The sequence below is a fragment of the Citrobacter freundii complex sp. 2025EL-00176 genome, assembly GCF_053309355.1.
In genome coordinates this window covers 57,672-115,342 of sequence record NZ_JBRYHT010000006.1, presented here as the reverse complement: position 1 = coordinate 115,342, position 57,671 = coordinate 57,672, and the positions used below count along the sequence as shown (strand labels likewise).

The following is a 57,671-nucleotide window of genomic DNA, read 5'->3' as shown; positions in this document are numbered from 1 at the left end:
CAGAGCGCTTTATCGCCGCCGTTTCCCCGGACGTCTGGCGCTGCTACGCCTGTGCGCGATGACGTTAATCCTGCCAGTGTTGGTCGCGGTCTTTGGCATCCTCAGCGTGTATGGCCGTCAGGGCTGGTTAGCCTCGCTCTGGCAGACATTCGGGCTGGAGTGGACGTTTTCGCCGTACGGTTTGCAGGGCATCCTGCTGGCGCACGTTTTTTTCAATCTGCCGATGGCCAGCCGTCTGCTGTTGCAGTCGCTGGAAAATATTCCCGGCGAACAGCGACAGTTAGCCGCGCAGTTGGGCATCCGCGGCTGGCATTTCTTCCGCTTTGTTGAATGGCCATGGTTACGCCGTCAGATCCTTCCCGTCGCGGCGCTCATCTTTATGCTGTGCTTCGCCAGCTTCGCCACCGTTCTGTCGCTGGGCGGCGGGCCGCAGGCAACCACCATTGAGCTGGCTATCTATCAGGCGCTGAACTTTGATTATGATCCCGCCCGGGCCGCTATGCTGGCGTTGATCCAGATGCTGTGTTGTTTAGCGCTGGTGCTACTCAGCCAACGTCTGAGCCGCGCTATTGCGCCGGGCACCACGCTGGTTCAGGGCTGGCGCGATCCTGACGATCGTATGCACAGCCGCCTGACAGATTCGCTGCTGATTATTCTTGCCCTGTTGTTGCTGCTGCCGCCGCTGCTGGCGGTGATTGTCGATGGTCTTAACCGCCAGGTACTGGATGTACTTACGCAACCTGTCCTGTGGCAGGCGTTGGGAACCTCACTGCGCATCGCGCTGGCGGCAGGGGCATTGTGCGTGATACTCACCATGATGCTGTTATGGAGCAGTCGCGAACTGCGCGCCCGACAGCAGGTGCTGGCAGGCCAGATGCTGGAGCTTAGCGGCATGATGATCCTCGCCATGCCGGGTATAGTGTTGGCAACCGGCTTCTTTCTGCTGCTCAATAACAGCGTTGGACTCCCCGCATCTGCCGACGGCATTGTGATTTTCACCAATGCGCTGATGGCGATCCCTTACGCGCTGAAGGTACTGGAAAACCCAATGCGTGACGTGACCGCACGCTACAGTATGTTGTGCCAGTCGTTGGGAATTGAGGGATGGTCGCGCCTGAAAGTGGTTGAACTACGGGCACTGAAACGCCCGCTGGCGCAGGCGATGGCGTTTGCCTGCGTACTGTCGATTGGCGACTTTGGCGTGGTGGCGTTATTTGGCAATGAGGATTTCCGTACCCTGCCGTTTTATTTATATCAGCAGATTGGCTCTTACCGCAGTCAGGATGGCGCGGTTACGGCGTTATTGCTGCTGATCCTGTGCTTTACGCTGTTTACCGTTATTGAGAAATTGCCGGGTCGAAATGTTAAAACTGATTGATATCACATGGCTTTACCACCATTTGCCCATGCGCTTTACGTTGTCGGTCTCGCGCGGTGAGCAGGTAGCAATACTCGGACCCAGCGGCGCCGGGAAAAGTACGCTATTGAATCTGATTGCCGGTTTTCTTGCGCCTGCCAGCGGCACAATGATGATTGAAGGGGAAGATCACACCACAACCCCGCCTTCACGTCGTCCCGTTTCCATGCTGTTTCAGGAAAATAACCTGTTCAGCCATCTGAACGTGCAACAAAACATCGGCCTGGGTCTTAATCCGGGATTAAAACTGAACGCGCTTCAGCGGGAGAAAATGCACCACATCGCCCGGCAAATGGGGCTTGATTCACTGCTGGAGCGACTCCCCGGCGAGCTTTCAGGCGGGCAGCGACAACGCGTGGCGCTGGCGCGTTGTCTGGTGCGGGAGCAACCCATTTTGCTGCTCGATGAACCGTTCTCTGCGCTCGATCCCGCGCTGCGTCAGGAGATGTTAACCCTGGTCGCCGAGGTCTGCCGCGATAAGCAGCTTACGCTGCTGATGGTTTCCCACAGCGTAGAAGATGCGGCACGAATTGCGCCCCGGTCAATCGTGGTCGCCGACGGACGCATTGCGTGGCAAGGTAAAACAGATGAGCTACTAAGCGGTCAAGCCAGCGCCTCAGCGCTATTGGGCATCAACCCCCCTATTTCGTAGGCCGGATAAGGCGAAGCCTCCATCCGGCAAAGGAATCGTTAGTAACCCACAACTTTGCGCAGAATATCGATATACACCGGCATCAGCGGGTGACGCAACAGCGCCACCAGTGCGACCACGCCGATCCCGAGCGTCAACGGCGCCAGATACAGCAAACGGCTGCGGGGGAAATACGCGGTTAAACGATCGACTGCCGCTTTGCCGCTGCGCCACAGCCGCCAGCATAGCCAGCCTCCGACCCACAGCAGCAACGCCGTCGCCAGCAGCAGCCATTTGAAATCTCCGCTTTGCATATCGGAAGGAATATCGATTGCCGCACCCGCCAAAATACCCGGCAGGAAATAAAACGGCGGCCACAGCACACAGCCAATAATATTCGGCACAATAAATTTTGCGACAGGCAGATCCAGCATGCCCGCCACCATCGGCACCAGTGGACGCGTTGGGCCGACAAAACGCCCCACCAGAATGGTAAACATGCTGTGCTGATGCAGCGCATGCTCCGTTTTATCCAGCAGCGCCTTGTTCTTTTTCATGAACGACCAACGGTGCAGCGGCTTTTTAAAGCGCCAACCCAACCAGAAGGAGATCCAATCCCCCAACAGGCAACCGACAATGCCCGCAAGCCAGGCATGCCAGAAATTCAGTTCGCCACTGCCAATCAACGCCCCCAGCCCCGCCATCATCACGGTGCCGGGCAGAATCAGACCAACCAGCGCCAGCGACTCCAAAAAGGCCACCAGAAGTACGGCGATCAGAGAGTACAGGGCGGACTGGAGAATAAAGTGTTCCAGCAATGCTTGCATAATGTGTCCGTCAGATTTACGAAGCAGGGATTTTGATAACCCTTCTCAACTTCGTCAAGCCATCAATTGTCTGAATAGATTGCCAGTTATGACAACTTTCAGGACACATCATTCACTTTTTATTCACATCCAGCACGGAACTCGCTCGGACTGGCGCCGGTACATTTTTTGAAAACGCGAGAGAAATAGAGCTGGTCATCAAAACCGACGTTGCGACCCACCGTGGCGATAGGCATACGTGTGGTACTCAGCAGTAGCTTCGCCTGACTGATTCGTTGATCCTCACGCCAGCTTAATACGCTGATGCCCAACTGCTGGCGGAACAGGTGTGATAAACGGGAAGGCGACAGGCAGACATGCTGTGCGACGCTGGCAATATCAAAATTGCTGTCCGCCAGATGATCGCTAATGTACTGACAAGCATCGCGAACGCGGTTGTCCATTGGCGGGTGCAGCGACTCATTAATGGCTTCCATACGTCGGAGCAACAATTGCTCCAGCAAATTAATCGCCAGCAGTTCGGAATAGCGGCCCTCCCCCTGCCCGGCGTTAATGATCTGCCCAAACAGTTCATTGAAATGTGGTTGATGCGCTTCATCAGGGCGAAAGAAACCGGTCTGGGCAAAAATGGCCGGCCAGGCCAGCCACTCCTGCCAGTAAGCGCGTGGCCGGAAGTAGACCCACTGGTGATACCACTCGCTGGCGTCCGGGTGGCGTCCGTAGTGGTGAATTTCTCCGGGTGGAAAAAGCAAAATATCGCCAGGTCGACAGACAAACTGCTTGCCCTGATTATTAATGACCCCTTCCCCACGAATGGTGAGATTGAGGATATAGCCCTTCATCCCCAGCGGTCTGTCGATAAAAAAATCCAGGTATCCGTTCGCCTCAATGGGGGTCAATCCCGCCACCAAATGTGCGTTAAACGAATAGCCCGGCAGGAGGGGATCGTTTTGCGTTTCAGCCATAATTTCAATACTCCCTGGGTTTTGCTAAGAAACAATTTGTCCATATTACGCCAGACAACATCGCCGTCGCCCCCGCGGGCCACAGTGTTTACGGTAATGGACCATCAACCCCGCTTGTGAAAAGCAATTTGTAAAAAACATATACTAGGCCAACGTCAAAATCGGCTAACAAAAGTGTCTATAACTACGGCAGAAATGTCCACATTGATTATTTGCACGGCGTCACACTTTGTGATGCCACAGCATTTTAGTCCATAAGATTAGCGGATCCTGCCTGACGGTTTTTATCCCTTCTCACTACTGTTTATCCATACCCGTATTTTTGGATGGAGTAAGACGATGGCGATTGCAATTGGCCTCGATTTTGGTAGTGATTCGGTACGCGCTTTGGCGGTGGAATGTGCCACTGGTGAAGAAATCGCCACCAGCGTTGAGTGGTACCCACGTTGGCAGGAAGGGCAATATTGCGATGGCCCAAACAACCAGTTTCGCCATCATCCGCGCGACTACATTGAATCCATGGAAGCGGCGCTGAAAACCGTACTGGCCGAACTGAGCGCGGAACAACGTGCAGCAGTGGTCGGGATTGGCGTTGACAGTACCGGCTCAACCCCGGCCCCCATCGATGCCGACGGCAACGTACTGGCGCTGCGCCCGGAGTTCGCGGAAAACCCGAATGCGATGTTTGTTCTGTGGAAAGATCACACCGCGGTCGAAGAAGCCGAAGAAATTACTCGCCTGTGCCATACGCCGGGCAAGACTGATTACTCCCGCTATATTGGCGGTATTTATTCCAGCGAATGGTTCTGGGCAAAAATCCTGCACGTGACTCGCCAGGACCACGCGGTCGCCGAGGCAGCGGTCTCATGGATTGAGCTATGTGACTGGGTTCCGGCCCTGCTCTCCAATACTGTGCGCCCCCAGGATATTCGTCGCGGTCGCTGCAGCGCCGGGCATAAATCCCTGTGGCATGAAAGCTGGGGGGGACTGCCGCCAGCCAGTTTCTTTGACGAACTCGACCCCATCCTCAACCGCCATCTGCAATATCCCATGTTTGGCGATACCTTCACGGCGGACCTGCCGGTTGGCACCCTGTGTGCCGAGTGGGCGCAGCGCCTGGGGCTACCGGAAAGCGTGGTGATTTCTGGCGGCGCTTTTGACTGTCATATGGGCGCGGTCGGCGCAGGCGCACAGCCCAATACGCTGGTGAAAGTCATCGGCACGTCTACCTGCGACATTCTGATTGCCGATAAACACAGCGTTGGCGAACGCGCGGTGAAAGGCATTTGCGGCCAGGTTGATGGCAGCGTGGTGCCGCATTTTATCGGTCTGGAAGCAGGACAATCGGCTTTCGGTGATATCTATGCCTGGTTTAGCCGCGTATTGAGCTGGCCGCTGGAACAGCTTGCCGCGCAGCACCCAGAACTGAAAACCCAGATTAAAGCCAGCCAAAAACAGCTGCTGCCCGCGCTCACTGAAGCCTGGGCGAAAAATCCGTCGCTGGATCACCTGCCAGTGGTGCTCGACTGGTTCAATGGTCGCCGTACGCCCAATGCCAACCAGCGTCTGAAAGGCGTCATTACCGACCTGAATCTGGCCACCGATGCGCCAGCGCTGTTCGGTGGGCTGATTGCCGCCACGGCCTTTGGCGCGCGCGCCATCATGGAATGCTTCACCGAACAAGGCATTGCGGTGAACAACGTCATGGCGCTCGGCGGTATCGCGCGTAAAAACCCGGTCATCATGCAGGCCTGCTGTGACGTACTAAACCGTCCGCTACAGATTGTCGCTTCAGACCAGTGCTGCGCGCTCGGTGCGGCTATCTTCGCCGCCGTTGCCGCGCAGGTCCATGCAGACATTCCAGCCGCCCAGCAACACATGGCGAGCGCCGTGGAAAAGACGATGCAACCTCGTCCAGAACAGGCTCAACGTTTTGAACAGCTTTACCGCCGCTACCAGCAGTGGGCAGTAAGCGCTGAACAACAATACCTTCCGACTGCCGCACCGGCGCAGCAAGCCCCGGTAGACCTGGCAACCCTGACTCATTAAGGACACGACAATGACAATTTTTGATAACTATGAAGTGTGGTTTGTGATTGGTAGCCAGCATTTGTATGGCCCGGAAACCCTGCGTCAGGTAACCCAACATGCAGAGCACGTTGTTAATGCACTGAATACTGAAGCTAAACTGCCCTGCAAACTGGTATTAAAACCTCTGGGTACTTCACCTGACGAAATTACCGCTATCTGTCGTGATGCCAACTATGACGATCGCTGCGCAGGTCTGGTGGTCTGGCTGCACACCTTCTCACCGGCCAAAATGTGGATTAACGGTCTGACTATCCTCAACAAGCCGCTGATGCAGTTCCACACCCAATTCAACGCCGCCCTGCCGTGGGACAGCATTGATATGGACTTTATGAACCTGAACCAGACCGCACACGGCGGTCGCGAGTTCGGCTTCATCGGTGCGCGTATGCGTCAGCAGCACGCCGTGGTCACCGGCCATTGGCAGGATAAGCAAGCACACGAGCGCATCGGCTCCTGGATGCGCCAGGCGGTGTCCAAACAGGATACCCGCCATCTGAAAGTCTGCCGTTTTGGCGACAACATGCGCGAAGTGGCGGTCACTGACGGCGATAAAGTTGCCGCACAAATCAAATTCGGCTTCTCGGTAAATACCTGGGCCGTTGGCGACCTGGTACAGGTGGTGAATGCAATTAGCGACGGCGAAATCAACGCGCTGATCGACGAGTACGAAAGCACCTACACCATGACAGCGGCTACGCAAGTCCATGGTGAGAAACGTCAGAACGTACTGGAAGCCGCTCGGATTGAACTGGGAATGAAGCGCTTCCTGGAGCAAGGCGGATTCCACGCCTTTACGACGACATTTGAAGATTTGCACGGTCTGAAACAACTTCCGGGTCTGGCCGTACAGCGTCTGATGCAGCAAGGCTACGGTTTTGCAGGCGAAGGCGACTGGAAAACTGCCGCTCTGCTTCGCATCATGAAGGTGATGTCAACCGGTCTGCAGGGCGGCACCTCATTTATGGAGGATTACACCTACCACTTCGAGAAAGGCAACGATCTGGTGCTCGGCTCGCACATGCTGGAAGTATGCCCGTCAATCGCTGTGGAAGAGAAACCGATCCTCGACGTTCAGCACCTCGGTATTGGCGGTAAAGACGATCCTGCCCGTCTGATCTTCAACACTAAAACTGGCCCGGCAGTGGTTGCCAGCCTGATCGATCTCGGCGATCGCTATCGCCTGCTGGTTAACTGCATCGACACGGTGCAAACGCCGCACGACCTGCCGAAACTGCCGGTGGCTAACGCATTGTGGAAGGCCCAGCCGGATCTGCCAACCGCATCCGAAGCCTGGATCCTTGCCGGTGGCGCGCACCACACCGTCTTCAGCCATGCGCTGGATCTAAACGATATGCGCCAGTTCGCTGAAATGCACGATATCGAGATCGCAGTGATCGATAACGATACCCGTCTGCCGGCCTTTAAGGACGCGCTGCGCTGGAACGAAGTGTATTACGGATTCAAACGTTAATTGGCGAAACGAATTGCCCGGTGGCATTTCATTTACCGGGCCTACAAATCACCGTAGGCCGGATAAGCGAAGCGCCATCCGGCATTCAGGAGTTAACATGCTAGAAGATCTTAAACGTCAGGTACTGGAAGCGAATCTGGCGCTGCCAAAGCACAACCTGGTGACGCTGACCTGGGGGAACGTTAGCGCCGTCGATCGCGAACTCGGCGTGTTTGTGATTAAACCTTCCGGCGTCGATTACAGCGTCATGACCGCCGACGATATGGTTGTTGTCAGTATCGCCACCGGGGAAGTTGTTGAAGGCACGAAAAAGCCCTCCTCCGATACGCCAACGCACCGTTTATTATATCAGGCATTCCCGAGCATTGGCGGTATTGTTCATACCCACTCGCGCCACGCTACAATCTGGGCGCAGGCGGGTCAGTCGATTCCGGCGACAGGCACCACCCATGCGGACTATTTCTATGGCGCCATTCCCTGCACACGTAAAATGACCGACAGCGAGATTAACGGTGAATACGAGTGGGAAACCGGTAAGGTGATCGTTGAAACCTTTGAGAAACAAGGCATTGACGCAGCGCAGATGCCTGGCGTACTGGTGCACTCTCACGGTCCATTCGCCTGGGGAAAAAATGCCGAAGATGCGGTGCATAACGCCATCGTGCTGGAAGAAGTCGCCTATATGGGGATTTTCTGCCGCCAGCTCGCGCCGCAGCTGCCGGATATGCAACAAACCCTGCTGGATAAACACTATCTGCGTAAACACGGCGCAAAAGCCTATTACGGGCAGTAGTCTCTGCGGGTACAGGACAACTGTATAAAACCACAGCAAACCTATCAGAACCAGGCTATAATCATGCCTGGTTTTTTAATGGATACACAGCGTGGCGCAGGCAGGCTTTATTTTAACCCGGCACTGGCGGGACACCCCGCAGGGAACTGAAGTCTCATTCTGGCTGGCTACTGACGACGGGCCGCTGCTGGTCACGCTCGCACCTCAGGAATCCGTCGCGTTTATACCAACCAGTCAGGTTCCGCGCGTTACATCATTATTGCGTACAGAAAACGGCTATCGCCTGACGCCGCTTCAGCTACAAGATTTCCACCGCCAGCCCGTTTCGGGTTTGTATTGCCGCTCACATCGCCAGCTTATACGGCTGGAAAAGCTCCTGCGCGAGAACGACATCACCGTTTATGAGGCCGATGTGCGCCCACCGGAGCGATATCTGATGGAGCGCTTTATCACGTCCCCGGTCTGGGTCGAGGGCGACAAACATCACGGCACGCTGATAAATGCCCGCCTGAAGCCAAACCCGGACTATCGCCCACCGCTAAAATGGGTATCGCTGGATATCGAAACCACACGGCACGGGGAACTCTACTGCATCGGTCTCGAAGGGTGCGGGCAACGTATGGTCTACATGCTTGGCCCGGCAAACGGCAATGCCTCGCAGCTGGATTTTGACCTTGAGTACGTGGCAAGCCGCCCGCAGTTGCTGGAAAAGCTCAACGACTGGATTGCCCGTCACGATCCCGATGTCATCATTGGCTGGAACGTGGTGCAATTCGATTTACGCGTCCTGCAAAAGCATGCCGAACGTTATCGTATCCCCCTGCGTTTTGGTCGTGATAATAGCGAACTGGAGTGGCGCGAGCATGGCTTCAAAAACGGCGTGTTCTTCGCGCAGGCCAAAGGTCGTCTGATCATTGACGGCATTGAAGCGCTCAAATCCGCATTCTGGAATTTCTCGTCATTTTCGCTGGAAACGGTGTCGCAAGAATTGCTGGGCGAAGGAAAGTCGATTGATAACCCGTGGGACCGAATGGACGAAATTGACCGTCGGTTTGCCCAGGATAAACCCGCGCTCGCCACCTACAATCTCAAAGACTGTGAGCTGGTCACGCGTATTTTTCATAAAACCGAGATCATGCCCTTTCTGCTGGAGCGCTCGACGGTCAACGGTCTGCCGGTCGACCGTCATGGTGGTTCGGTTGCCGCCTTTGGCCACCTCTACCTTCCGCGCATGCACCGGGCGGGTTACGTGGCGCCAAATCTGGGGGAAGTTCCCGCACACGCCAGCCCCGGCGGCTATGTGATGGACTCGCGCCCTGGGCTGTACGACTCCGTGCTGGTACTGGATTACAAAAGCCTGTATCCCTCAATCATTCGTACATTTTTGATCGATCCGGTGGGGCTTATCGAAGGGATGGCGCAGCCGGATCGGGAGCACAGCACCGAAGGTTTTCTTGACGCCTGGTTCTCACGCGAAAAACACTGCCTACCGCAGATCGTTACTCAGATCTGGCACGGGCGCGAAGAAGCAAAACGCCACGGAAATAAACCGCTCTCGCAGGCGCTGAAAATTATCATGAACGCGTTTTACGGCGTACTTGGCACTACCGCCTGTCGCTTTTTCGACCCGAGACTGGCCTCGTCAATCACTATGCGCGGCCATGCGATCATGCGCCAGACCAAAGCGTTAATTGAGGCTCAAGGCTATGACGTCATCTATGGTGATACCGACTCGACCTTTGTCTGGCTTAAAAAGGCGCACTCGGAAGACGATGCCGCTCGGATTGGCCGGGAGCTGGTGAGCCATGTCAACGCCTGGTGGGCGCAATCGCTGAAGCAACAAAATCTGACCAGCGCGCTGGAGCTGGAGTTTGAAACCCACTTTTGTCGCTTTCTGATGCCGACCATTCGCGGTGCAGATACCGGTAGTAAAAAGCGTTACGCCGGGATGATTCAGGCAGGGGATGAGCAACGCATGGTGTTCAAGGGGCTGGAAACGGTACGCACCGACTGGACACCGCTGGCGCAACAATTCCAGCAGGCGCTGTACTTGCGAATTTTTCGTAACGAGCCGTATCAGGAGTTTGTCCGCGAGACCATCGACCGTCTGATGGCAGGTGAACTGGATGCACAACTGGTGTACCGCAAACGCCTGCGCCGCCCGTTAAGTGAATACCAGCGTAATGTTCCGCCACATGTTCGCGCGGCACGACTGGCCGATGAACAGAATATAAAACGAGGTCGCGCGCCACAGTACCAAAACCGTGGCACCATTAAATATGTCTGGACGGTAAACGGCCCTGAACCTGTGGATTACCAGCAATCTGCTCTCGATTACGAGCACTATCTGACCCGTCAGATACAGCCGGTTGCCGAGGGAATACTTCCCTTTATTGATGATAACTTTGCTACACTACTCACAGGGCAACTGGGGTTATTTTGACGCGTGACGAAACCGCCGCCATCCAGTACCATAGCGCCCTTTCCATTCCTGGACCCATTTAACACCCCTACCACTGATTTATTAGCCTGGTAGCGGGGTCGTATGCTCTCAACAACCGGGTTAGCCCGGAAAATGACGAGTATTGCCTGCAATTAAAGATATAGAGCCGAACATATATGCCTTTTACACTTGGTCAACGCTGGATCAGCGATACAGAAAGCGAACTGGGACTTGGTACTGTTGTCGCCATGGATGCGCGAACCGTCACTTTACTTTTCTCATCGACGGGCGAAAACCGTCTGTATGCGCGCAGTGATTCTCCCGTGACCCGCGTGATGTTCAATCCTGGCGATACGATAACGAGCCATGAAGGCTGGCAACTGCATGTCGATGAAGTAAAAGAAGAAAACGGCCTGCTTGCCTATATCGGAACCCGCCTTGATACCGAAGAAACCGGTGTCACGCTGCGTGAAGTGCTGCTCGACAGTAAACTGGTATTCAGCAAGCCACAGGATCGCCTGTTTGCCGGCCAGATTGACCGTATGGACCGCTTTGCGCTGCGCTATCGCGCGCGTAAATTTCAGAGCGAACAGTACCGTATGCCATGGAGTGGTTTGCGCGGCCAGCGTACCAGCCTGATCCCCCACCAGCTCAACATCGCTCATGATGTTGGTCGTCGTCACGCCCCGCGCGTTTTGCTGGCTGACGAAGTGGGTTTGGGTAAAACCATTGAGGCCGGGATGATCCTGCATCAGCAACTGCTTTCCGGCGCCGCTGAACGCGTACTGATCATCGTCCCGGAGACGCTACAGCACCAGTGGCTGGTCGAAATGCTGCGCCGTTTCAACCTGCGCTTTGCGCTGTTTGATGATGAGCGTTATGCAGAAGCGCAGCACGACGCCTACAACCCGTTTGAAACCGAACAGTTAGTTATCTGTTCGCTGGACTTTGCCCGTCGCAGCAAACAGCGTCTGGAGCACCTGTGTGACGCCGAATGGGATCTGCTGATTGTCGATGAAGCCCATCACCTGGTGTGGAGCGAAGATGCGCCCAGCCGCGAATATATGGCCATTGAACAGCTGGCTGAACGCGTGCCGGGTATCCTGCTGCTGACCGCTACGCCAGAACAGCTGGGTATGGAAAGCCACTTTGCGCGTCTGCGCCTGCTGGATCCAAGTCGTTTCCACGATTTCGCCCAGTTTGTTGAAGAGCAAAAAAATTACCGTCCGGTCGCTGATGCCGTCGCCATGCTGCTGGCAGGCAACAAGCTGAGTAACGATGAGCTGAACATGCTCGGCGACATGATTGGCGAGCAGGATATTGAGCCATTATTGCAGGCAGCAAACAGCGACAGCGAAGACGCCCAGAGCGCGCGTCAGGAGCTGGTTTCGATGCTGATGGACCGCCATGGCACCAGCCGAGTGCTGTTCCGTAACACCCGTAACGGTGTCAAAGGCTTCCCGAAACGCGAGCTGCATACCATCAAATTACCGTTGCCAACCCAATACCAGACGGCGATTAAAGTCTCCGGCATTATGGGCGCGCGTAAGAGTGCGGAAGACCGGGCTCGCGACATGCTCTACCCGGAACAGATTTATCAGGAATTCGAAGGCGACACCGGCACCTGGTGGAATTTTGACCCACGCGTGGAATGGCTGATGGGCTACCTGACCAGCCACCGCTCACAAAAAGTGCTGGTTATCTGCGCGAAAGCGACCACCGCGCTACAACTGGAGCAGGTCCTGCGCGAACGCGAAGGGATCCGCGCCGCCGTGTTCCATGAAGGAATGTCGATCATTGAACGTGACCGTGCTGCGGCCTGGTTTAGCGAAGAAGACAGTGGCGCCCAGGTGATGCTGTGTTCTGAAATCGGCTCAGAAGGGCGTAACTTCCAGTTTGCCAGCAACCTGGTGATGTTCGATCTGCCGTTCAACCCGGACCTGCTGGAACAGCGTATTGGTCGTCTGGACCGTATCGGTCAGGCGCATGATATTCAGATCCACGTGCCGTTCCTGGAAAAAACCGCCCAATCCGTGCTGGTGCGCTGGTACCACGAAGGCCTGGATGCGTTCGAACACACGTGCCCAACCGGACGTACTATCTATGACACGGTATACAACAATCTGATCGGCTTCCTGGCTGAGCCGGAAAACACCGATGGCTTTGATGACCTGATCAAAACCTGCCGTGAACAGCATGACGCGCTGAAAGCCCAACTGGAGCAAGGCCGCGATCGCCTGCTGGAAATTCACTCCAATGGCGGCGAAAAAGCTCAACGGCTCACCGAAAGTATTGAAGAGCAGGATGACGACACTAGCCTGATCGCCTTTGCGATGAACCTGTTTGATATCGTCGGTATCAATCAGGATGACCGTGGCGACAATTTAATCGTGCTGACGCCGTCCGATCACATGCTGGTACCGGATTTCCCTGGCCTGCCGGAAGATGGCTGCACCATTACGTTTGAACGTGATGTCGCCCTGTCGCGTGAAGACGCGCAGTTTATTACCTGGGAGCATCCGCTGATCCGCAATGGTTTGGATCTGATCCTTTCCGGCGATACCGGAAGCAGTACTATTTCTTTATTGAAAAACAAAGCGCTACCGGTCGGCACTCTGCTGGTTGAACTGGTCTACGTTGTAGAGGCGCAAGCGCCGAAACAGCTGCAATTGAACCGCTTCCTGCCGCCAACGCCGGTACGCATGCTGCTGGATAAAAACGGCAATAACCTAGCCGCGCAGGTTGAATTCGAAACCTTTAACCGACAGCTCAGCGCCGTTAACCGTCACACCGGCAGTAAACTGGTCAACGCTGTGCAGCAGGATGTTCATGCCATCCTGCAACTGGGCGAAGCGCAGGTGGAAAAATCCGCCCGCGCGCTGATTGACGCGGCGCGCAAGGAAGCGGACGAGAAGCTGACGGCGGAACTGTCGCGTCTGGAAGCCCTACGCGCCGTTAACCCGAACATCCGTGATGACGAACTGAGCGCCATTGAAAGCAACCGCCAGCAGGTGTTAGAAAGCCTGGATCAGGCGGGCTGGCGTCTCGATGCCCTGCGTCTGATCGTCGTGACGCACCAGTAACGGAGCCATACATGGGGATGGAAAACTACAATCCGCCGCAGGAACCCTGGCTGGTTATCCTGTATCAGGATGAGCACATTATGGTGGTCAACAAGCCGAGCGGCTTGTTGTCCGTGCCGGGTCGTCTGGATGAGCACAAAGACAGCGTGATGACGCGTATTCAGCGCGATTATCCGCAGGCTGAATCCGTACATCGTCTGGATATGGCAACCAGCGGCGTGATTGTAGTCGCGCTAACCAAAGCGGCAGAGCGTGAACTTAAACGCCAATTTCGCGAGCGCGAACCGAAAAAGCAGTATGTCGCACGCGTATGGGGACATCCCGCTCCGGCCGAGGGACTGGTTGATTTACCGCTGATTTGCGACTGGCCGAACCGGCCAAAGCAGAAAGTGTGTTATGAGACCGGGAAATCCGCGCAGACCGAGTATGAAGTGGTCGAGTTCGCGGCGGATAACACCGCCCGGGTGGTGCTCAAACCTATTACCGGACGCTCCCACCAGTTGCGTGTGCATATGCTGGCATTAGGGCATCCGATTCTGGGCGACCGCTTCTACGCCCCGCCAGAAGCACTGGCCTTAGCGCCGCGGCTGCTGCTGCACGCAGAGATGTTAACCATCACCCATCCCGAATACGGCAACAGCATGACGTTTAAAGTCCCGGCGGATTTTTAAACGCAGAGCCAATTGATGCCGGGGGCGCTTCGCTTGCCCGGCATCAATTCATTAACCCAGGTCGGATAAGGCGCTAGCCGCATCCGGCAATTCAATCACTTGAATCCTTTTTGATCCTTAATCAGCTCGTAAGCTTTTTGAATTTCCTGCGCCTTTTGCTTGGCCATTTCCATCATTTCTGGCGGTAAACCTTTCGCGACCAGTTTGTCCGGATGGTGTTCGCTCATCAGTTTACGATAAGCGCGCTTAATGGTGGTCGCATCGTCGGTTGTTTTAACACCGAGAACATTGCAGGCGTCTTCCAGCGTCGGGCCTCGTTGCGCCTGCTGCCAGCCGCCGCCACTGGACTGCTGCTGATATCCACCGCCAAACTGTGCCCCGCCCTGCATCATACGCAGGAACTGATCAAACTGGGTCCGTGAGATCCCCAACTCTTCAGCGATCACATACAGCACTTCACGTTCGTTAGGATGCAATGACCCGTCGGCAAATGCCGCCTGGATCTGAATCTCCAGAAACATGCGGATCAGATCGAATCGACCAAAACAGACGCTGCGAAACTGACGCATCTTTTCACGTAATGGGTAATTGTCTGATTTTCCCACCCGGAAGGCGTGTTGCGCGGCAGTACGGGAATCACCGTGCAAATTCATCCGATCCATCAGCTGGCTGGCAATATGAATATCGGCTTCCGTGACGCGACCTTTGGATTTGGTCAGATGCCCCATCACCTCAAAAGTGGTGGCAAAAAAAAGCGCCTGGCGTTCACGTTGGTTGGCAAACCACGCCATTTTGCGCATGCGAGCTTTGTCGAACATGTGGCCGACTAACAGGCCGAGAACCACACCCCAGAAGCCGCCGCCCATCATTAAAGCCACGGCTACACCAATTATCTTTCCCCAATACTGCATAGACTCCCCAAATCTTTATGCTATCAGCCAGGCTATGTCCCACAATATAAGGTGCTTTTACCGTTTGACGGCTGCGGTCAATTGTGGGACATCGCCTATAATTTGCATTATCATACCTGTCATTCAATGCCGTGCCTAACACCACGGATGCCTAAATGGGCAGGATTAACACTAGCGCAGTGAAGATGAGATAAGTTAGGCTGTGACCGTTTGTCACGCGCGACGCTACCGATGATGGAACAATAAATACAACGTATGAAAAAACGTATTCCCACTCTTCTGGCCACCATGATTGCCAGCGCCCTTTATAGTCAACAGGGCCTGGCAGCCGATCTCGCCTCACAGTGTATGCTGGGCGTGCCGAGCTATAACCGTCCTCTGGTGAAGGGCGAAACCAATGAATTACCCGTCACCATCAATGCCGATAACGCGAAAGGGAATTACCCGGATGACGCGGTGTTTACCGGCAACGTGGATATTGCGCAGGGTAATAGCCGCCTGCAGGCCGACGAAGTTCAGCTTCATCAGAAGCAGGCAGAAGGCCAGCCGGAGCCAGTACGTACCGTCGATGCGTTGGGTAATGTCCATTACGATGACAATCAGGTTATTCTGAAGGGACCGAAGGGCTGGTCTAATCTGAATACCAAAGATACCAACATCTGGGAAGGTGATTACCAGATGGTGGGTCGTCAGGGACGCGGGAAAGCCGACCTGATGAAGCAGCGTGGGGAAAACCGCTATACCATTCTGGAAAACGGTAGCTTTACCTCCTGTCTGCCCGGTTCCGATACCTGGAGCGTCGTCGGTAGCGAAGTCATCCACGATCGTGAAGAACAGGTCGCAGAGATCTGGAACGCCCGTTTTAAACTGGGTCCGGTTCCGGTCTTTTACAGTCCTTATTTACAGTTGCCCGTCGGCGATAAGCGCCGTTCCGGTTTCCTGATCCCGAACGCAAAATACTCGACTAATAACTATTTTGAGTTCTATCTCCCGTATTACTGGAACATTGCGCCCAATATGGACGCCACCATTACGCCGCATTATATGCACCGTCGTGGCGGCATCATGTGGGAGAACGAATTCCGCTATCTTACCCAGGCGGGCGCAGGCCTGATGGAGTTCGACTATCTGAACTCCGATAAAGTGTACGAAGATGATAATCCGAAGGATGACAATTCACGCCGCTGGCTGTTTTACTGGCGGCACGCTGGCGTCATGGACCAGGTGTGGCGTTTCAACGTCGACTACACCAAGGTCAGCGATTCTAGCTACTTCAACGACTTTGACAACAAGTACGGTTCCAGTACCGACGGCTATGCCACGCAAAAATTCAGCGTCGGCTATGCGGTACAGAACTTTGACGCTACGGTATCTACCAAACAATTCCAGGTTTTTGGTGACCAGAATAAAAGTAGCTATTCCGCCGAACCGCAATTAGATGTCAACTTCTACCAGAACGACGTCGGCCCTTTTGATACTCGTATTTATGGCCAGGCGGTTCATTTCGTGAACACCACGGATTATATGCCGGAAGCAACACGTCTGCATCTGGAGCCAACGATTAACCTGCCGCTGTCAAATAACTGGGGCAGTGTCAATACCGAAGCGAAACTGCTGGCAACGCACTATCAGCAAAGTAACCTCGATTGGTACAACAGCAAGCCAAGCAACGTGAACAAGCTAGACGATTCAGCCAACCGCGTCATGCCGCAGTTTAAAGTCGACGGCAAGATGGTATTCGAGCGTGACATGAACATGCTGGCGCCGGGATATACCCAGACGCTGGAGCCGCGCGCGCAGTACCTGTACGTCCCATATCGCAATCAAAGTCATATTTATAACTATGACTCATCCCTGCTGCAATCTGACTACAGTGGCCTGTTCCGTGACCGTACCTATGGCGGTCTGGACCGTATTGCGTCCGCCAACCAGGTAACGACCGGGGTCACATCTCGCGTTTATGATGACGCAGCCGTTGAACGTTTTAATATTTCTGTGGGTCAAATCTACTATTTCACCGAGTCTCGCACTGGCGATGACCATACAGAATGGGAAAATGACGACAAAACGGGCTCACTGGTATGGGCGGGTGATACCTACTGGCGCATCTCCGATCGTTGGGGTTTACGCAGTGGGATCCAGTACGACACGCGTCTGGATAGCATCGCAACCAGCAATAGCAGTATCGAATACCGCCGCGACGAAAACCGTATGCTGCAATTGAACTACCGTTATGCCAGCCCAGAGTATATTAAGGCCGCTGTACCTTCACGCGATGTCACTAACGCCCAATATGAAAATGGGATTTCACAGGTGGGTGCGGTGGCGAGCTTCCCGATTGCCGACCGCTGGTCGATTGTCGGTGCTTACTACTTCGATACCAATGTGAACAAAGAAGCAGATTCAATGCTGGGCTTACAGTACAACTCCTGCTGTTACGCCATTCGCTTTGGCTACGAACGTAAGCTGAACGGTTGGGATAACAAAATGCAGCACGCGATTTATGACAACACGATCGGCTTTAATATCGAACTGCGCGGCCTGAGCTCTAACTACGGTCTCGGCACCAACCAAATGTTGCGTTCGAACATTTTGCCGTATCAAAGCGCTTTATGATCTGATTGATTTACAACGTAATCCGCATTGCGGTTAATTGAAATGGAAAAAGTATGAAGAACTGGAAAACGCTGCTTCTCGGTATCGCCATGATCGCGAATACCAGTTTCGCTGCCCCACAGGTAGTCGATAAAGTCGCAGCCGTCGTCAATAACGGCGTCGTTCTCGAAAGCGACGTCGATGGCTTAATGCAGTCAGTAAAACTTAATGCGGGTCAGGCTGGTCAGCAGTTACCGGACGACGCCACGCTGCGTCATCAGATCCTGGAGCGTTTGATCATGGATCAAATCCTCCTGCAAATGGGTCAGAAGATGGGTGTTAAAATCTCTGACGAGCAGTTGGATCAGGCTATCGCCAACATCGCCAAGCAGAACAACATGACGCTGGATCAGATGCGCAGCCGTCTGGCGCAGGATGGCTTGAGCTATTCGACCTATCGTAGCCAGATCCGCAAAGAGATGACCATCTCCGAAGTGCGTAACAACGAAGTTCGCCGTCGCGTCACCATTCTGCCGCAGGAAGTGGATGCCCTGGCGCAGCAGGTTGGCAACCAAAACGATGCCAGCACCGAGCTGAACCTGAGCCACATTTTGATTCCATTACCGGAAAACCCAACTTCAGAGCAGGTTAACGAGGCTGAAAGCCAGGCGCGTTCCGTTGTTGATGAAGCGCGTAACGGTAGCGATTTTGGCAAACTGGCCATCACTTACTCCGCAGACCAGCAGGCGCTGAAAGGCGGTCAGATGGGCTGGGGACGTATTCAGGAACTGCCGGGTATCTTTGCTCAGGCGTTAAGTACCGCGAAGAAAGGCGATATCATCGGCCCTATTCGTTCAGGTGTGGGTTTCCACATCCTGAAAGTCAACGATATGCGTGGTCAAAGCCAGAGCATCTCCGTGACTGAAGTGCACGCCCGCCATATTCTGCTGAAGCCATCGCCGATCATGACCGATCAACAGGCGCGTCTGAAGCTGGAACAAATCGCGGCAGATATTAAGAGCGGTAAAACCACCTTCGCAGCAGCAGCGAAAGAGTTTTCTCAGGATCCCGGTTCTGCCAACCAGGGCGGCGATCTGGGCTGGGCTGCGGCGGATATTTTCGATCCCGCTTTCCGCGATGCGCTGACCAAACTTAACAAAGGCCAGATGAGCGCCCCGGTGCATTCCTCTTTCGGTTGGCATCTGATCGAACTGCTGGACACGCGTAATGTGGATAAAACTGACGCAGCGCAGAAAGACCGTGCCTACCGTATGCTGATGAACCGTAAATTCTCGGAAGAAGCAGCGACCTGGATGCAGGAACAGCGCGCCAGCGCATACGTTAAAATTCTGAGCAACTAATGACTCGTATTCAACGCGTTGTCATCACTCCCGGCGAACCCGCCGGGATTGGCCCAGACCTCGTGGTTCAGCTCGCACAGCGTGAGTGGCCCGTAGAACTCGTCGTCTGTGCGGATGCCGCTCTTCTCAGTGACCGGGCAGCGATGCTCGGTTTACCGCTTTCACTCCTCCCCTACTCTTCAGATACCCCAGCCAGACCGCAATCAGCAGGTACGTTGACGCTGTTACCGATTGCGCTGCGGACACCTGTAGTTGCAGGTCAGTTGGCGGTAGAAAATGGGCAATATGTTGTGGATACGCTGGCTCGCGCCTGCGATGGTTGTCTGCAAGGTGAATTTGCGGCGCTGATTACCGGTCCTGTCCACAAGGGCGTAATCAATGACGCTGGCGTGCCGTTTACCGGACATACCGAGTTTTTTGAAGAGCGATCGCAGGCGAAAAAAGTGGTGATGATGCTGGCGACGGAGGAGCTGCGCGTTGCTCTGGCCACCACGCATTTGCCGCTCAGAGCCGTTGCCGACGCCATTACGCCTGCCCTGTTGCAGGAAGTGATCGGCATTCTGCATCATGATTTGCGCACCAAATTTGGCATTGCTGATCCGCATATTCTGGTGTGCGGTCTTAACCCGCATGCTGGTGAAGGCGGTCATATGGGGACGGAAGAGATAGACACCATCATTCCCGTCCTTGATGCACTGCGTACGCAGGGGATGAAACTAAACGGCCCACTGCCAGCAGATACGCTGTTTCAGCCCAAATATCTCGACCACGCGGATGCCGTATTGGCAATGTACCACGATCAAGGCCTCCCCGTGCTAAAATACCAGGGATTTGGTCGCGGTGTGAATATCACGCTGGGCCTACCTTTTATTCGTACATCCGTCGATCACGGCACCGCACTTGAACTTGCGGGTCGTGGGCAAGCAGATGTCGGCAGTTTTATTACGGCGCTTAATCTCGCCATCAAAATGATTGTTAATACTAATGAATAATCGAGTCCATCAGGGCCACTTAGCCCGTAAACGTTTCGGGCAAAACTTCCTTAACGATCAGTTTGTGATCGAAAGTATTGTCTCTGCTATCAACCCGCAGAAGGGACAGGCAATGGTCGAAATCGGCCCGGGTCTGGCTGCATTGACCGAGCCAGTAGGCGAGCGCCTGGATAAGCTCACGGTCATTGAACTGGACCGGGACCTTGCCGCGCGCCTGCAAACTCACCCGTTTTTAGGACCAAAGCTGACGATTTATCAGCAAGATGCCATGACCATGAACTTCGGCGAGCTCGCACAAACGATGGGCCAGCCGCTGCGCGTTTTCGGCAACCTGCCGTACAACATCTCCACGCCGCTGATGTTCCATCTTTTTACCTATACTGATGCCATTGCCGACATGCATTTCATGTTGCAAAAAGAGGTGGTCAATCGTCTGGTTGCAGGGCCAAACAGTAAAGCGTATGGTCGATTAAGCGTCATGGCGCAATATTATTGCAATGTGATCCCGGTACTCGAAGTACCGCCATCCGCATTCACGCCTGCGCCAAAAGTCGATTCCGCCGTTGTGCGTCTGGTTCCTCATGCGACGATGCCGTACCCGGTTAAAGATGTCCGCGTGCTGAGCCGTATTACCACCGAAGCGTTTAATCAGCGCCGTAAAACGGTACGTAACAGCCTCGGCAACCTGTTTAGCGTTGAGGTCCTGACCGAGCTGGGTATTGATCCGGCGATGCGCGCGGAAAATATCTCTGTCGCGCAATACTGCCGGATGGCTAACTATCTGTCAGAAAACGCGCCATCGAAGGAGAGTTAAAGATGATCAATTCGCCCCGAGTGTGCATTCAGGTACAAAGCGTCTACATTGAGGCGCAATCCTCACCTGATGATGAACGTTACGTTTTTGCTTATACCGTGACTATCCGCAATTTGGGGCGAGCGCCTGTGCAGCTGTTGGGGCGTTATTGGTTGATCACTAATGGTCATGGCCGTGAAACCGAAGTTCAGGGCGAAGGCGTGGTTGGCGTTCAGCCCCACATCGAACCTGGCGAAGAGTATCAGTACACCAGCGGTGCGGTAATTGAAACACCGCTGGGCACCATGCAGGGTCATTACGAAATGATCGATGAACAAGGCATCGCTTTTACCATCGACATTCCCGTGTTTCGGCTCGCCGTTCCAACACTCATTCACTAAAACAATAACTATGGCGACATACCTTATTGGCGACGTTCACGGTTGTTACGATGAACTGATCGCCTTGCTGCACCAGGTAGACTTTACCCCCGAACAAGACACCCTATGGCTCACCGGCGATCTGGTCGCGCGTGGACCTGGCTCTCTGGACGTTTTACGCTACGTGAAATCGCTGGGCGATAGCGTGCGGTTAGTCCTTGGCAATCACGATTTGCACCTGCTGGCCGTGTTTGCCGGTATCAGCCGTAACAAACCGAAAGACCGACTCACACCGCTGCTTGAAGCACCTGACGCGGATGAGTTGCTTAATTGGTTACGCCGCCAGCCGCTCTTACAGATTGATGAAGAGAAGAAGCTGGTGATGGCGCATGCCGGTATTACCCCACAATGGGATCTGCAGACCGCGAGGAATTGCGCCCGCGATGTTGAAGCCGTATTGTCGAGCGACTCGTATCCCTTCTTCCTCGACGCCATGTATGGCGACATGCCAAACAACTGGACACCGGAACTCACGGGACTGGCGCGCCTGCGTTTTATTACCAACGCATTTACCCGCATGCGCTACTGCTTCCCCAACGGTCAGTTGGATATGTACAGCAAAGAGTCGCCAGAAGATGCGCCAGCCCCGCTGAAGCCCTGGTTTGCCATTCCAGGACCTGTCAGTGAAGCCTATAGCATTGCTTTCGGGCACTGGGCATCGCTGGAGGGGAAAGGCACGCCTGAAGGTATCTACGCGCTGGATACGGGATGTTGCTGGGGGGGAGACCTCACCTGTCTGCGCTGGGAAGACAAACAGTACTTTGTGCAGCCATCAAATCGCCATCAGAATCTGGATCCCGGCGAAGCGGTCAACGCCTGATAGTCGTTTGCCGGATGCGGTGCTCGCACCTTATCCGGCCTAAATTAGCTGGATGATAAGGCATTTCGCCGCCATCCGGCATTTACAGTATTAACGACGTTCAAGAATCTCGAAGCAGTAGCTGTGGGAGTTTTGTGCGTCGGCATCGTGAAATTCGCTGAACACCGATTCCCAATCGTCCGGTTCGTAGTCCGGGAAATGCGTATCCCCTTCCACTTCCGCATCAATGTGTGTCAGATACAGTTTTTGCGCTTTCGGCAGGAACTGCTCATACACGCGTCCACCGCCAATCACCATAATTTCAGGTTCATCGCCGCAGGCCGCTATTGCTTCATCAACAGACTTCACCCACTGCACACGATCGTCGGTGCCAGGTTGACTACTGATGACGATATTTTTACGCCCTGGCAACGGTCGCCCGATGGATTCCCAGGTATGGCGTCCCATGACAACTGGCTTGTTTAAGGTATTACGTTTAAACCAGGCGAGATCGGCAGGTAGGTTCCATGGCATGGCGTTTTCCATACCGATGACGCGATCTACCGCTAACGCCGCAATCAGACTGATCATTGAATGTTTCCCGGATACAAAAAAATTGTCGCCACTATACGGAAAGCGCAATCTTTCGTCGACTGGCGGAAAGAGGATGAGCATGAAAATTTTCCGTTCTGCTGGCGAACCGACCTATTTAAGGTGGTACGCCAGCATTACAGTAGTTCAAAAACAGCCAATTAGCAGTAAAGTTTGCAGAACATCACATTTTTTACTCTATGCTGACGGTTTCACTTCCGGCTCATCGGCGACGTCGCCCGTATGTTTACCTTCATCCGTACCTTGCCAGCCATGGCGTTGAATTAACGATAAGTGTTGGCGATCTTCCGCAATAATTTCACTCAGCATTGCGCTGGTGCGTTTATATACCGCTGCACGGGAAATCGCGTCATTTTCCCCTTTCACCATCTCCTCAACCATGAGCATATTGAAGCGACGGAATACGTCGGCCCGCTCACGCGCTTCATAGCGCCCCAGCCCAAGACCTTCCAGCGCCAGACGCCCGGTCTTCAGCGCGCCTTCAAAGGTTTCACGTTCCGGCATTTCCACACCCGCCTGGCGCAGGCGAATGTAATGATCCACATCGCGCGCGCGGGCAATAATTTGCAGATGAGGGAAATGTTCCTTCACCATTTCGGTTAATTGCAGGCTGGTTTGCGGATCGTCAATGGCGTTAATAATGACTTCAGCTTTAGCCGCCCCAGCAGACTCCAGCAGATCCATCCGGGTCGCATCGCCATAGAAAACCTTCATACCGAATTTACGTAGCGTTTCGATATGGTCTGGGTCATGATCAAGAACCACCATTTTGACGCCGCTCGACAACAGCAAACGGCCGGTAATCTGACCAAATCGCCCAAACCCGGCGATGATCACTCGCGGTTGTTCTTCGTCGATTTCATCCGCTTCCCGCTCTTCACCGGTCGCCGATTTTTCCAGTCGCGTCAAAATCACCAGTAAAATCGGCGTCGCCGCCATCGACAGCGCCACCGCCAGGGTCAACGATTTCGCCCAATCAGGATCAAGCACGTTTGCCATTTGCGCCGCGCCAAATACCACAAAGGCAAATTCACTGCCCTGCCCTAATAATACGGCAAACCAGCGACGTTGCTTATTCGGCACCTGCAACGGTTTCGCTATCAACCACAGCATGACGGTTTTGATAACCAAGAAACCGACCAGCAAGATGATAATACGCAAGGGGTTATCAATCAGCGTGCCAAAATCGATAGACATCCCCACGCCGATGAAGAACAAACCCAACAACAGCCCTTTGAACGGTTCAATATCGCTTTCCAGCGCGTGGCGATACTCAGAGCTGGCCAGCAGCACACCGGCCAGAAACGCCCCCATCGCCATCGACAGTCCAACCTCTTCCAACAGCAGACCGAAGCCAAACACGAGGAACAGCGCGACGGCGCTAAACACTTCCCGCAGGCCTGAACGGGCGACAAAACGTAAGGCCGGACGCGTCACATAGCGACCTAACAGCACCACCAGCACCAGTGCGCCCGCCACCTTTAGCGCAGAGAGCGCAAACGCGCCAAGCGTCGTCGATGCGCCGCTCGCCGCGAGTAATGGGATCATCGCCACCAGTGGAATAGCGGCGATATCCTGGAACAGCAGCACGGCAAATGCGCTACGTCCCAGTTGCGACACCATCAGGTTACGTTCATTCATCGCCTGCATAGCAATGGCCGTGGAGGAAAGCGCCAGCGTCATGCCGATGAGTTCCGCTACCTGCCAGCGCAGGCCGAGGAACATACAGAACAGACCGATCAGCCCGCCGCAAACCACCATTTGTAATGCACCGCCGCCAAACACCGAGGCTCGCAGCTTCCACAAACGTTGCGGATCCAGTTCCAGGCCGATGACAAACAGCATCAGCACCACGCCGATCTCGGCAAAATGGAGGATTGATTCGGCATCTGTCACCAGCCTCAAGCCCCAGGGACCGATGATGCACCCGGCGATGAGATAGCCCAGCACTGACCCTAAGCCCAGCCGTACGGCGATGGGTACAATCAGCGCCGCCGAACCGAGGTAAATCAGCGCCTGTATTAGCGTATGACTATCCATGATGCACCTCCTGCCACTCCAGCAGACGCTGTTTATAGTGGCGCGCCTGCGCCTGTAGCGTTTCATCATCACAAACAAACGTACAGTGCATCGCAAACGGCGGCAGCCATTTGAGGCCGCAATATAAAGCCGTTGCCTGTAAGGGCTGGGAAAGTACATCAAAGCCGGGATGGGAGCCGATATCAAAGTGGTTTTCACCGCCGCCGGTCGTCACAGCCCACAGCAGATGTTTACCGTGCAGCGCTGTACCGCCATGGCCATAGGCCCAGCCGTGAGAGAGGACTTTATCCATCCACAATTTGAGTAACGGAGGCGTGCTATACCACTGCATAGGATGCTGCCAGATAATTAAATCTGCGCGTGCCAACGCATCCTGTTCAGCGGCAATATCGATATTGAAATCGGGGTAGAGCTGGTAGAGCGAGCGGATCTCCACGCCCTCCAGCGTCCTTGCCTGATCAAGCATCCGCTTATTCGCATGCGAATGCTGCGGATAGGGATGCGCATAAATGATGAGAATCATGATTAGCCTGTGTCACTGCATTATTGTAATAACAGTGAGTTTAGTCAGTTAATCCACAGGCTAACAGTCAATATTATTGAGGCCTATACACAAAATCATTCATGTTGCATCAAGGCGGCAAGGGAAGGACAAATTCGTCTGGAACGAATTTGAACAGCCGAAGGCTGCCTTCGGTGAGGGACATGGATGTCCCTCATTAATCCCCAGTCACTTACTCATTAATCCCCAGTCACTTACTAAAGTAAGTGACTGGGGTGAATGAGCGCAGCCAACACTGAGGCAACTTGAAGGATGAAGTGTATATTAGTTGTCCAGCTCGCTCATATCTTTAACCTGATCGCGGTTAATCTGTTCCGTCTTACCCGTTTGCGCATTTTTATATGACACCAGGCCAGTATCATCATCCACTTGCGGTTTGCCGTCGGTCACGATCGTTTTGCCATCGGTGGTTTTAACCGCCTGGTTTGAGGAACAACCGGCGACGGTAAACAGTGCTGCTGCGGTAAAAATAGAGGTGATCAGGATATGTTTTTGCATGGTGTTCTCCCTGCTTTTCAGTCGTTTTCAGTGATATATAGATTAACTGTAGGCTAACTGACTGAGTTACAGGGAAAATACAGAACACTCCTAATAGCCTGGCCTGGTCACGGGCTTACTGCGAATCGTCATTTGGCTGGTTTGAGACAACGTCAGGCCGCGTGTTTCTGGTGCAAAAGCGATGGACACGAGCAGGCCAATCAGCGAAATCCCGGCCCCCATCAGCATGACATTACTGATGCCGTATTTGCTAATGAACACCGGCAGCGCCCAGGTGGAAACAATGGTCCCGATGCGGCTTAATGACATAATCACCCCGACGGCAGACGCGCGAATATCGGTAGGGAACAACTCGTTGGGATACAGCCACTGCAGATTCCCCGGCCCCCCAGAGAAAAATGCGTATACAGCAAAGGCCAGCACCACCAGCCACGCGCCCATATCAGGAATTAACCCCAGTACGGCCAGCGCCAGCGTCATCATAATAAAGCTGCCAATCAACAGCGGTCGCCGCCCCGCGCTATTGAGCCAGAACATCGGCGGAATACACCCCAGCATAAAGCACAAGCTAATCACCACGTTGCCCAACGCGGCGCTTTTCCCGGCCCCCAGTCCCAGTAGCCCAACAATCTGCGGACCAAAGGTATAAATGGCGAACATCGGGATCACCTGACAGGTCCAGATGGCGGCAACAAACAGCACAAACGGGAAATGACGGCGGTTAAACAGCTGGAGAAAACGCGTCTCCTGCGGTGCTTCTTCGTCGAACACCACCGGTTCGCCGAACAGCTTGATCATCATCGCCTCGCACTCTTTCACCCGGCCTTTACGTAGCAGCCAGCGCGGCGATTCAGGCAGATCAAAACGGCCAATCAGGATCAAAATACAGGGGATCACCGCGCTGCCTAACATCCAGCGCCATCCGCCCTCAACATCATACAAACAGTAACCAACCAGATCGGCACAGGTTGCGCCGACATACCACATCGCCGCGATAAAACCGATAGAGAAGGCACGCTGGCGGGTATTGGAGAATTCGGTGATCATCGAGGTGGCGATCGGGTAATCGGCGCCAATCACAATGCCGATCAGCACGCGCATCACCAACAGCTCAACGGGCGAGGAGACAAACATGGTCGCTGCCGATATCACGCCAATAGCGATGATATCGATAATAAACATTTTGCGCCGCCCGACCTTATCGGAAATGTAGCCAAACAGCGACGTACCGACAAACAGTCCGGCCAGCGTGCCCGCACCCAGCAGGCCAATCCACTGAGCATCCAGTTTCAATGCTGGCGTGAGTTGTTCCAGCGCCACGCCAATCATTACCAGCACATAACCATCCAGAAACGGCCCACCGCTTCCCCATAGCATTATCCGGCGGTGAATAGAGGTAAATTTGATGTCATCAAAGTTCCTGGGCTGCTGCATGGTGATGTCCTGTTTCAACACGGGCAAAGCGTCATCTGTAGGCCGGATAAGGCGTTTACGCCGCCATCCGGCATTGGCGCCACATGATTGCCGGATGGCGATGCTACCGCATCTGATCCGGCCTACGGGTGCACAACCTCGTACTTATTAGCCGTAGCGGAACTCCACGCCAAACGTCCCGCGCGGGTATTCCCATTTTTCCAGCGCCGTATCAAGGCCGAGGATCCGGCACGTACCGCACTCCAGGCACCCGGCGTAATCAAAACGGACGCTGCCGTCGTCCTGCTTTTTATACAGTCCCGCCGGACAGGCCTTAATCAGCACCTCCAGCGCCTGTTTATCAGGATCGGTTTTGAGAATGATGTGCGGGCTGTCTTCATCGACATTGAACTTATTGACGCCCAGTTTGACGTCCACATTGACGGGAGATGTCATAATACGGTCACTCCTTTCAGGCCATCTTTCATCAGGTTGATGAAGCCCACTTTCTTCGCATGGCGCAGGATTTTTTTACGCATTGGCACCGGAGCGGAGCCATCCACGGTGAACAGGTCGCGTGCGATATTGACCGCCATTTCGGGATAAGCGGTAAACATGCGGGGATTATCAAGAAAAGCCGGCAGTTTCTGATACATGCGCATATCGCGCATCGGACCATCATCCAGATGCTGACGGTATTCACCCAGCGACTGCTTGCTAAAATCGTCGCGCTTCATCGCCGAAAGCACCGTCTTCGCCGCCGCTTCGCCTGCGGATATGGCGAGATCCATACCACGGATGGTAAAGCCGAGGTTCATACACATGCCGGCAGCATCCCCGGCAATCAGTACGCCATCGCCCACCAGTTCAGGCTGCATATTCATTCCCGCCTCGGGTACAACGTGCGCGGCATATTCCACCAGCTTGCCACCAGCGATCAGCGGAGCAACTGCCGGATGCTGTTTAAAATCTTCCAGCATTTGCGGGACCGATTTTTTCGCGTCTTTCAGATGATGAAGACCGCAGACCAGCCCCAGGGAAAGGGTTGTTTCATTCGTATACAGGAAGCCACCGCCCATCAGACCATCGGTCGGCGCCCCGGCAAATAGACAGGCGGCACCTTCGTTACCCTGAAGCTGGAAACGATCTTCAATTACCGACTTCGGCAATTCGATCAGTTCCTTCACGCCGACGGCAACATGCGATGCCTCAACACGCTTTGCCATGCCCAGCTTTTCAGCCAGCAGAGAATTCACCCCATCGGCGAGGATTACGACTTTGGCTTCCAGAATATCGCCATCGGCTTCCACGCCCACGACTTTGCCATCACGCTGAACGACGTTATCCACGCGAATACCGGTGATCAGTTGCGCCCCCGCCTCTTCGGCCTGCTCCATCAGCCAGGCGTCAAATTTACTGCGCAAAACGGAATAAGAAACCTGCGACGATGCGGCGTCCTCGCCGTTGCAATAATCCATCGTCATCGCCCCTTTGTCGGTCATAAAGGCGAGTTTTTCGTGGGTGATCATGCGTTCAATGGGGGCCTGATCCGCAAAGCCGGGGATGATGCGTTCCAGGCTATGCGCATACAGACGCCCACCGGTGACATTCTTCGCGCCAGCAGAATTGCCGCGCTCGATAACCAGCACCTGTGCACCTTCGCGAGCAAGCACCAGCGCCGCAACCGAACCGGCCAGACCTGCACCCACGATGATGGCATCAAAGATATCTTCGGACATACGTACTCCTGTCAGCGGCAGGATACCTTCGCATCCTGCCCGAAATGGTTTATCGCGCTAAGGCAGCCGTCAGCGCAGGCAGGATCTTCAGCGCATCGCCAACGATGCCAAAATCCGCATACTGGAAGATCGGTGCGTTTTTATCTTTGTTGATGGCGAAAATCGTCTGTGCGCCGTTGGCGCCAACCATATGTTGGATCTGCCCAGAGATCCCCACCGCCAGATACAGTTCAGGTTTGAGCATCAGGTTGGAGATACCGACGTAGCGCTCGTGCTCCATCCACTTCTCGTTTTCCGCTACCGGGCGGGAGCAGGCCAGCTCGGCACCAATTGTCTGGCACAGCGCTTCGGCCAACGAGATATTCTCTTTGCTGCCGATACCGCGTCCCACGCTGACGACCAGACGCGCTTTGTCGAGGTCAACGCTGTTGCTCTGACGCGCCTGGGTTGCGGTGCGGGTCACGGCAATGGCCGGAGCCTGCCACTGCACGGTGTGTATCTCGCCGCTGCGAGAAGTATCCGGTTGTTGAGCGTCAAACGTTCCGCTGCTGAGCGTGATCACGGCAAATGGCGAAGCGATGGTTTCTGCCCCTATCGCCAGACCGCCGTAGACCATATGTTTAACCGCCGCTTTTCCATCCTGCAGGGCGACTTCGCTGGCGTCGTTGGAAACCGCAGCCGACAAACGAAAGCCCAGTTTTGCCGCCAACAGCTTGCCCCGACGCGTATTCGGCAGCAGCACCGCGCCGCCCTCGCTATGCTGACGAATAGTCTCAGCCATCGCATCAGCGTAGTCTTCGATCATGCGGTCTTCTGGTTTGCCGCTGAGCAGCCAGACATGATCCGCCCCCAAATGACATGCTGTCGCGCTGTCCGCTTCGTTCAGTACGAACGCGTTAACTTTTTCACCTACAGCCTGCGCGCCACTCATCAGTTCGGGCAGACGAGAAGGGGTATCGCTGAATACCCAGACACTGGAAAATTTGTTCATAACATCCCCTGATAATTAAATGATTTTGCGCAGATTCTCGACAAACGCGGCGATTTGTTCTTCACCGTCCCCTTCAATCACCACGCGCTGACGCTCGCGTTGCTTCGGTGCGGCAACCTGTTGTGCGGAATACGCGGGTACGCTGTTCAGCCCGATGTCCGCAGGCGACCAGACCTGAACCGGTTTTTTCGCCGCGCCAAGAATGGCTTTCATCGAAGGGATTTGTGGGGTGTTGATGTCGGTGGAAACCGCGATCACCGCCGGGAGCGGGATGCTCAGCGTTTCAACTTCATCTTCCAGTTCACGTTCGACCGTCAGAGTGCTGTCGGTAAGAGCGAGGATCTTACTCACGCCGTTAATCGCCGGAACGTTCAGCATTTCGCCCACCAGCAGACCAACCTGCTGAGCATAAAGATCGGAAGAACCGTCGCCGCAAATAAGCAGATCGAAACCTGATTTTTGCGCCGCGGCAGCCAGCGCGGTAGCGGTTTGTTGCGGCAGCGCCTGCTCAAATTGATCGTCAATCACGACAATCAGTTCATCAGGGCCACGAGAGAGGACATCTTTGCGCCCTTTTGCATTGGTCAGCGCTTTGCCGCCAACGCTCATGGCGACAACCTGAGCATCTCCCAACTGCTGTTTTAACTGGCAAGCAGCTTCAATTGCATTCAGATCATATTGGCTGATTTTGCCATCCGCTTTGCTGAAATCGAGTGTTCCATCAGCATTATTAATCGCAATATCCTGTTCATCAGGTACGCATTTGTAGCAAGTAATTATCTTCATTGCATCTCCAGAAATCATGAAGGAAACGTATTTATATCGGCGGTGTTAAATACAGATATCACGCTCTTTAATTCGGAAATAAAACCTTAATCACCAATATTGAAAATGTCACACATTGATATTCGTAACTTTCAATAGTGTTATGTGCCTCACCAATATTGAAAGAAATATGTCAAACAGGAAAATTTTCAATATTGTTTGCTGGCTCAACAATATTGAACGTCAGACACTTAAAAAAGTTAAAAAACCAACATCAACAATATGATTAATAAGACAAAAATAGAAATTTCAAGACAAAATAACCAGCACGAAAAAGTGTGACATAGATAACAGAATCACCCGAAATGAATACCCATTATGAGTTACTCACTGAGGCGTCCCAGAGGTTAAAAACTTATCAACAAATCATTAATAATAAATAAACAAACGTTCATAAACGGGCACGCTAAATAAATTTCGTTTTCACACTGGAATTCACTTATGAAAAATGAAAAGAGAAAATCGGGAATTGAACCGAAGGTTTTTTTTCCGCCATTAATAATTGTCGGAATACTTTGCTGGCTAACAGTAAGAGATCTTGATGCCGCTAACGTCGTTATTAATGCGGTATTCAGTTATGTCACCAACGTCTGGGGTTGGGCATTTGAATGGTATATGGTCATCATGCTCTTCGGCTGGTTTTGGTTGGTTTTTGGTCCGTATTCGAAAAAGAAACTCGGCGACGAAAAGCCAGAGTTTAGTACCGCCAGCTGGATTTTTATGATGTTCGCTTCCTGTACATCCGCCGCGGTGCTGTTCTGGGGCTCTATTGAGATCTACTACTATATCTCCACCCCGCCGTTCGGCCTGGAACCAAATTCCACGGGTGCGAAAGAGATTGGTCTGGCATACAGCCTGTTCCACTGGGGGCCATTGCCATGGGCAACCTATAGCTTCCTTTCCGTGGCCTTCGCCTATTTCTTCTTTGTGCGCAAGATGGACGTCATCCGCCCCAGCTCCACGCTGGTGCCGTTAGTGGGCGAAAAGCATGCAAAAGGGCTGTTCGGCACCATCGTCGATAACTTCTACCTGGTGGCGCTGATCTTCGCGATGGGCACCAGCCTCGGTCTGGCTACCCCGCTGGTCACCGAGTGTATGCAATGGCTGTTCGGTATTCCGCATACGCTGCAACTCGACGCCATCATCATTACCTGCTGGATCATATTGAACGCTATTTGCGTGGCCTGCGGCCTGCAAAAAGGGGTCAGAATCGCCAGCGATGTGCGTAGCTACCTGAGCTTCCTGATGCTCGGCTGGGTGTTTATCGTCAGCGGCGCCAGCTTCATCATGAACTACTTCACCGATTCTGTAGGGATGCTGTTGATGCATCTGCCACGGATGCTGTTCTATACCGACGCCATCGGTAAAGGCGGCTTCCCGCAGGGCTGGACCGTTTTCTACTGGGCGTGGTGGGTTATTTACGCCATCCAGATGAGTATCTTCCTGGCGCGTATTTCTCGGGGTCGTACCGTACGTGAACTGTGCTTCGGGATGGTACTGGGCCTGACCGCGTCTACCTGGATCCTGTGGACTGTCCTTGGCAGTAACACGCTGCTGCTGATGGATAAAAACATCCTCAACATTCCGCAGTTGATTGAACAACACGGCGTGGCGCGCGCCATTATCGAAACCTGGGCCGCCTTGCCGCTCAGCACCGCCACCATGTGGGGTTTCTTTATCCTCTGCTTTATTGCCACCGTAACGCTGATTAACGCCTGCTCTTACACCCTGGCGATGTCGACCTGTCGCGAAGTTCGCGATGGTGAAGAGCCGCCGCTGCTGGTACGCATCGGCTGGTCCGTTCTGGTCGGCGTCATCGGTATCGTTCTGCTGGCGCTGGGCGGGCTGAAGCCCATTCAGACCGCAATTATCGCCGGAGGATGCCCGCTGTTCTTCGTCAACATTATGGTGACGCTGTCCTTTATTAAAGACGCCAAAGTGCACTGGAAAGACAAGTAATTCTAATTAACCCAATTGATCAAGAGGCTGAAAGATGGATTTCAACTTAAATGACGAGCAGGAACTGTTTGTCGCCGGTATTCGTGAACTGATGGCCAGTGAGAACTGGGAAGCTTATTTTGCCGAGTGCGATCGTGACAGCGTCTACCCTGAGCGTTTTGTAAAAGCGCTGGCGGATATGGGCATTGATAGTCTGCTGATCCCGGAAGAACACGGCGGCCTGGAAGCGGGTTTTGTCACCGTCGCCGCCGTCTGGATGGAGCTGGGTCGTCTTGGCGCGCCAACTTACGTGTTGTACCAATTGCCGGGAGGTTTTAACACTTTCCTGCGTGAAGGGACTCAGGAGCAAATTGATAAAATCATGGCGTTCCAGGGCACCGGTAAGCAGATGTGGAACTCTGCTATCACCGAACCGGGAGCGGGATCGGATGTTGGCAGTCTGAAAACCACTTATACACGCAAAAATGGTAAGGTTTATCTTAATGGCAGTAAGTGCTTTATCACTAGTAGCGCCTATACCCCGTACATCGTGGTCATGGCGAGAGACGGTGCATCGCCGGATAAACCTGTTTACACCGAGTGGTTTGTTGACATGAGCAAAGCGGGTATCAAGGTCAACAAACTGGAGAAACTTGGTCTGCGCATGGATAGCTGCTGTGAAATCACCTTTGATGACGTTGAACTGGACGAGAAAGACATGTTCGGTCGGGAAGGTAACGGCTTCAACCGCGTGAAAGAAGAGTTTGACCATGAACGCTTCCTCGTCGCGCTGACCAACTACGGCACCGCAATGTGCGCTTTTGAAGATGCAGCGCGTTACGCTAATCAGCGCGTGCAGTTTGGTGAAACTATTGGCCGTTTCCAGCTGATTCAGGAGAAGTTTGCGCATATGGCGATCAAACTGAACTCCATGAAAAATATGCTGCTGGAAGCCGCGTGGAAAGCGGATAACGGCACCATTACCTCCGGCGACGCGGCAATGTGCAAATACTTCTGCGCCAACGCCGCGTTTGAAGTGGTAGACACCGCCATGCAGGTGCTGGGAGGTGTTGGTATCGCGGGCAACCACCGCATCACGCGTTTCTGGCGTGACCTGCGCGTTGACCGTGTTTCTGGTGGTTCTGACGAAATGCAGATCCTGACGTTGGGTCGTGCGGTACTCAAGCAATACCGCTAATTCAGCACGATTCGTAGGCCGGATAAGGCGTTTACGCCGCCATCCGGCAACATGCCCGGTGGCGCCGTGGTTACCGGGCCTACAAAAAATGCCAGGAGAAAAATTATGCATCATTTACCAATGCCAACCTTTGGTCCGCTTGCTGGGGTACGCGTTGTTTTTTCAGGGATCGAAATCGCCGGTCCGTTCGCCGGACAGATGTTCGCCGAATGGGGCGCCGAGGTTATCTGGATTGAAAACGTCGCATGGGCCGATACCATCCGCGTACAGCCTAACTACCCGCAGCTCTCACGCCGCAACCTGCACGCCCTGTCGCTGAATATTTTCAAAGATGAAGGTCGGGAAGCGTTTCTGAAACTGATGGAAACCACCGATATTTTCATTGAAGCCAGTAAAGGCCCGGCCTTTGCGCGCCGCGGTATTACTGATGAAGTGCTGTGGGAACATAACCCGAAACTGGTTATTGCCCACCTTTCCGGCTTCGGCCAGTTTGGTACCGAGGAGTACACCAATCTTCCGGCTTATAACACCATCGCGCAGGCGTTCAGTGGTTATCTGATCCAAAACGGCGACGTTGACCAACCAATGCCAGCCTTCCCGTATACCGCCGATTACTTCTCCGGGATGACCGCGACGACAGCCGCGCTGGCGGCCCTGCACAAAGTGCGCGAAACGGGTAAAGGTGAAAGCATCGATATCGCCATGTACGAAGTGATGCTGCGCATGGGTCAGTACTTCATGATGGACTACTTCAACGGTGGCGAAATCTGTCCACGTATGACGAAAGGGAAAGACCCCTACTACGCCGGTTGCGGCCTGTATAAATGCGCCGATGGTTACATCGTTATGGAATTGGTTGGCATCACGCAAATCAACGAGTGTTTTAAAGATATTGGCCTGGCCCACATTCTCGGTACGCCGGAAGTTCCGGAAGGCACGCAGCTAATTCATCGCGTGGAATGCCCTTACGGCCCGCTCGTCGAAGAGAAACTGGACGCCTGGCTGGCAGCACACACCATCGCCGAAGTTCAGGCGCGCTTTGCTGAGCTGAATATCGCCTGTGCGAAGGTGCTAACCATTCCAGAACTGGAAGGTAATCCGCAGTACGTTGCCCGCGAATCCATTACTCAGTGGCAAACAATGGACGGCCGCACCTGTAAAGGGCCGAACATCATGCCGAAATTTAAAAACAACCCGGGGAAAATCTGGCGTGGCATGCCATCACACGGCATGGATACCGCCGCCATTCTGAAAAACATTGGTTATAGCGAAGCAGACATAAATGAGCTGGTCGGCAAAGGCCTGGCCAGGGTTGAGGAATAAACGCGACGCGCTAACCCGCTCGTTGGTTAGCGCTCACGCCTGATTTCAGTGGATAAAGCAATATGGATATCGTTGGCGGACAAAACTTACGTCAGATGTGGGACGACCTGGCCGGGGTGTACGGAGAGAAAACGGCGTTAATTTTCGAATCCTGTGAAGGAATCGTTCGGCAGTTTAGCTATGCCTCGCTCAATGAAGAGATTAACCGCACGGCGAACCTTTTTTATTCCTTAGGGATCCGCAAGGGCGATAGGGTCGCACTGCATCTGGATAACTGTCCGGAATTCATCTTTTGCTGGTTTGGGCTGGCAAAAATTGGCGCCATTATGGTGCCGATTAATGCCCGCTTACTGGGCGAAGAAAGTGCCTGGATCCTGCAAAACAGCCAGGTGAGTCTGCTGGTTACCAGCGCCCAGTTTTATCCTATGTACCGTGAAATACGCCAGGAAAATAGCACTCCGCTTAATCATATCTGTCTGATTGGCGAGCAGCTTCCGGCTGACGATGGCGTGAGCCACTTTTCCCAACTGCAGGCTCGTCAGTCGGCCACGCTGTGCTATACGCCAGCGTTATCCACTGACGATACGGCGGAAATTCTGTTTACCTCCGGTACCACCTCGCGTCCAAAAGGGGTGGTGATTACCCACTATAACCTGCGCTTTGCGGGCTATTACTCTGCCTGGCAAATCGCCTTGCGCGATGACGACGTGTACATGACGGTGATGCCCGCTTTTCATATCGACTGTCAGTGTACCGCCGCAATGCCAGCCTTTTCCGCCGGCAGTACCTTTGTGCTCCTGGAAAAGTACAGCGCCCGGGCATTTTGGGAGCAGGTACGTAAATATCAGGCGACGGTGACCGAGTGCATCCCGATGATGATCAGAACGCTGATGGTGCAACCCGCCGCGCCAACGGACAGGCAGCATCATCTGCGTGAAGTGATGTTCTATCTCAATTTATCGGCGCAGGAAAAAGACGCCTTTACCGAACGCTTTGGCGTCAGACTGCTGACCTCTTATGGTATGACTGAAACCATTGTCGGCATTATTGGCGACCGTCCCGGAGACAAACGACGCTGGCCTTCCATTGGTCGCGTGGGTTTTAGCTATGAAGCTGAAATTCGCGACGATCAAAATCGCCCGCTGCCCGCCGGAGAAATTGGCGAAATCTGTATTAAAGGTGTCCCCGGCAAGACTATCTTTAAAGAGTATTACATGCAGCCGGAGGCAACCGCCAGGGCGCTGGAACCAGAGGGCTGGTTACATACCGGTGATTCGGGTTACCAGGATGAGGATGGCTATTTCTATTTTGTCGACAGACGCTGCAACATGATTAAACGCGGCGGGGAAAATGTCTCCTGCGTCGAGCTGGAAAATATTATTTCTGCGCATCCGAAAATTCAGGACATTGTGGTTGTTGGTATTAAAGACGCGATCCGTGATGAAGCCATTAAAGCGTTTATTGTCCTTAATGAAGGTGAAACATTAAGCGAAGCCGAGTTTTTCAGCTTCTGCGAAAACAATATGGCGAAATTCAAGGTTCCCTCTTTTATGGAGATCAGAACCGACCTGCCGCGCAATTGTTCAGGAAAAATAATCAAAAAAAATCTGAAATAAACCTTCCGGCAGGAATTCCTCCCGCCGGGAAACTATTTATCTGGAGATGAACTATGAGTGAATCATTACATCTGACCCGTAACGGCCCGATCCTGGAAATAACCCTCGACCGACCTAAAGCGAATGCCATTGATGCCAAAACCAGCTTTGCAATGGGCGAAGCTTTCCTTAATTTCCGTGACGATCCGGAATTACGCGTAGCAATCATTACTGGCGGCGGTGAGAAATTCTTTTCTGCTGGCTGGGACTTAAAAGCGGCAGCGGAAGGTGAAGCGCCGGATGCCGATTTTGGTCCCGGTGGCTTCGCCGGTTTAACTGAAATATTTGACCTCGATAAGCCAGTCATCGCCGCGGTGAACGGCTACGCGTTTGGCGGTGGTTTTGAGCTGGCGCTGGCGGCTGACTTTATTGTCTGCGCCGAAAACGCCAGCTTCGCGCTGCCGGAAGCCAAGCTCGGCATCGTGCCTGACAGCGGCGGCGTTTTGCGCCTGCCTAAGCTGTTGCCACCGGCCATCGTCAACGAAATGGTGATGACCGGCAGACGAATGAGCGCCGAAGAAGCGCTGCGCTGGGGGATCGTGAACCGCGTAGTCAGCCAGAGCGAACTGATGGATAGCGCGCGCGAACTGGCGCAACAACTGGTCAATAGCGCTCCGCTGGCGATCGCGGCGCTAAAAGAGATTTATCGCGCAACCAGCGAAATGCCGGTTGAAGAAGGCTACCGCTACATCCGCAGCGGCGTGCTGAAGCATTATCCGTCGGTACTGCATTCGGAAGATGCGCTCGAAGGACCGCAGGCATTTGCCGAAAAACGCGATCCGGTGTGGAAAGGTCGTTAATGTGGCCAGGCCGGATGGCACTTCGCTTATCCGGCCTACAGCACATGCACAACCGTATGCCGGATAAGGTTTTTACACCGCCATCCGGCAAAAAAACCGAGGTACAACCATGAGCTATTACGCCTTTGAAGGACTGATCCCGGTGGTGCACCCGGACGCGTTTGTCCATCCCAGCGCCGTGCTGATTGGCGATGTCATCGTGGGCGCCGGTGTTTATATTGGCCCACTCGCGTCATTGCGTGGGGATTATGGTCGCCTGATCCTGGAGGCAGGATCTAATCTGCAGGATGGCTGCATTATGCATGGCTACTGCGATACCGATACCATCGTGCATGAGAACGGCCATATCGGCCACGGCGCTATTTTACATGGCTGCGTGGTGGGACGGGACGCATTGGTCGGCATGAACAGCGTAATTATGGACGGCGCAGTGATTGGCGAAGAGAGCATTGTCGCCGCCATGAGTTTCGTCAAAGCCGGATTTCAGGGGGGGGCAAGGCAGATGCTGGTGGGTTCACCTGCGCGCATACTACGCCAGGTCACGGACCAGGAGCTGCACTGGAAACGCCTCAACACCAAAGAATATCAGGATCTTGCGATCCGCTGTCGAACAGGTCTACACGAAACGCAGCCCTTAACGCGGGTCGAAGAAAACCGGCCGCGCCTGAAAGGCACGACGGACGTGAAGCCAAAATCAGCTCAGTAATTGATGCCGGATGCGCTCACGCTTATCCGGCCTACGCGCCAATCACCGTTTACACCGCCTCAGGTAAACAGACAATTATCGACGCATACTCTTGGAGAGCATCATCTGCCATTTCTGCTCACGGTTTAGCTCTGTTGGGGGAACGGCAGACAGTCGCGGCGCTTTCGCCACACTCACTTTTCTTTCCTGCAAATTATGATTCAATCGGCGATAGAGATGAGAGTCGATACTCACGACTTTCACCAGACGCTGGCACTGACAGCCTCGTCCTGCAATCTGATTAGGGATCATCTTCACTTCACAAACAATTTCACCCACTTCTGACAGAATATAGGAGAGCGTATTAATTGCTTTGCAGTGTTCAATATCAAATTGACGGGAAATCTCCTTGGCAGTAATCCATCGGTTCTCTGCCATCATCCAGTCAGCAATTAACAAATAAAGCGGTCTTTCAACATATTTTTCACACATAAGCACACCATTTCACAAATTAAAAATCTGGCTACGGCCTGTCCAAATTAATAAAAACTAAGCCATATTAAAATTGTGGATATAAAGATAGTATGCGACTTGAATGTTGATTAGTGTGAGCAATATCGTGCTTATTACATTGAAAATGTGGTTATGAAAGCGCATTTGGCCAGGAATGACCTTACGAGATATAAAAAAAGGGTTTCTTTACAGAAACCCTTGCAAAATTATATTGCAGATCCGCTTAGCGCAATTATCAGCGGACCTTCTGTTTATTATTTATTGATCTGCGCGTGCATTTCCTGCACCGAGGTCACCTTCTCGGTAGCGTCGGCATTCAGCGCCATGGCCGTTGCGAAGCCGCCGTTCAGGGTGGTGTCATAGTGCACTTTGTACTGCAGCGCGCTGCGGCGAATCAGCTTGGAGTCTTCAATCGCCTGACGACCTGCGGTGGTGTTGATGATGTAGGTGTATTCGCCATTCTTAATACGGTCCTGAATGTGCGGACGACCTTCATGCACCTTGTTCACCAGACGCGGGTTGATACCGGCTTCACCCAGCACAATCGCGGTACCGTGCGTCGCATCCAGCTCGAAGCCCTGCTTCAGCAGCTTAGCGGCCAGGTCCACCACGCGCTCTTTATCGCCTTCGCGAACGGAGAGCAGCGCACGGCCCTGTTTCTTCATCGTGGAGTTACTGCCCAGCTGTGCCTTGGCGAACGCTTCCGCAAAGGTACGGCCGACGCCCATCACTTCCCCGGTGGAGCGCATTTCTGGCCCTAACAGCGGGTCAACGCCCGGGAATTTGTTGAACGGCAGCACCACTTCTTTCACCGAGTAATACGGCGGGATAATTTCTTTGGTCACGCCCTGCTCGGTCAGCGATTTGCCGGCCATCACGCGCGCCGCCACTTTCGCCAGCGGTACGCCGGTGGCTTTAGAGACAAACGGTACGGTACGCGCCGCACGCGGGTTGACTTCAATCAGGTAAACTTCGTTGTCTTTCACCGCAAACTGTACGTTCATCAAACCGCGCACCTGCAGTTCGAAGGCCAGTTTCTGCACCTGCTGGCGCATCACGTCCTGAATTTCCTGGCTCAGCGTGTAGGCTGGCAGAGAACAGGCGGAGTCGCCGGAGTGTACGCCCGCCTGCTCGATGTGCTCCATGATGCCGCCAATCAGCACCATTTCGCCATCGCAGATGGCGTCAACGTCCACTTCGATAGCGTCGTCGAGGAAGCGGTCCAGCAGCACCGGCGCGTCGTTGGAGACGCTAACCGCGGTCTGGAAGTAACGACGCAGGTCGGCTTCGTCGTAGACGATTTCCATCGCGCGGCCGCCCAGTACGTAGGACGGGCGCACCACCAGCGGGTAGCCAATCTCTTTCGCCTTCTCCACCGCTTGTTCAATGGCGGTGACGGTGGCGTTGGCTGGCTGCTTCAGCTTCAGGCGGTCAACCGCGTGCTGGAAGCGTTCACGGTCTTCCGCGCGGTCAATGGCGTCCGGGCTGGTACCGATAACCGGTACGCCTGCGGCTTCCAGTTCACGCGCCAGCTTCAGCGGGGTCTGGCCGCCGTACTGCACGATAACGCCTTTCGGCTTCTCGATGCGCACGATTTCCAGTACGTCTTCCAGCGTGACCGGCTCGAAGTACAGACGGTCGGAAGTGTCGTAGTCGGTAGAGACGGTTTCCGGGTTACAGTTGACCATGATGGTCTCGTAACCGTCTTCGCGCAGCGCCAGCGAGGCGTGTACGCAGCAGTAGTCAAATTCGATACCCTGTCCGATTCGGTTCGGGCCGCCGCCGAGGACCATGATTTTGTCGCGGTCGACGGATGGGTTAGATTCGCACTCTTCTTCATAGGTGGAGTACATGTAGGCGGTATCGGTGGCGAATTCCGCCGCGCAGGTATCCACGCGCTTGTAGACCGGGTGCAGGTTGTACTGGTCGCGCAGCTTGCGGATTTCCGCTTCGCGCACGCCCGCCAGCTTCGCCAGACGCGCATCGGCAAAACCTTTGCGCTTCAGGTGACGCAGGAAGTCAGCGTCGAGGCCATTGATGCCCACTTCCGCCACTTTATCTTCCAGACGCACCAGCTCTTCAATCTGCACCAGGAACCAGCGGTCGATGTTGGTCAGGTTGAATACGCCATCGACGGAGAGGCCCGCGCGGAACGCATCGGCGATATACCAGATACGCTCGGCGCCCGCGTCTTTCAGCTCGCGGCGGATTTTGGTCAGCGCTTCCGGGTCGTCGAGGCTCACTTTCGGGTCGAAGCCGGTGGCACCGACTTCCAGGCCGCGCAGCGCTTTTTGCAGGGATTCCTGCTGCGTGCGGCCAATCGCCATCACTTCACCGACGGATTTCATCTGGGTAGTCAGACGGTCGTTGGCACCGGCGAATTTTTCGAAGTTGAAGCGAGGGATCTTGGTGACAACGTAGTCGATCGACGGCTCGAAGGAGGCCGGGGTACGGCCGCCGGTGATGTCGTTCATCAGTTCGTCGAGGGTGTAACCCACCGCCAGTTTCGCCGCCACTTTGGCAATCGGGAAGCCGGTGGCTTTCGACGCCAGCGCCGAGGAGCGGGAGACGCGCGGGTTCATTTCGATAACAATCAGACGACCGTCTTTCGGGTTCACCGAGAACTGGACGTTGGAACCGCCGGTTTCGACGCCGATTTCACGCAGTACCGCCATCGAGGCGTTACGCATAATTTGGTATTCTTTGTCGGTCAGAGTCTGCGCCGGAGCTACGGTGATGGAGTCACCGGTGTGGATACCCATCGCATCGAAGTTTTCGATAGAGCAGACGATGATGCAGTTGTCGTTTTTATCACGCACCACTTCCATCTCGTACTCTTTCCAGCCGATCAGCGACTCATCAATCAGCAGCTCTTTGGTTGGCGAGAGATCCAGACCGCGCTCGCAGATTTCTTCGAACTCTTCACGGTTGTAGGCGATACCGCCGCCGGTGCCGCCCATAGTAAAGGACGGACGGATGATGCACGGGAAGCCGACGTCAGCGGCAACCGCCAGCGCTTCTTCCATGGTGTGTGCGATACCAGAACGCGCGGTGTCGAGGCCGATTTTCTTCATTGCCACGTCGAAGCGGCGACGGTCTTCTGCTTTATCAATCGCATCAGCGGTCGCACCAATCATGGTGACGCCGAACTCTTCCAGCACGCCCTGACGCTCCAGTTCCAGCGCGCAGTTCAGCGCGGTCTGGCCGCCCATGGTTGGCAGCACCGCATCCGGGCGCTCTTTTTCGATGATTTTGCGTACCACTTCCCAGTGAATCGGCTCGATGTAGGTGGCATCGGCCATTTCCGGGTCTGTCATGATGGTGGCCGGGTTGGAGTTCACCAGAATGACACGGTAACCCTCTTCGCGCAGCGCTTTACACGCCTGGGCACCGGAGTAGTCAAACTCACACGCCTGACCGATAACAATCGGGCCCGCGCCCAGAATCAGGATACTTTTTATATCTGTACGTTTTGGCATGGCTCTTATTACTCCTGATTATTTCGCGGACTGACGGTATTGCTCAATTAACTCGATAAAATGGTCGAACAGCGGCGCAGCGTCGTGCGGGCCTGGGCTCGCCTCGGGGTGGCCCTGGAAGCTGAACGCCGGTTTATCGGTACGATGAATGCCTTGCAGGGTGCCGTCGAACAGGGATTTATGGGTTACGCGCAGGTTGGCTGGCAGCGAGTCTTCATCCACCGCAAAGCCGTGGTTCTGCGCAGTGATCATCACCACATTCTTATCCATGTCTTTCACCGGGTGGTTACCACCGTGGTGACCAAATTTCATCTTGATGGTCTTCGCACCGCTCGCCAGCGCCAGCAGCTGATGGCCGAGGCAGATGCCAAATACCGGAATGTCGGTCTGGAGGAATTTCTCAATCGCCGCGATGGCATAGTCGCACGGCGCCGGGTCACCAGGGCCGTTAGACAGGAAGATACCGTCCGGATTCATCTTCAGCACGTCTTCCGCGGAGGTTTTCGCCGGTACCACCGTCAGGCGGCAGCCGCGATCTACCAGCATGCGCAGAATATTGCGCTTGGCGCCAAAATCGTAGGCCACCACGTGGAACGGCAGCTCTTCTGCGGATTTCGCTTCCGGCAGGTCACCCGCCAGCGTCCAGCTACCCTGCGTCCAGCTGTAGGATTCAGCGGTGGTCACTTCTTTTGCCAGGTCCATCCCATTCAGGCCCGGGAACGCTTTGGCTTTTTCTAAGGCCAGCGTAGCATCCAGATTATCGCCTGCGATGATGCAGCCGTTCTGAGCGCCTTTTTCACGCAGCAGACGGGTCAACTTACGGGTATCGATATCGGCAATCGCCACGATGTTATGGCGCTTGAGGTAAGAAGAGAGGTCTTCGGTGTTGCGGTAGTTGCTGGCAATCAGCGGCAGGTCGCGAATGACCAGACCCTGAGCGTGTACCTGAGAAGATTCTGCATCGGCTTCATTGGTGCCGACATTACCGATATGAGGATAAGTAAGAGTGACGATTTGGCGGGAATAGGAAGGATCAGTGAGGATTTCTTGATAACCGGTCATTGAAGTATTGAAAACGACTTCCCCAACCGCCGAACCTGTTGCCCCTATGGCCCGACCGTGAAACTGGGTTCCGTCTTCCAGAACCAATAGCGCTGACTTAATCAAAACACCCTCCAGAGAATATTCACTCACTTTATTTGCATATTAATTCATTAACAGCTCATGAATCAATGCAAATTTGCTTACCTATGGATTTCTGGCAAACGGCGGCATTCTAGAGATAGCCCACGTAAAAGTCTACCCAAAAGGGCAATTTTTATTATTATTTTACGTCACTGGGATAAATCACTCGATTTAACAGGCAAAAAGATCAGCTAACTCAGGGTGGAAAACGCTTGCGGAAGGTAAAGAGTGTAAAAACCGGAAGAGCGATAGAAAAAAGTGGACCATTTGGTCAAAATTTACATTGAGATAACAGAATAAAGCAGAAAGATATAGATAAATACGAGTTTAAACAAAAAACTAAATTAAAAAACTAAAAATTAAAGGGCAATAAAATATTGCCCTATGTAATCAAATAATTATGATTACCATAACCACATCACGAAGGGTAACAAAACCTATAAACTGCGTAAATCAAGCACATCTTTCATATCAAAAAGACCATTTGACTTAGACTTCAGCCAAATCGCCGATCTCACTGCGCCATTGGCAAAGGTCATGCGGCTGGACGCTTTATGGGTGATTTCAATACGCTCGCCAATATCGGCAAACATGGCGGTATGTTCACCGACAATGTCACCGGCGCGTACGGTCGCAAAACCAATCGTGCCCGGTACGCGCTCGCCGGTGTAACCTTCGCGCGAGTAGACCGCGCAGTCTTTCAAATCTTTATCCAACGCCCCGGCGATCGCCTCGCCCATCGCCAGCGCCGTTCCCGACGGGGCATCCACTTTGTGGCGGTGGTGCGCTTCGATAATCTCGATATCGGTATAGTCACCCATCACTTTCGCCGCCTTCTCCAGCAGCTTCAGCATGACGTTAACGCCGACGCTAAAGTTGGCAGCGAAAACGATAGCAATCTCCTGCGCGGCATCGCGAATAGCCTGTTTACCGGCATCATCAAACCCGGTAGTGCCAATCACCATCCCTTTACCGTGCTGGCGACAAAACGCCAGATGCGTCAGCGTGCCTTCCGGGCGCGTGAAATCGATGAAAACATCGAAATCATCTTTCACCGCCTCAAGGCTGCTTTGTACGGTAACGCCTGTTTTCCCGGCTCCCGCTAACTCTCCGGCATCGCTTCCCAGTAAGGAAGAGCCTTCGCGCTCCAGCGCCGCACCAAGCTGTACGCCATCCATGCCAAGAGTGGCCTGAATCAACTGACGCCCCATGCGTCCTCCGGCTCCCGCGATGGCAACGCGGATTTGTGCATCATGCATAGCTATTCTCTTTTGTTAATTTTGCGTAAATCGTTTTCAGAGTAACCAGCGCAACGCTGCGCCGCCAGCCGAAAACGTCGATAATTAGAATTTAATGATAAACAGGCAGAGATATCAGTAAAAGGCATGACGATCAGCTAAAACCACATGATTCTCTGACGACCAGCGCCGGCGGCAGGATAATACGTTTCGGCGGTTCGTCATTTCCCTGAATACGGCTATAAAGCAGCTCTCCGGCCTTACGACCTATCTCTTTTGCCGCCACCGACACGGTGGTAAGCGCAGGTTGTACCAGCGCCGCTTCGGTGATGTCATCAAACCCCACCAACGCAAAATCCCGCCCAGGCTCCCGCCCCATTTTACGTAGCGCCTGCATGACCCCAAGCGCCACAATATCCTGATAACATACGGCGGCGGTAATTTGCGGGTAACGCAGAAGAAGAGACTCAGCTACTTTTGCGCCGTCAATTTGGCTGGCCTGTGTAGCCACAATCCATTCTGGATTCGGCGATATTCCTTGTTCCAGCAATGTGCTGGTGAAGCCACCGATACGCTGTGTCCGACTGCCGGAACCAGGACTCCCCCCAATAAACGCAATATTCTTGTGCCCCATTTTGACTAAATGGGTGGTGGCCATTTGCGTACCGAGAAAGTTATCGGTTCCGACAAAATCAAAATCAGGATCGCTTAGGGGACGGACGACCATAATGGCGGGAATATTGCGCCTTTTCAGCGCTTCAAAGAAGGATGACGGCGTCTCGCGCGCCGCGCAGAGCACCATGCCGCAGGCATTATTGCGCATCAACGAGTCGACAAATTTTTGCTGCCGTTCTCCTGACTCTTCGCTATTCGCCAGAAACAACAACAGGTCATGTCGTTCCATCTCATGGCTTAGCCCTGCAGTCATCTCGCCGTAAAAAGGGTTGGTGATATCGTGGAGCAACAATCCAACCTGATTACTGCTCCGGTTACGCAGATTAGCGGCGGTTTGATTATATACATAGCCAGCATCATCCAGCGCTTTAAGCACCCGGTCGCGTGTAGCCTGAGAAATTCGCCCCCGGTTACGCAATACCATCGACACGGTCGCCGTGGAGACTCCCGCGCGCTCAGCTACCTGCGCCAACGTGACTGTGGTCATACCTGCTCCTGATTTTTATCGAAGGTTAATCGAATAACCGAAATATTGCTTTTATACGTGTGATTCACATCACGCTAACGCGCTTTTCACCGCTTTTGATTCTGAATATGCCGGGTTAATCGCGTTAACCACACTATGAAAATAAGGTTAATCGATTAATCTTAAATAAGCCAACACGGAGAAAGAAAATGACGACAACCTATAATAAATTCCCTGAGGTTAACGTTCAGGGCTATGACGATCACGCCTGGCAGAGCTGGGCATCGATCCATTCTGTGCTTAACACCAGGGTTTCTGCAGCAGCCAAAACCGTATTGATCGTGGATTGCTATCCGGGCGTGCGGCTTGAAGAACTGGAACAACAGCTTGTCACGACGTTAGATACCGCGCTGGTACTGAATATTGAATCCGCCCGCCGAGATGAGCAGGCCCTGCATGAGTTACTGGCGCGAAACCTTACCGATGATCGCGTATTCGGCGTCCTTTCCTGCCATCACCTGAATGAGTTTTTTGATAGTGACAAGCTCAGTCAGCTCCGCCAACAGATTGACTCCGTTGCCGAAGGTCTGGTCGTGGTGTACGGACCCGGCGCGACGCTGGCACACCCGGGTGACGTACTGGTTTATGCCGATCTTCCGCGTTGGGAAATTCAACAGCGTATGCGCCATGACGGGTTGGGGAACTGGGGGGCGGAAAACCAGGATGAAGATATTCTTCGTCGGTACAAACGCGCTTTCTTCATTGAATGGCGGGTCTTCGACCGGCACAAAACGCCGTTACTCAAACGCGCCGATTATTTGCTTGATACCACGGTAGAAAATCATCCCGCAATGGTCAGCGGCGACGCGTTGCGCGCCGGTTTGCAACAAACGACTCAACAACCGTTTCGCGTTGCCCCTTTCTTCGACCCAGGCGTTTGGGGTGGGCAATGGATGAAACAACACTTCGATCTCGATCCCTCAGCCCCCAATTACGCGTGGTGTTTTGATTGCGTGCCCGAGGAAAACAGCCTGTTACTGCGTTTTGGCAACGTGCGGATCGAGATCCCCTCTCAGGATCTGGTGCTAACCTGTCCCCGTCCCCTGCTGGGCGAGAAAGTTCATGCACGTTTTGGTGCGGAATTCCCAATTCGTTTTGACTTCCTCGACACCATTGGCGGCCAGAATTTGAGCTTTCAGGTTCATCCGCTCACTGAGTACATTCAGCAACAGTTTGGTATGCACTATACCCAGGATGAGAGCTATTACATTCTCGAAGCCGAGCCGAACGCCGTGGTGTATCTCGGCACTAAAACCGGGATCGCGCCGCAGGACATGCTCGACGACCTCCGAGCCGCGGGTCGTGGTGAAAAAGCCTTTGATGATACGCGATTCGTTAATCAGATCCCTGCGCATAAACACGATCACTTTCTGATCCCCGCCGGAACCGTCCACTGTTCGGGTGCTGGAACCATGGTGCTGGAGATCAGCGCAACGCCCTATATCTTTACCTTTAAACTGTGGGATTGGGGACGTTTAGGATTAGACGGTTTACCACGCCCGGTCCATCTGGATCACGGTCAGCAGGTGATTGACTGGCAGCGCGAGACGCAATGGGTACACGACAACCTGGTCAACCGTATCGAGCCTATCGCTGAAGGAGAAGGTTGGCGGGAAGAAAGAACCGGAATGCATGAACGCGAGTTTATTGAAACGCGCCGCCACTGGTTTACGGCACCGGTCACGCACCATACCCATGGCGGCGTAAACGTCCTGAACCTGGTCGAAGGTGCGCAGGCCGTTGTTGAAAGCCCGAGCGGCGCATTTGCCCCGTTTATCGTCAACTATGCAGAGACCTTTATTATCCCGGCCGCCGTTGGAGAATACCGTATTTCGCCGTTTGGCAAGGGTATCGGCCAACAGCTTGCCACGATTAAAGCCTGGGTTAGAGGATAAGCGCATGATTAACGTTATTGTTGCCACCCATGGTCCCCTGGCGGACGCGCTTCTCGCCAGCGGTCGTATGGTTTACGGAGAATTACCGCATGTTTACCCCGTCACGCTGAGTGAACAGGCGGGTATCGAAGGGTTTAAACAGACATTCTCTCAGGTTCTCGCAAGTGCTGGGAAAGACGCTGACGGCGTTCTGGTGCTATGTGACATGCAAAGCGGTACGCCGTGGAATGTCGCCTGCCACCATGCGTTTTCTGCTCAAACGGTCCCTCCCGTTGCCGTTGTCGCGGGAGTCAACTTCCCGATGCTGTTACAAAGCGAGGAGATCTGCCATTTAACGGATGTTCACGCCGCAGCCGTCGAGCTGTTGGCGTTGACGGTACCTACGCTGATTAAAGCCGCCCCGGTTTTATCCGTTCAGTCCGACGATTTTTAAAGGAAACCACTATGAGTATTTCTTTTGTACGTATCGATGACCGCGTAATCCATGGGCAGCTCGTGACACGTTGGGCCAAAGAGCTGCCCTGTGACGGGATTGTCGCGATAGACGACGCCGTCGCGGCCGACCCTCTGCTCTCTTCGGTGATGAAAGGCGCCGTGCAGGATACCAAAGTCTGGTTGTTTGATACCGCCACCGCGATTGAAAAACTGCCGAAAGTCATTGCCAGCGAGAAGCGTTATTTCGTCATTGGTAAATCACCCGTTACGCTAAAACGCATTGAAGAAGCTGGCATCAGCCTGAAAAATGCCAACGGCAAAATTAATGTTGGTCCAATGAGCGCCCGTGCCGATACCACCACCATCGGCCCAAACCAGTCGGTGAATGGCGAGGAAATCGCCGCCTTTGACTGGCTGACGCAGCATGGGCACCTGGTTGAGTTTCGCCTGGTCCCTGACGCCAGTTGCTACAGCTGGCAGGACGCACGTCAGAAGCTGAAATAAGGAGCGCACGATGATTATCGAAGCTACGTTGATTGGCATACTTTGCTATCTCGGCGCCCTCAGCAGCCCCTGGCTGCTGGGACTGACTGGCGGCTGGTATCTGATCACCCGTCCGCTAATTTCTGGAATGTTGGTCGGGATTATCCTTGGCGACATTAAAACCGGGATCATGATTGGCGTCGCGGTTCAGGCGGTCTATATCGCGATGGTAACGCCCGGCGGCTCCATGCCGGCTGACCTCAACTTTGTTGCTTACCCAGCAATTGCTTTAGGGATCCTTTCGGGTAAAGGCCCCGAGGTCGCGGTCGCGCTGGCGGCAACCATCGGGATTGCCGGGACCATTTTATTTAACGCGATGATGGTACTGAACTCCTTCTGGAATCACCGGGCCGACGTGGCGCTGGAACGGGGCGATGAACGCGGCATTTACCTGAACAGCGCTATCTGGCCGCAGGTGACAAACTTTGTCCTGCGCTTTGTACCGACCTTTATTGCGGTCTACTTTGGGGCGCAGTACATCAGCGGTTTCATGGACAGTTTACCGAAAATTGTCCTGTCGACGATGAACGTACTGGGCGGCATTTTACCCGCCGTCGGGATCGCGATATTGCTTAAGCAGATCATCAAAAACTACACCATGCTGATCTACTTCCTCGTCGGTTTTGTCTGCATCGTCTTTTTAAAACTCAACATGGTCGCGCTGGTGATCGTCGGTTCGCTGTTGGCGTTGATCCATTACAACTACAAACCAGAACCGCCACAGACTACGCATGCAAAGTCGGTCGTTGATGATGAGGATGAATTCTGATGGAAGAACGTACACTTACGCGTAAAGATCTTCGCCGCTGCTGGCGCGCATGGATGATGCACAACTTGTCATCCATGAGCTTTGAACGTCTGGAATCTTTTGGCTTTTGCCTGAGTATGCTCCCGGTGGCGAAAAAGCTCTATCCCGACGCCGCCCAACGTACTGAAATGCTGCGCCGTCACGCCTCGTTTTATAATACGGAGCCGCAGATAGGCGCGATCGTAAATGGCATGGTGCTGGGGCTGGAAGAGAAAAAAGCGAACGGCGAGCCGATCGATGGGGAAACGATCAATACTCTGAAGGTTGGACTGATGGGCCCTATAGCCGGGATCGGCGATTCGATGATCCCGGGCATGCTGATCCCAATCCTGCTCAGTATCGGTATGGCCCTGGCGGCTGGCGGCAACATTCTGGGACCGCTGTTTTATACCGTCGCCTGGCTGGCAATCATTATTCCCGGCTCATGGTTTTTGTTCCTCAAAGGCTACAAAATGGGGTCCGGTTCGGTGGAAATGCTGGTGAGCAGCAAATCTGCCCGCCTGCGTGAAGCGTTATCACTGTTGGGGGTGTTTGTCATGGGTGGCGTAGCGGCGAGCTACGTTAAACTTGGCACCGGGCTGGAATTTATCACCAAGGATGGGGTAAATATTCATGTGCAACAGATGCTGGACGGAATCTTCCCGCAGCTATTGCCGCTGATTGTGGTATTGGGCACCTGGTATCTGATGGCCAAGCGTGGTGTGTCGCCAGTAAAAGCGATGATTTTACTGTTGATACTGGCCGCCCTGGGCGTCGCCACAGGCCTGTTTGCAGGGTAGTGTCTGTTATTTGCCGGATGGCGCATCCGCTTATCCGGCCTACTGTACTGTGCCGCGTTTTTCAGTTTGTAGACCAGGCAAAATCAGTACCGGGGCTATGGCCCCGGCTCTTTATGGATGGAAGTTTTGCCACAACTCTGCACATTTATCCGGGCGTGAGATAAATTGAAAGCGCGCCGGATCCTCGATGAATTGCTGGTACACAGGGGCGGAAGTAATCGAGAATTCCGTATATTGTCGGGGCGTAACGGCGTGTAATCTTCCGGGAATGTACCGCGAATTATGCTGCCAGATAACATGGTTGCCCTGCAATAACGGGTACCACGCCAACCCTTTATGCGCACGAACGGCCTCGTACTCAAAACCATATTCACGATCGCACCACGCGCCAAAAGTTAACGGTACATTCGGATCTGCGGATATGGTCGCATGCCCCCAACCAGGCGGAACCAGCACTTTTTCACCGGGTCCGGCAATAACAGCAAAACAACGCCCAGGGTCGTCCTCGACATACTCCTGCATATAGATTATCGCTTTTCCCTGCCAGATTTCGTAAAGCTCCGGCGGGGACCAGCCGCTGTGCTGGCTGATACGATGAATATGCCCCTGGCTACGCACCGGCTCTTCCCCCAGCCGTCCCGCTGCATAAGTCACCACGCCAAACAACAGCATCCGCTTTTTCAGCTCTTCGCGATCCTGCATGCGTGCCACATCCATCGCAATGGCATACACTTCTTCCGGCCCTTCACAATGCGGATCGCGCAGTGAGGCGCGAATATGATCGAGTCGGCGAATCTCCGGCATCGGCCCAGTGACGTCATCCCCATAGCTAAAGCCAAGCGGATGGTGATGCACTCTCATATCCAGGCCGTAAGAATGTGCTAAATCAGCCATTCTGTACCTCCTTCGCCTGAACCGTCTTATTTTCCTCAAAGACTCTTATTCTAAAGCCCCTCGTTAGCGCCGCATAATCATGGCCTGCAATTCCCGGCCATACGGCAAGCGCCGACAGAATCTCTTCCCCAGTATTGATTAACCGGTGTGCGGTAAAGCCGGGGATAATGTGGACGGATCCGGCGAATACCTTTTCCAGCCGCGCCTCGCCCTGTTCAGTTTGCAACAGCAGCAACCCTGTGCCACGCAGACCAAAATAGACCTCGCCCTGTTCGCGACGCGCATGGAAATGCCCACGGGTCATAAAATACTCGTCGCCGATCCGGCCAGGATAAAGATGGGTAACACCGGTGTAGAGTTCGCCTTCTGCGGGGGACGTATCCAGCATCTCAACGTCATATACGACCTGCTCGCCTGACAGCTGCTGGCGGGCCTTTTCATCGGCAAAAACGTCAGTAAGATCCTGAATGCGGGTGGATTTACGCAATAACGGGCCATCGGCTAATGCGCCGCTTGCCCACGCCACCTGCGGTGGCTGGATAAAAGAAAGGTTCATATGTGTCTCCGGCCCGAGGAGAACAACAGGATAAGATTAGCAGATTAATCGATTAACCTACTAATTCTGTCTGCATATTGCGGGCCGGATCACAGCCTCAAGGTGCCAGCGCCAACACCTCTGCCACCCACTGCTGGAACCCCTCAACGTCAAGATCCAGCGCAACCTGGGCATTTGCCGGATGTCCCAAATGCCCTTCAATATCCACCACCGTGGTACCCGAGGTATATTCCCCCTGAGTTTCCACCGCCACGAAGCACGACTGCAGGGTAAACAGTTCCGGGCGCACCAGCCAGGCAATAGCGCACAGATCGTGCATCCGCAGTCCTGTATTCATACTGCCGCTGCGGTAATGGCTAAATAGCGCGTGCAGCATTTTTCCCGTCTGGTTAAGCTGCGGCAAGGTCGCCAGATAGTCCGGGGCGAGCATGGCCTGATTAGTGACATCCAGCCCACACATCACGATCTCCAGCCCGCTCTGAAAAACTTTCGCTGCGGCCTCGGGATCGATAGCAATATTAAACTCGGCGTTTGGCGTAAAGTTCCCGCGCCCGGCTGAACCGCCCATAATCACCAGACGGTGAATATTGAATACACATTCAGGATAATGGGTCAGCAGCAGCGCAATGTTGGTCAGCGGGCCAATCGCCACCAGCGTCACGGGCTGCGGGGCATGCATCAATGCATCACGAATAGCCTGGAAGGCGGGTTTTGCCATCACCTGACGGTCGTGTTCAACAAATTCATACCCTTCCATACCGGACTCGCCGTGCACGGACGCGGCATCTCGCAGCGGCCGCACCAGCGGCATTGATGCCCCTTGCGCCAGCGGAATATCCGCATTCCAGAAGTGCAGCAACTGCAATGCATTACGGGTAGTTTTTTCCACCGAAACATTGCCTGCTACCGTGGTCATCAGTTGCAGATCCAGCTCAGGGGCAAACAGCGCGGCGGCAATAGCGGCGGCATCATCAATGCCGGGATCGGTATCAAGAATGATCGGTAAGCGCATGGTTTCTCCATAAAAAATGCCAGACGTTAAGTCTGGCATCTTCTCATAATCGTATCGTGAAAGACTTACTCTACTTCACGAACATCCACACGCAGCTCTTTAGGCACTTCAAAAACAATATTTTCTTCACGGCCTTCCAGTGGGATAGCTTCCCCACCGCCAAGCTCCTGCAGGCGAGCGATCACGTTTTGCACCAGGATATCCGGTGCCGAGGCTCCGGCCGTCACGCCCACACACTCAGCCTCTTTTACCCACGCTTCCTGGATATCGGTCGCATCGTCGATCAGATACGCCGCTTTCCCCATTCGCTGGGCCAGTTCAGCCAGACGGTTGGAGTTAGAGGAGTTTTTCGAGCCGACCACCAGCACCACATCAGCCTGTTCCGCCAGCGCGCGAACCGCTTCCTGACGGTTGGTGGTGGCATAACAGATATCGTCTTTGCGCGGCCCAACAATTTTCGGGAAACGTTGACGCAGCGCGTCAATGACGTCAGAGGTGTCGTCAACGGAGAGCGTGGTCTGCGTCATGAAGGATAATTTTCCTTCATTTTTCACATTCAGTTTCAGCACATCTTCTGGTGACTCAACCAGATACATCCCCCCTTGCGGGTTACTGTACTGGCCCATCGTGCCTTCGACTTCCGGGTGCCCGGCGTGACCAATCAGAATTGACTCTTCACCGCGACGGCTGGCGCGCGCCACTTCCATATGCACTTTGGTGACTAACGGACAGGTGGCGTCGAAAACCGTGAGGTCCCGGCCTTTAGCTTCGTTACGTACCGCCTGAGAGACGCCGTGGGCGGAGAAAATCAGGATCGCGCCGTCCGGCACTTCACTGATTTGCTCAATGAAAATAGCGCCGCGCTCGCGCAGGCTATCCACCACATAGCGGTTATGCACCACCTCATGACGGACATAAATCGGCGCGCCATAAATAGCCAGCGCGTTTTCTACAATGCTGATAGCGCGGTCTACGCCAGCGCAAAAACCGCGCGGGTTAGCCAACAGGATCTGCATTTTACGCCTCCAGTGCCGGTTCGACTTCCAGCACTTCAATATCAAAATGAACGGTATGCCCGGCCAGCGGATGGTTGAAATCAACCGTGATCGAGTCACCGTTGATTTCACGAATCACACCTGGCATCTCACTGCCGTCCATTGCGGTAAAGAGCATGATAGCGCCAATTTCTGGCTCGCCCGCGTCCATAAATTCCCGACGCGAGAAATACTGAATTAAGTCCGGGCTTGACACGCCAAAGGCGGCATCCGGCTCCAGAGCAAAAGTGGTTTTATCACCCTCTTTTAGCCCCAGCAGATGTTGTTCCAGTCCTTCAGACAGAGAACCATCGCCCAGGCGAAACAGCGCAGGCTTGCCGTTATTGCGGGTTGACTCTGCGGTGGAGCCATCGTCGAGCTTAAGGGTGAAGTGCACCAGCACCGCACTGTTACTCTGTACTGATTTAGACATGCAGGTTGCTCTTTAAAATTGCTGCCGCCTGTTTGCCCGGTGGCGCTACGCTTACCGGGCCAACAAGGTTCGCGATAGATTGTAGGCCGGATTAGCATAGCGCCATCCGGCATTTTTTTATGCGGCTTTTTTCTCTTTCGCCGGTAAGAAGCCTTCGAGAACAATCAAGGCCGCGCCAATACAGATTGCCGTATCAGCCAGGTTGAATGTCGCGAAATGCCAGTCGCCAACGTAAAAGTCAATCATATCAACCACGAAGCCATGCCACAGGCGATCGAACAGATTACCCAGCGCACCGCCAATGATTAACGCATACGCGATGTTGTTCAGCTTCTGCGTCGCCTTCGAGCGATACATCATCACCATCAGGATGACGCAGATACCAATAGCGATACCGGCAAAAAACCAACGTTGCCAGCCACCGCTGTCGGCTAAGAAGCTAAACGCCGCGCCATAGTTTCGCGCATAGTGCAGATTAAGCGACGGGAACAGCGATACCGTATCCCCCAGAGCAAAATTCTGGAGGATCAGATACTTGCTGCCTAAATCGATAATCAGCACGACTACCACCAGCCACAGCCAGCGTAGTCCTGTTGAACAAAGAGGCTTACTCATCAGGCAAACTTACGTTGTTCGCCATCACCGGCGATGTTGCTGACACAGCGTCCGCAGATATCTGCATGTTCCGCCACCTGGCCGACGTCGGTAGTGTAATGCCAGCAGCGCGGGCACTTCTCACCTTCGGCTTTGCTCAGTACGATTTTCAGACCTTTGAGCAGTTCGCTCTGCTGAGCATCAGCCGGCGCCGCGGCATAGTCCGCAACGCTCGCGCCAGAGGTCAGCAGGACAAAGCGCAGCTCTTCGCCGAGCGCGGTCAGTTTCGCCGCCAGTTCTGGTTCAGCGTACAGGGTGACTGCCGCTTCCAGAGAACCGCCGACTTTCTTATCCGCACGCGCCTGCTCGATAACTTTGTTCACTTCGCCGCGTACTTTCAGCAGCTCGTCCCAGAAGGTATCGTTCATCGCTTCGGTTTCACCTAAGCCAAACAGGCCTTCGTACCATTCACCGGTAAAGACGTATTTTTCACGATCGCCCGGCAGGTAACCCCAGATTTCATCCGCGGTAAAGGACATGATCGGCGCCATCCAGCGAACCAGCGCTTCTGCAATATGGAACAGCGCAGTCTGGCAACTACGACGCGCCACGCTGTCCGCTTTCGCGGTGTACTGGCGGTCTTTGATGATGTCGAGGTAGAACGAACCCATTTCGACGGAGCAGAAACGCATCAGGCGCTGTACCACTTCGTGGAAGTCATAGGCTTCGTAAGCTTTCAGGATCTCTTCCTGGGCCGCTTGCGCACAGCCAACAGCCCACCTGTCCAGCACCACCATCTCTTCCGGTTTCACCATGTCTTTTACCGGATCGAACCCGTTCAGGTTCGCCAGCAGGAAGCGCGCGGTGTTACGGATACGACGATAGCTGTCGGCTGCACGTTTCAGGATTTCGTCAGAAACGGCCATTTCACCAGTATAGTCGGTAGACGCGACCCACAGACGCAGAATATCCGCGCCCAGTTTGTTCATTACGTCCTGCGGAGAAACGGTGTTGCCGATAGACTTGGACATCTTACGGCCCTGACCATCAACGGTGAAACCGTGAGTCAGTACCTGGCGATAAGGTGCTTTGCCTTTCATGGCGGTGGAGATCATCAGAGATGACATGAACCAGCCGCGATGTTGGTCAGAGCCTTCCAGATACATATCCGCTGCGTGACCGGCAAATTCAGGACGCACATCCACGACGGATGAGTGGGTGGAACCAGAGTCAAACCATACGTCCAGCGTATCCGGGACTTTGACATACTGGTCAGCTTCGTCGCCGAGGATATCTTTCGGATCGAGATCCCACCACGCCTGGATACCGTCAATTTCAACGCGTTTAGCCACTTCTTCCATCAGTTCGATAGCGCGCGGATGTAGCTCTTCGGTGTCTTTGTGAACGAACAGAGACATCGGCACCCCCCACGTACGCTGACGGGAGATACACCAGTCAGGACGGTTAGCCACCATGGATTCAATACGCGCCTGGCCCCAGTCAGGGATCCACTGCACGCCTTTGATCTCTTTCAGGGACTGCGCGCGCAGTCCTTTCTGATCCATGCTTACGAACCACTGCGGGGTCGCACGGAAGATGATCGGCGTTTTGTGACGCCAGCAGCACGGATAGCTATGCTGCATCTTCTCGACGTGCAGCAACGCGCCTTTTTCGCTCAGCAGAGCGACAACAATATCGTTGGCTTTAAAGACGTTCACACCGTCCAGGGTCGGGTAGGTTCCCGCCAGGTAAGCGCCATCCGGACCCACCGGGTTCGCCACTTCCAGACCGTATTTTTGACCGATGACATAGTCGTCCGGGCCGTGGCCAGGCGCGGTATGTACCGCCCCGGTACCCGCATCCAGCGTAACGTGATCGCCCAAAATCGCCGGCACGTCAAAGCCCATAAACGGATGGGTAAAGCGCAACAGTTCCAGCTCAGCGCCTTTAACGGTGCCCAGAATGGTGTAGTCAGCCGCGCCAATACGCTGCATGACGCTTTCAACCAGATCTTTCGCCAGAATCACGGCCTGGCCGTCGATCTGCACCAGCGCATAGTCAAAATCAGGCGCCAGGGAGATCGCGCGGTTCGCCGGCAACGTCCACGGGGTGGTGGTCCAGATAACCAGGGAGATTGGGCCGTTGACGTCAGAAACGCCAAATTTCGCTTTCACCGCGTCCTGATCGGCCGCCGCGAAAGCGACGTCGATGGACGGGGAGGTTTTGTCATAATACTCAACTTCCGCTTCCGCCAGCGCGGAACGGCAGTCAACGCACCAGTGCACCGGCTTCGCGCCTTTATGCAGGTGACCGTTGCCGATGATTTTACCCAGCGCGCGAATGATGTTGGCTTCGGTTTTGAAGTCCATGGTCAGGTACGGATGTGACCAGTCGCCCAGCACGCCAAGACGGATAAAGTCTTTACGCTGACCGTCAACCTGCGTAGCAGCGTATTCACGGCATTTAGCGCGAAACTCAGCGGCGGTGAACTTCTCGCCCGGTTTGCCATA

49 protein-coding genes (2 of these 49 cut by a window edge) are annotated in these 57,671 nt (G+C 54.0%); 25 read left to right on the top strand and 24 right to left on the bottom strand.

The window, feature by feature from the left end:
• Both thiP and thiQ read left to right on the top strand, forming a co-directional pair.
• Positions 1 to 1,378, top strand: the 3' portion of a protein-coding gene (gene thiP / locus ACVXHP_RS13875; protein WP_200008590.1) for a thiamine/thiamine pyrophosphate ABC transporter permease ThiP. The gene continues 233 nt to the left of window position 1, outside the view; the window shows 1,378 of its 1,611 coding nt (coding positions 234-1,611); its start codon lies beyond the left edge, outside the window; its stop codon occupies positions 1,376 to 1,378.
• Positions 1,362 to 2,069: a thiamine ABC transporter ATP-binding protein ThiQ gene (gene thiQ, locus ACVXHP_RS13870; protein WP_447571658.1), complete on the top strand. Its 708-nt coding sequence runs from the start codon at positions 1,362 to 1,364 to the stop codon at positions 2,067 to 2,069. The genes thiP and thiQ overlap by 17 nt, the downstream gene beginning before the upstream one ends.
• A gap of 38 nt (positions 2,070 to 2,107) precedes the next feature.
• Here the strand turns inward: thiQ and ACVXHP_RS13865 are convergent, their stop codons facing one another.
• Both ACVXHP_RS13865 and araC read right to left on the bottom strand, forming a co-directional pair.
• Entirely contained in the window at positions 2,108 to 2,875 is a 768-nt protein-coding gene (locus ACVXHP_RS13865) for a DedA family protein (RefSeq protein WP_038637157.1), read from the bottom strand.
• A gap of 119 nt (positions 2,876 to 2,994) precedes the next feature.
• Positions 2,995 to 3,840 carry an arabinose operon transcriptional regulator AraC gene (gene araC, locus ACVXHP_RS13860; RefSeq protein WP_006686679.1) on the bottom strand — a complete coding sequence of 282 codons (846 nt, stop codon included), beginning with the start codon at positions 3,838 to 3,840 and terminating at the stop codon, positions 2,995 to 2,997.
• A gap of 339 nt (positions 3,841 to 4,179) precedes the next feature.
• On the opposite strand from araC, the gene araB reads away from it, so the two are divergent.
• The 6 genes from araB to rluA all read left to right on the top strand — a co-directional run bounded on the left by araB (position 4,180) and on the right by rluA (position 14,392).
• Entirely contained in the window at positions 4,180 to 5,889 is a 1,710-nt protein-coding gene (gene araB / locus ACVXHP_RS13855; RefSeq protein ID WP_447571657.1) for a ribulokinase, read from the top strand.
• Between the two features lie 10 nt (positions 5,890 to 5,899).
• The gene (araA, locus tag ACVXHP_RS13850) at positions 5,900 to 7,402 is read left to right on the top strand and encodes an L-arabinose isomerase (RefSeq protein WP_262798085.1); all 1,503 of its coding nucleotides are present in this window, start codon (positions 5,900 to 5,902) and stop codon (positions 7,400 to 7,402) included.
• A gap of 97 nt (positions 7,403 to 7,499) precedes the next feature.
• Positions 7,500 to 8,195 (top strand): L-ribulose-5-phosphate 4-epimerase, encoded by a 696-nt coding sequence (gene araD / locus ACVXHP_RS13845; protein WP_447571656.1) that lies wholly within the window; start codon positions 7,500 to 7,502, stop codon positions 8,193 to 8,195.
• Between the two features lie 91 nt (positions 8,196 to 8,286).
• A complete protein-coding gene (polB, locus tag ACVXHP_RS13840; protein WP_447571655.1) occupies positions 8,287 to 10,638 on the top strand; it encodes a DNA polymerase II in 2,352 nt (783 codons plus the stop codon).
• Positions 10,639 to 10,814: 176 nt separating this feature from the next.
• Positions 10,815 to 13,721 carry an RNA polymerase-associated protein RapA gene (gene rapA / locus ACVXHP_RS13835; RefSeq protein WP_200008584.1) on the top strand — a complete coding sequence of 969 codons (2,907 nt, stop codon included), beginning with the start codon at positions 10,815 to 10,817 and terminating at the stop codon, positions 13,719 to 13,721.
• Positions 13,722 to 13,732: 11 nt separating this feature from the next.
• On the top strand, positions 13,733 to 14,392 hold the full coding sequence (gene rluA, locus ACVXHP_RS13830) for a bifunctional tRNA pseudouridine(32) synthase/23S rRNA pseudouridine(746) synthase RluA (RefSeq protein ID WP_003018849.1): 660 nt from the start codon (positions 13,733 to 13,735) through the stop codon (positions 14,390 to 14,392).
• Between the two features lie 95 nt (positions 14,393 to 14,487).
• On the opposite strand, the gene djlA is transcribed toward rluA, so the two are convergent.
• A complete protein-coding gene (gene djlA / locus ACVXHP_RS13825; protein WP_447571654.1) occupies positions 14,488 to 15,303 on the bottom strand; it encodes a co-chaperone DjlA in 816 nt (271 codons plus the stop codon).
• 255 nt (positions 15,304 to 15,558) lie between these two features.
• On the opposite strand from djlA, the gene lptD reads away from it, so the two are divergent.
• The 6 genes from lptD to apaH are packed head-to-tail and all read left to right on the top strand — an operon-like array spanning position 15,559 to position 22,304.
• Positions 15,559 to 17,919 (top strand): LPS assembly protein LptD, encoded by a 2,361-nt coding sequence (lptD, locus tag ACVXHP_RS13820; RefSeq protein ID WP_447571653.1) that lies wholly within the window; start codon positions 15,559 to 15,561, stop codon positions 17,917 to 17,919.
• A gap of 53 nt (positions 17,920 to 17,972) precedes the next feature.
• Positions 17,973 to 19,259, top strand: coding sequence for a peptidylprolyl isomerase SurA (gene surA / locus ACVXHP_RS13815; protein WP_200008580.1), 1,287 nt, complete (start codon positions 17,973 to 17,975; stop codon positions 19,257 to 19,259).
• Positions 19,259 to 20,251, top strand: coding sequence for a 4-hydroxythreonine-4-phosphate dehydrogenase PdxA (gene pdxA / locus ACVXHP_RS13810; protein ID WP_304702320.1), 993 nt, complete (start codon positions 19,259 to 19,261; stop codon positions 20,249 to 20,251). The genes surA and pdxA overlap by 1 nt, the downstream gene beginning before the upstream one ends.
• On the top strand, positions 20,244 to 21,065 hold the full coding sequence (gene rsmA / locus ACVXHP_RS13805; RefSeq protein WP_005124503.1) for a 16S rRNA (adenine(1518)-N(6)/adenine(1519)-N(6))-dimethyltransferase RsmA: 822 nt from the start codon (positions 20,244 to 20,246) through the stop codon (positions 21,063 to 21,065). Before pdxA ends, rsmA begins: the two co-directional genes overlap by 8 nt.
• A gap of 2 nt (positions 21,066 to 21,067) precedes the next feature.
• The gene (gene apaG, locus ACVXHP_RS13800; RefSeq protein WP_003018867.1) at positions 21,068 to 21,445 is read left to right on the top strand and encodes a Co2+/Mg2+ efflux protein ApaG; all 378 of its coding nucleotides are present in this window, start codon (positions 21,068 to 21,070) and stop codon (positions 21,443 to 21,445) included.
• Between the two features lie 10 nt (positions 21,446 to 21,455).
• Positions 21,456 to 22,304: a bis(5'-nucleosyl)-tetraphosphatase (symmetrical) ApaH gene (apaH, locus tag ACVXHP_RS13795; protein WP_200008579.1), complete on the top strand. Its 849-nt coding sequence runs from the start codon at positions 21,456 to 21,458 to the stop codon at positions 22,302 to 22,304.
• 90 nt (positions 22,305 to 22,394) lie between these two features.
• Here apaH and folA read toward each other — a convergent pair whose 3' ends face one another.
• The 9 genes from folA to ACVXHP_RS13750 all read right to left on the bottom strand — a co-directional run bounded on the left by folA (position 22,395) and on the right by ACVXHP_RS13750 (position 30,924).
• A complete protein-coding gene (gene folA / locus ACVXHP_RS13790; RefSeq protein ID WP_136345316.1) occupies positions 22,395 to 22,874 on the bottom strand; it encodes a type 3 dihydrofolate reductase in 480 nt (159 codons plus the stop codon).
• A gap of 198 nt (positions 22,875 to 23,072) precedes the next feature.
• Complete coding sequence (gene kefC, locus ACVXHP_RS13785; RefSeq protein WP_316129271.1) at positions 23,073 to 24,935, bottom strand: glutathione-regulated potassium-efflux system protein KefC; 1,863 nt, start codon at positions 24,933 to 24,935, stop codon at positions 23,073 to 23,075.
• On the bottom strand, positions 24,928 to 25,458 hold the full coding sequence (gene kefF / locus ACVXHP_RS13780; protein WP_316129272.1) for a glutathione-regulated potassium-efflux system oxidoreductase KefF: 531 nt from the start codon (positions 25,456 to 25,458) through the stop codon (positions 24,928 to 24,930). Before kefF ends, kefC begins: the two co-directional genes overlap by 8 nt.
• A gap of 303 nt (positions 25,459 to 25,761) precedes the next feature.
• Positions 25,762 to 25,995, bottom strand: a complete 234-nt coding sequence (locus ACVXHP_RS13775; protein ID WP_003018880.1) for a YgdI/YgdR family lipoprotein — start codon at positions 25,993 to 25,995, stop codon at positions 25,762 to 25,764.
• A 90-nt stretch (positions 25,996 to 26,085) separates the two neighbouring features.
• Entirely contained in the window at positions 26,086 to 27,429 is a 1,344-nt protein-coding gene (locus tag ACVXHP_RS13770) for an MFS transporter (RefSeq protein ID WP_200008576.1), read from the bottom strand.
• A gap of 147 nt (positions 27,430 to 27,576) precedes the next feature.
• On the bottom strand, positions 27,577 to 27,864 hold the full coding sequence (gene fixX / locus ACVXHP_RS13765; RefSeq protein ID WP_000203736.1) for a ferredoxin-like protein FixX: 288 nt from the start codon (positions 27,862 to 27,864) through the stop codon (positions 27,577 to 27,579).
• Positions 27,861 to 29,147, bottom strand: coding sequence for an FAD-dependent oxidoreductase (locus ACVXHP_RS13760; protein ID WP_200008575.1), 1,287 nt, complete (start codon positions 29,145 to 29,147; stop codon positions 27,861 to 27,863). The genes fixX and ACVXHP_RS13760 overlap by 4 nt, the downstream gene beginning before the upstream one ends.
• Before the next feature lie 49 nt (positions 29,148 to 29,196).
• Entirely contained in the window at positions 29,197 to 30,138 is a 942-nt protein-coding gene (locus ACVXHP_RS13755; RefSeq protein ID WP_447571652.1) for an electron transfer flavoprotein subunit alpha/FixB family protein, read from the bottom strand.
• 15 nt (positions 30,139 to 30,153) lie between these two features.
• Complete coding sequence (locus ACVXHP_RS13750) at positions 30,154 to 30,924, bottom strand: electron transfer flavoprotein FixA (RefSeq protein ID WP_200008573.1); 771 nt, start codon at positions 30,922 to 30,924, stop codon at positions 30,154 to 30,156.
• Between the two features lie 480 nt (positions 30,925 to 31,404).
• On the opposite strand from ACVXHP_RS13750, the gene caiT reads away from it, so the two are divergent.
• The 6 genes from caiT to caiE all read left to right on the top strand — a co-directional run bounded on the left by caiT (position 31,405) and on the right by caiE (position 38,583).
• On the top strand, positions 31,405 to 32,922 hold the full coding sequence (caiT, locus tag ACVXHP_RS13745; protein ID WP_200008572.1) for an L-carnitine/gamma-butyrobetaine antiporter: 1,518 nt from the start codon (positions 31,405 to 31,407) through the stop codon (positions 32,920 to 32,922).
• 34 nt (positions 32,923 to 32,956) lie between these two features.
• Positions 32,957 to 34,099 carry a crotonobetainyl-CoA dehydrogenase gene (gene caiA, locus ACVXHP_RS13740; protein ID WP_003018898.1) on the top strand — a complete coding sequence of 381 codons (1,143 nt, stop codon included), beginning with the start codon at positions 32,957 to 32,959 and terminating at the stop codon, positions 34,097 to 34,099.
• A gap of 105 nt (positions 34,100 to 34,204) precedes the next feature.
• The gene (caiB, locus tag ACVXHP_RS13735) at positions 34,205 to 35,422 is read left to right on the top strand and encodes an L-carnitine CoA-transferase (RefSeq protein ID WP_316129275.1); all 1,218 of its coding nucleotides are present in this window, start codon (positions 34,205 to 34,207) and stop codon (positions 35,420 to 35,422) included.
• Between the two features lie 62 nt (positions 35,423 to 35,484).
• Positions 35,485 to 37,038, top strand: a complete 1,554-nt coding sequence (gene caiC / locus ACVXHP_RS13730) for a crotonobetaine/carnitine-CoA ligase (RefSeq protein WP_447571651.1) — start codon at positions 35,485 to 35,487, stop codon at positions 37,036 to 37,038.
• A 53-nt stretch (positions 37,039 to 37,091) separates the two neighbouring features.
• Positions 37,092 to 37,877, top strand: a complete 786-nt coding sequence (gene caiD, locus ACVXHP_RS13725; RefSeq protein WP_000004376.1) for a crotonobetainyl-CoA hydratase — start codon at positions 37,092 to 37,094, stop codon at positions 37,875 to 37,877.
• 109 nt (positions 37,878 to 37,986) lie between these two features.
• A complete protein-coding gene (caiE, locus tag ACVXHP_RS13720) occupies positions 37,987 to 38,583 on the top strand; it encodes a carnitine operon protein CaiE (RefSeq protein ID WP_447571650.1) in 597 nt (198 codons plus the stop codon).
• A gap of 75 nt (positions 38,584 to 38,658) precedes the next feature.
• Here the strand turns inward: caiE and caiF are convergent, their stop codons facing one another.
• The 5 genes from caiF to ACVXHP_RS13695 form a co-directional block, all read right to left on the bottom strand.
• Positions 38,659 to 39,054, bottom strand: a complete 396-nt coding sequence (caiF, locus tag ACVXHP_RS13715) for a carnitine metabolism transcriptional regulator CaiF (RefSeq protein WP_200008568.1) — start codon at positions 39,052 to 39,054, stop codon at positions 38,659 to 38,661.
• Positions 39,055 to 39,329: 275 nt separating this feature from the next.
• Complete coding sequence (carB, locus tag ACVXHP_RS13710) at positions 39,330 to 42,554, bottom strand: carbamoyl-phosphate synthase large subunit (protein WP_447571649.1); 3,225 nt, start codon at positions 42,552 to 42,554, stop codon at positions 39,330 to 39,332.
• Between the two features lie 18 nt (positions 42,555 to 42,572).
• Complete coding sequence (gene carA, locus ACVXHP_RS13705; protein WP_447571648.1) at positions 42,573 to 43,721, bottom strand: glutamine-hydrolyzing carbamoyl-phosphate synthase small subunit; 1,149 nt, start codon at positions 43,719 to 43,721, stop codon at positions 42,573 to 42,575.
• A 455-nt stretch (positions 43,722 to 44,176) separates the two neighbouring features.
• Positions 44,177 to 44,998: a 4-hydroxy-tetrahydrodipicolinate reductase gene (gene dapB, locus ACVXHP_RS13700; protein ID WP_316130546.1), complete on the bottom strand. Its 822-nt coding sequence runs from the start codon at positions 44,996 to 44,998 to the stop codon at positions 44,177 to 44,179.
• Positions 44,999 to 45,131: 133 nt separating this feature from the next.
• Positions 45,132 to 46,139 (bottom strand): LacI family DNA-binding transcriptional regulator, encoded by a 1,008-nt coding sequence (locus tag ACVXHP_RS13695; RefSeq protein ID WP_447571647.1) that lies wholly within the window; start codon positions 46,137 to 46,139, stop codon positions 45,132 to 45,134.
• 188 nt (positions 46,140 to 46,327) lie between these two features.
• Between ACVXHP_RS13695 and ACVXHP_RS13690 the strand changes: the two genes are divergently transcribed.
• From ACVXHP_RS13690 to ACVXHP_RS13670, 5 genes are read left to right on the top strand one after another with little or no spacing between them, the layout of a single operon-like run.
• On the top strand, positions 46,328 to 48,073 hold the full coding sequence (locus ACVXHP_RS13690) for a class I mannose-6-phosphate isomerase (RefSeq protein ID WP_447571646.1): 1,746 nt from the start codon (positions 46,328 to 46,330) through the stop codon (positions 48,071 to 48,073).
• 4 nt (positions 48,074 to 48,077) lie between these two features.
• Positions 48,078 to 48,506 carry a PTS sugar transporter subunit IIA gene (locus ACVXHP_RS13685; RefSeq protein WP_075145223.1) on the top strand — a complete coding sequence of 143 codons (429 nt, stop codon included), beginning with the start codon at positions 48,078 to 48,080 and terminating at the stop codon, positions 48,504 to 48,506.
• Between the two features lie 11 nt (positions 48,507 to 48,517).
• Positions 48,518 to 49,012, top strand: a complete 495-nt coding sequence (locus ACVXHP_RS13680) for a PTS system mannose/fructose/N-acetylgalactosamine-transporter subunit IIB (RefSeq protein ID WP_042312435.1) — start codon at positions 48,518 to 48,520, stop codon at positions 49,010 to 49,012.
• 10 nt (positions 49,013 to 49,022) lie between these two features.
• Positions 49,023 to 49,820: a PTS mannose/fructose/sorbose/N-acetylgalactosamine transporter subunit IIC gene (locus ACVXHP_RS13675; RefSeq protein WP_042312436.1), complete on the top strand. Its 798-nt coding sequence runs from the start codon at positions 49,023 to 49,025 to the stop codon at positions 49,818 to 49,820.
• Positions 49,820 to 50,638 carry a PTS system mannose/fructose/sorbose family transporter subunit IID gene (locus tag ACVXHP_RS13670; protein ID WP_016151643.1) on the top strand — a complete coding sequence of 273 codons (819 nt, stop codon included), beginning with the start codon at positions 49,820 to 49,822 and terminating at the stop codon, positions 50,636 to 50,638. Before ACVXHP_RS13675 ends, ACVXHP_RS13670 begins: the two co-directional genes overlap by 1 nt.
• Positions 50,639 to 50,749: 111 nt before the next feature.
• On the opposite strand, the gene ACVXHP_RS13665 is transcribed toward ACVXHP_RS13670, so the two are convergent.
• The 7 genes from ACVXHP_RS13665 to ileS all read right to left on the bottom strand — a co-directional run.
• Entirely contained in the window at positions 50,750 to 51,532 is a 783-nt protein-coding gene (locus tag ACVXHP_RS13665) for a glucose-6-phosphate isomerase family protein (protein WP_316130553.1), read from the bottom strand.
• A complete protein-coding gene (locus ACVXHP_RS13660; protein ID WP_447571645.1) occupies positions 51,525 to 52,088 on the bottom strand; it encodes a glucose-6-phosphate isomerase family protein in 564 nt (187 codons plus the stop codon). Before ACVXHP_RS13660 ends, ACVXHP_RS13665 begins: the two co-directional genes overlap by 8 nt.
• A gap of 97 nt (positions 52,089 to 52,185) precedes the next feature.
• Complete coding sequence (gene rihC, locus ACVXHP_RS13655; RefSeq protein WP_447571644.1) at positions 52,186 to 53,100, bottom strand: ribonucleoside hydrolase RihC; 915 nt, start codon at positions 53,098 to 53,100, stop codon at positions 52,186 to 52,188.
• Positions 53,101 to 53,165: 65 nt separating this feature from the next.
• Positions 53,166 to 54,116 carry a 4-hydroxy-3-methylbut-2-enyl diphosphate reductase gene (gene ispH / locus ACVXHP_RS13650; protein ID WP_200008539.1) on the bottom strand — a complete coding sequence of 317 codons (951 nt, stop codon included), beginning with the start codon at positions 54,114 to 54,116 and terminating at the stop codon, positions 53,166 to 53,168.
• A gap of 1 nt (position 54,117) precedes the next feature.
• Positions 54,118 to 54,567: an FKBP-type peptidyl-prolyl cis-trans isomerase gene (gene fkpB / locus ACVXHP_RS13645; RefSeq protein WP_003018929.1), complete on the bottom strand. Its 450-nt coding sequence runs from the start codon at positions 54,565 to 54,567 to the stop codon at positions 54,118 to 54,120.
• A 117-nt stretch (positions 54,568 to 54,684) separates the two neighbouring features.
• Positions 54,685 to 55,182, bottom strand: a complete 498-nt coding sequence (lspA, locus tag ACVXHP_RS13640) for a signal peptidase II (RefSeq protein ID WP_204561654.1) — start codon at positions 55,180 to 55,182, stop codon at positions 54,685 to 54,687.
• Positions 55,182 to 57,671 carry the 3' portion of an isoleucine--tRNA ligase gene (gene ileS / locus ACVXHP_RS13635; RefSeq protein WP_447571643.1) on the bottom strand. 327 nt of this gene lie beyond the right edge of the window, so 2,490 of the gene's 2,817 nt are visible here — the last part of the coding sequence; its start codon lies beyond the right edge, outside the window; the stop codon is at positions 55,182 to 55,184. Before ileS ends, lspA begins: the two co-directional genes overlap by 1 nt.

Excerpts from the sequence above, each read along its gene's own strand:
- thiQ (WP_447571658.1), top strand. The coding sequence starts at position 1,362 with ATGTTAAAACTGATTGATATCACATGGCTTTACCACCATTTGCCCATG.
- ACVXHP_RS13865 (WP_038637157.1), bottom strand. The coding sequence starts at position 2,875 with ATGCAAGCATTGCTGGAACACTTTATTCTCCAGTCCGCCCTGTACTCT.
- araC (WP_006686679.1), bottom strand. The coding sequence starts at position 3,840 with ATGGCTGAAACGCAAAACGATCCCCTCCTGCCGGGCTATTCGTTTAAC.
- araB (WP_447571657.1), top strand. The coding sequence starts at position 4,180 with ATGGCGATTGCAATTGGCCTCGATTTTGGTAGTGATTCGGTACGCGCT.
- araA (WP_262798085.1), top strand. The coding sequence starts at position 5,900 with ATGACAATTTTTGATAACTATGAAGTGTGGTTTGTGATTGGTAGCCAG.
- araD (WP_447571656.1), top strand. The coding sequence starts at position 7,500 with ATGCTAGAAGATCTTAAACGTCAGGTACTGGAAGCGAATCTGGCGCTG.
- rapA (WP_200008584.1), top strand. The coding sequence starts at position 10,815 with ATGCCTTTTACACTTGGTCAACGCTGGATCAGCGATACAGAAAGCGAA.
- rluA (WP_003018849.1), top strand. The coding sequence starts at position 13,733 with ATGGGGATGGAAAACTACAATCCGCCGCAGGAACCCTGGCTGGTTATC.
- djlA (WP_447571654.1), bottom strand. The coding sequence starts at position 15,303 with ATGCAGTATTGGGGAAAGATAATTGGTGTAGCCGTGGCTTTAATGATG.
- lptD (WP_447571653.1), top strand. The coding sequence starts at position 15,559 with ATGAAAAAACGTATTCCCACTCTTCTGGCCACCATGATTGCCAGCGCC.
- surA (WP_200008580.1), top strand. The coding sequence starts at position 17,973 with ATGAAGAACTGGAAAACGCTGCTTCTCGGTATCGCCATGATCGCGAAT.
- pdxA (WP_304702320.1), top strand. The coding sequence starts at position 19,259 with ATGACTCGTATTCAACGCGTTGTCATCACTCCCGGCGAACCCGCCGGG.
- rsmA (WP_005124503.1), top strand. The coding sequence starts at position 20,244 with ATGAATAATCGAGTCCATCAGGGCCACTTAGCCCGTAAACGTTTCGGG.
- apaG (WP_003018867.1), top strand. The coding sequence starts at position 21,068 with ATGATCAATTCGCCCCGAGTGTGCATTCAGGTACAAAGCGTCTACATT.
- apaH (WP_200008579.1), top strand. The coding sequence starts at position 21,456 with ATGGCGACATACCTTATTGGCGACGTTCACGGTTGTTACGATGAACTG.
- folA (WP_136345316.1), bottom strand. The coding sequence starts at position 22,874 with ATGATCAGTCTGATTGCGGCGTTAGCGGTAGATCGCGTCATCGGTATG.
- kefC (WP_316129271.1), bottom strand. The coding sequence starts at position 24,935 with ATGGATAGTCATACGCTAATACAGGCGCTGATTTACCTCGGTTCGGCG.
- kefF (WP_316129272.1), bottom strand. The coding sequence starts at position 25,458 with ATGATTCTCATCATTTATGCGCATCCCTATCCGCAGCATTCGCATGCG.
- ACVXHP_RS13775 (WP_003018880.1), bottom strand. The coding sequence starts at position 25,995 with ATGCAAAAACATATCCTGATCACCTCTATTTTTACCGCAGCAGCACTG.
- ACVXHP_RS13770 (WP_200008576.1), bottom strand. The coding sequence starts at position 27,429 with ATGCAGCAGCCCAGGAACTTTGATGACATCAAATTTACCTCTATTCAC.
- fixX (WP_000203736.1), bottom strand. The coding sequence starts at position 27,864 with ATGACATCTCCCGTCAATGTGGACGTCAAACTGGGCGTCAATAAGTTC.
- ACVXHP_RS13760 (WP_200008575.1), bottom strand. The coding sequence starts at position 29,147 with ATGTCCGAAGATATCTTTGATGCCATCATCGTGGGTGCAGGTCTGGCC.
- ACVXHP_RS13755 (WP_447571652.1), bottom strand. The coding sequence starts at position 30,138 with ATGAACAAATTTTCCAGTGTCTGGGTATTCAGCGATACCCCTTCTCGT.
- ACVXHP_RS13750 (WP_200008573.1), bottom strand. The coding sequence starts at position 30,924 with ATGAAGATAATTACTTGCTACAAATGCGTACCTGATGAACAGGATATT.
- caiT (WP_200008572.1), top strand. The coding sequence starts at position 31,405 with ATGAAAAATGAAAAGAGAAAATCGGGAATTGAACCGAAGGTTTTTTTT.
- caiA (WP_003018898.1), top strand. The coding sequence starts at position 32,957 with ATGGATTTCAACTTAAATGACGAGCAGGAACTGTTTGTCGCCGGTATT.
- caiB (WP_316129275.1), top strand. The coding sequence starts at position 34,205 with ATGCATCATTTACCAATGCCAACCTTTGGTCCGCTTGCTGGGGTACGC.
- caiC (WP_447571651.1), top strand. The coding sequence starts at position 35,485 with ATGGATATCGTTGGCGGACAAAACTTACGTCAGATGTGGGACGACCTG.
- caiD (WP_000004376.1), top strand. The coding sequence starts at position 37,092 with ATGAGTGAATCATTACATCTGACCCGTAACGGCCCGATCCTGGAAATA.
- caiE (WP_447571650.1), top strand. The coding sequence starts at position 37,987 with ATGAGCTATTACGCCTTTGAAGGACTGATCCCGGTGGTGCACCCGGAC.
- caiF (WP_200008568.1), bottom strand. The coding sequence starts at position 39,054 with ATGTGTGAAAAATATGTTGAAAGACCGCTTTATTTGTTAATTGCTGAC.
- carB (WP_447571649.1), bottom strand. The coding sequence starts at position 42,554 with ATGCCAAAACGTACAGATATAAAAAGTATCCTGATTCTGGGCGCGGGC.
- dapB (WP_316130546.1), bottom strand. The coding sequence starts at position 44,998 with ATGCATGATGCACAAATCCGCGTTGCCATCGCGGGAGCCGGAGGACGC.
- ACVXHP_RS13695 (WP_447571647.1), bottom strand. The coding sequence starts at position 46,139 with ATGACCACAGTCACGTTGGCGCAGGTAGCTGAGCGCGCGGGAGTCTCC.
- ACVXHP_RS13690 (WP_447571646.1), top strand. The coding sequence starts at position 46,328 with ATGACGACAACCTATAATAAATTCCCTGAGGTTAACGTTCAGGGCTAT.
- ACVXHP_RS13685 (WP_075145223.1), top strand. The coding sequence starts at position 48,078 with ATGATTAACGTTATTGTTGCCACCCATGGTCCCCTGGCGGACGCGCTT.
- ACVXHP_RS13680 (WP_042312435.1), top strand. The coding sequence starts at position 48,518 with ATGAGTATTTCTTTTGTACGTATCGATGACCGCGTAATCCATGGGCAG.
- ACVXHP_RS13675 (WP_042312436.1), top strand. The coding sequence starts at position 49,023 with ATGATTATCGAAGCTACGTTGATTGGCATACTTTGCTATCTCGGCGCC.
- ACVXHP_RS13670 (WP_016151643.1), top strand. The coding sequence starts at position 49,820 with ATGGAAGAACGTACACTTACGCGTAAAGATCTTCGCCGCTGCTGGCGC.
- ACVXHP_RS13665 (WP_316130553.1), bottom strand. The coding sequence starts at position 51,532 with ATGGCTGATTTAGCACATTCTTACGGCCTGGATATGAGAGTGCATCAC.
- ACVXHP_RS13660 (WP_447571645.1), bottom strand. The coding sequence starts at position 52,088 with ATGAACCTTTCTTTTATCCAGCCACCGCAGGTGGCGTGGGCAAGCGGC.
- rihC (WP_447571644.1), bottom strand. The coding sequence starts at position 53,100 with ATGCGCTTACCGATCATTCTTGATACCGATCCCGGCATTGATGATGCC.
- ispH (WP_200008539.1), bottom strand. The coding sequence starts at position 54,116 with ATGCAGATCCTGTTGGCTAACCCGCGCGGTTTTTGCGCTGGCGTAGAC.
- fkpB (WP_003018929.1), bottom strand. The coding sequence starts at position 54,567 with ATGTCTAAATCAGTACAGAGTAACAGTGCGGTGCTGGTGCACTTCACC.
- lspA (WP_204561654.1), bottom strand. The coding sequence starts at position 55,182 with ATGAGTAAGCCTCTTTGTTCAACAGGACTACGCTGGCTGTGGCTGGTG.